We start from the raw sequence: 42472 nt of genomic DNA, 5'->3' as shown, positions 1-42472 counted from the left end.
CGTAGGCCCGGAACTCCCCGAAATACTTCGTGATCGCCGCCGTCAGCGTCGTCTTCCCGTGGTCAACGTGACCAATCGTGCCAACGTTCACGTGCGGCTTCGTGCGTGCGAATTTTTCCTTTGCCATGATGGCCTCCTTGTCTTGCAGCGGGTGTCCGCGCGGGGCACCCGATTGTTGTCGTTGTTAGGCGTATTTGGCCTGGATTTCTTCGGAGATGTTCGACGGTACCGGATCGTAATGATCGAACTGCATCGTGAACTGGGCCCGGCCCGACGACATCGACCGCAGCGTGTTGATGTAGCCGAACATGTTCGCAAGCGGCACGAAGGCCTTGATGGCGACCGCATTGCCGCGCGGCTCTTGCCCGGAGACCTGGCCACGACGCGAGGTCAGATCGCCGATGATGCCGCCGGTATATTCCTCCGGTGTGACCACCTCGACCTTCATCATGGGCTCGAGCAGCTTCGCGCCGGCCTTCTTGAGACCTTCGCGCATGCACATCCGGCTGGCGATCTCGAAGGCCAGGACCGAGGAGTCCACGTCGTGGAACTTGCCGTCGACCAGCGCAACCTTGAAGTCGATCACCGGGAAACCGGCCAGCGGACCCGAGTCCATGACCGACTTAATGCCCTTCTCGACGCCGGGGATGTATTCCTTCGGCACCGCGCCACCAACGATCTTGCTCTCGAAGGAGTATCCTTCGCCCGGCTCGGTCGGGGCGATGACCAGCTTGACCTCGGCGAACTGGCCCGAACCACCCGACTGTTTCTTGTGGGTGTAGCTGTGCTCGATCTCGTGACCGATGGTCTCGCGATAGGCCACCTGCGGCGCACCGATATTGGCCTCGACCTTGAACTCGCGCTTCAGGCGATCGACGAGGATGTCGAGGTGAAGCTCGCCCATGCCCTTCATGATCGTCTGGCCCGACTCGATGTCGGTCTCGACGCGGAAGGACGGATCCTCGGCGGCAAGCCGCTGTAGGCCCTGGGACATCTTCTCCTGGTCGGCCTTGGTCTTCGGCTCGACGGCGATCTCGATCACCGGGTCGGGGAAGGTCATCGTCTCGAGGACGACCGGATCGTTGACCGCACAGAGCGTGTCGCCGGTCGTGGTGTCCTTGAGGCCGGCCAGCGCGATGATGTCACCGGCGAAGGCTTCGTCGATCTCCTCGCGGTTGTTCGAGTGCATCATCATCATCCGGCCGATGCGCTCGCGCTTGCCCTTCGTCGAGTTCAGCATCGAGTCACCCTTTTTCATGGTGCCCGAATAGATGCGGGTGAAGGTCAGGCTGCCGACGAACGGGTCGTTCATGATTTTGAACGCAAGGCCGGCAAACGGCATGGCATCGTCCGCGCGGCGCGCGACGTTCCGCGTCTCGGTCTCGTCGCCCGGCTTGAAGCCCATGTAGTCCTTCACGTCGAGCGGGCTCGGCAGGTAGTCGATGACCGCGTTGAGCAGCGGCTGCACACCCTTGTTCTTGAACGCGGAGCCGCCGAGAACCGGAACGAACTCCAGCGCCAGAGTGCCCTTGCGAAGCAGCGCACGCAGCGTCGGAACGTCGGGCTCCTCACCCTCGAGATAGGCCTCCATCGCGTCGTCGTCCTGCTCGACGGCGGCCTCGATCATCTTGCCGCGCCACTCTTCGGCGACATCCTTCAGCTCGTCGCGGATATCGACCTGCACCCAGGAGGCACCGAGGTCTTCGCCCTTCCAGAGCCATTCCTTCATCGTCACGAGGTCGATCAGGCCCTCGAGCTCGTTCTCGGCGCCGATCGGCAGAGCGACGGGCACCGCACGCGCGCCGGTCCGGTCCTCGATCATGCGGACGCAGTTGAAGAAGTCGGCGCCGATCTTGTCCATCTTGTTGACGAAGACGATCCGCGGAACGTGGTAGCGGTCGGCCTGACGCCAGACGGTCTCGGTCTGGGGCTCGACACCCGCATTGGCGTCCAGAACACAAACGGCACCGTCGAGAACAGCCAGAGACCGCTCGACCTCGATGGTGAAGTCAACGTGGCCGGGCGTGTCGATGATGTTCAGCCGGTGCTTCGGCGTGTCCGGAGTCTTGCCGTCCTCGGTGCGCTCCCAGAAGGTGGTCGTCGCCGCCGAGGTGATGGTGATACCGCGCTCCTGCTCCTGCTCCATCCAGTCCATCGTCGCCGCGCCGTCATGCACTTCGCCGATGGCGTGGGACTTGCCGGTGTAATAGAGAATACGCTCCGAGCAGGTGGTCTTGCCGGCATCGATGTGGGCCATGATGCCGAAATTGCGGTATCGGTCGAGAGGATAGTCGCGGGCCATGGGAGGGTCCTTAGGCGTAGAGTAAAATTACCATCGATAATGGCTGAACGCCTTGTTGGCGTCGGCCATCTTGTGGGTGTCTTCGCGCTTCTTCACGGCGGTGCCGCGGGAGTTGACGGCGTCGACCAGCTCGCCGGCCAGCCGCTCTTCCATCGTGTTCTCGTTGCGCTTGCGGCTGGCTTCGATCAGCCAGCGGATCGCGAGGGCCTCGCGGCGCTCGATGCGAACCTCGACGGGCACCTGGTAGGTCGCGCCGCCAACCCGGCGGGAGCGAACCTCGACCGACGGCTTGACGTTGTCGAGCGCCTCGGTGAACACCTCGATCGGGGAGCGCTTCAGCTTGCTCTCGACCCGGTCGAGCGCGTTGTAGACGATGCGCTCCGCGACCGACTTCTTGCCGTCGATCATCAGGTTGTTCATGAATTTCGTCAAAACCTTATCGCCATACTTGGCGTCAGGCAGGACTTCGCGCTTCTCGGCAGCGTGACGACGGGACATCTATGCCTCTCCTTACTTGGGACGCTTGGCGCCGTATTTCGAGCGGCGCTGCTTCCGGTCCTTGACGCCCTGGGTATCCAGAACACCGCGCAGGATGTGGTAGCGCACCCCGGGAAGGTCTTTCACACGACCACCGCGGATCAGCACCACCGAGTGCTCCTGCAGGTTGTGGCTCTCGCCGGGGATGTAGCTGATCACTTCGAAGCCGTTGGTCAGACGAACCTTCGCCACCTTCCGCATGGCCGAGTTCGGTTTCTTCGGCGTGGTGGTGTAGACGCGCGTGCACACGCCGCGTTTTTGCGGGCAGCGCTCAAGGTGCTGCGACTTGGATCGTTTCACTTTCGGCTGCCGCGGCTTGCGGATCAGCTGTTGGATCGTCGGCATTCCGGTTCCCCAGTCTAGCTTTCTTCTTCGTCTCGCGCGTTCCGCGAGGGATTATTCTCTCATCCGCACATTGCGCGTCCGCAAAGGCGAAAAGCCGCGGGCGTTTCCTCGTACGCGGAAACGACGCGGGTGGGTTTTCAGAGGATCGGGGCCTGAGGCCCGGATCTTGTCCACTTCAGTTCTGTAGGGCCGGTCAAACGGAATCCCCGCGACCGAGTGGCCGTGCTCTAGAGAGAATCGGCAGGGTTGTCAACATCCAGCCCTCTCGCTCGGCCCTGCCCGGTCTGCAAGGCCGCTTCCCGCGCCAGTTTCCGCTCCCGGCGGAAGGTGAAGATGCCCGTCGCGACCACGAGCGCGGCCCCCGCGAGCGTCACCGGGTCCGGCCACTCGCCGAACACCACGAACCCGAGCAAGAGCGCCCAGAGCAGTGAGGTGTAGCGGAACGGCGCGATCACCGCGATCGCTCCAACCCGCATCGTCGCGATGGAAAAGAAATAGCCTCCGACGATCATCACCGATGCCCCCGCGAGATTTATCATCGCGCCCGCGGAAACCGGCTGCCACTCCTCGCCCGCGACACCGATTCCGGCAAAGAGCCAGACTCCGGCGGAAGCGGCCACAGCAACGGTCATCGAAGGTGTCTCCACCGAGACCGCCCGGGCGGCAAGGTCACGAAACGTCACGCAGAGCACGGCGCAGACGGCATAGACCGAATAGATCGTGAACCCCGCCGCGCCCGGCCTGACGATCAGCATGACGCCAAGGAACCCCACGAGAATGGCCGACAACCGCCGCCAGCCAACCGGTTCGCCGAGGAACAGCGCGCCAGCCAGCGTCACGGTGAGCGGCAGCGCCTGCATGATCGCGTTGGCGTTGGCGATCGGCATGTGAAAGAGCGCGGTGATAAAGAAATAGGCCGCGGCGATCTCGGAAAACGTCCGGAGCAGGACCGTCCAGCGGTCGCGTTGCGCGAGGCGCATGCGCAGGCCGCCCGTCGCCGCCGCCATGGCGACCATCAGCAGCGTGCTGAACATGCCGCGCAGGAATACCGCCTGGAACATCGACATCTCGTCCGAGACCGATTTCAGGAAGGTGTCGTTGATTGTGAAGCAGGCCATGCTGGCCGCCATGAGGAGCGCACCGCGCAGGTTGGGGGACACTTGATACCTCGAAAAGCTACCTAGAGCCCGTGCACCACGGCGTTCGCGCTGTCAATGGGACCGGCGGCGACTTGATACGCATCATGGATCTGCGCCGCCTGGTCCGGGTATGGTTCCGGAGCGGGGCCGGGCGCTCGCCCGCTGCCTTGGCTTGCGCTCCTTACGGAGGATCGGGATGCGCCTCAGGACCTTGCTCGCCGTGCTCGCCCTCTTGGGGGCCGCTTGCACCGATACCCGGCATTACCCGATCTCGGGCGAAGTCTGCCGCCCCGACGATCCGGTTCAGGACCTCTCGGTGCAGCAATGCGCCCGGGCGTCCTGACCGCGCTGGCGCCTTGCGTGTCGCGACCTTCAACGTCCAGAACCTCCGGCTGCGCCGGGGGGCCGACGGCGAGGCACGTCTCGATGGCGCCCGCGACGGCGACTGGCCGCCGCACGGGAGCACAGGCACCGATATCGACCGGGCGGACCGCCGCTTGACGGCTGCGATCCTGCACGAGATCGACGCCGACATCGTCGCGCTCCAGGAGGTTCACGACCGCGAAACCCTTGATTTCTTTCACGACACCTATCTCACCGCGACCGGACTCGCCCCCTATCCGCACCGGTTCTGCATTCCCGGAAATGACGGCATGGGGCGCAACATCGCGCTCCTGAGCCGCCTCGCGCCGGAGCGCCTCACCAGCCACGCCAGCCTGCGCCCGGCCGATCTCGGCCTGTCGCCCGCGCCGGGCCAACCGCCCGACCGCCCGGTCTTCTGCCGTGACTGCGTCGAGGCGGTCTTCGCCTCGCTCACCCTCTATCTTAGCCATTTCAAGGCGCCCTATCCCGACCGCGCCGCCGCAAGCGCCTTCCGCCGCACCGAGGCGTTGGCCACCCGTCGTCTTGTGGAGCGCCGCTTTGCCGACCCGGCTTCGGCCGCGTGGCTGATCCTCGGTGATCTCAACGAACCCGACGCGCGCGTGCCAAAGCCGGAACAGTCGATTGCCCCGCTTGTGGACGGTTTCGCCGTGGACCTGCTCGAACGCCGACCGCAAGGCCAGCGCTGGTCGTACCACGAAGCCAGGCGCGGACTCTACTCCCGGCCCGACGCGCTGCTTGCTTCGCCGGCGCTCGCCGAGCGTTTTCCGGACGCTGTCCCGCGACTGATCCGCGAAGGCATGTCGCAGGCCGCAGGCCGCTACCCCGGCCCGCGACTCCACGGCGTCGGCCGCCACCGCCCGCATGCCAGCGACCACGCCGCGATCATGGTGGATTTCGTCGGGCTCTGAGCGGTTCCGGAGATCTGTCAAATCATATGGATCGAAGAATCGTCCGCAGCACGCAATCGGAAACGTCCGTGAAAGCGTCGGCCTCGCGTTGAGACCGTCAGACGCTCACTCTTTTTCCATCGTGCATTGCAGAGGGTGCTGGTGCCGGCGGGCGAAATCCATCACTTGCGCCACCTTGGTCTCGGCGATCTCGTGGCTGAACACGCCCACGACTGCGACGCCCCTCTTGTGCACCACCAACATCAGCTCGAAAGCCTGCGCGTGTGTCATGCCGAAGAACCGCTCGAGAATATGCACGACGAACTCCATCGGCGTGTAATCGTCGTTCAACAACAACACCTTGTAGAGCGGCGGCCGCTGCGTCCTGGCTTTGGTCTTGGTCGCAACGCCGGTGTCGCTACCCGGCCTGTCGCCATCCTTGTCGGACATCGATATCTCGAAAGGGAGACTCACGGCGCGCGGCACTCCATCAGGACTAGGGGTTCAGGGCAATACACCCGCGTTATATAGGCGTCTCGCCCGGTCTGCAAAGCCCACGACCCGACAGAAAGGTAAACGGCGGCCATGAACCTTACGCCGATCGGTTTCGATGCTGACGACACGCTCTGGCACAATGAGCGGTTTTTCGTCCTCACCCAGCAGAGATTCACCGAAATTCTTGCCGATTACGCCGAGCGCGAGAGCCTCGACGAGCGCCTGCTCGCTGCCGAAGCGCGCAACATCCGGCACTACGGCTATGGCATCAAGGGTTTCATGCTGTCGATGATCGAGACCGCCATAGAGGTAACCGAATCACGCGTGCCCGCCGCCGTCATCGGCCAGATCCTCGAGATCGGGCAGGAGATGCTGCGCCACCCGATCGAATTGCTGCCGCATGCCCGCGAGGCCGTCGAGGCGATGGCGGCCTCGGACCGCCGCGTTCTTCTCGTCACCAAGGGCGACCTGCTCGACCAGGAACGCAAGCTCGCCGAGTCGGAGCTCTTCGATGTCTTCGATCGGGTCGAGATCGTATCGGAAAAGACGCCGGAGACCTATCGACGCATCTTCACCGAACACGGGCACGGACCGGAGCGCGCGATGATGGTCGGCAACTCGATGAAATCGGACGTCCTCCCGGCCATCGCCGCCGGCGCCTGGGGCGTGCATGTGCCCTTCGACCTCGCCTGGGCGCTGGAGGCCGCCGATCCGCCGACCGGACATGACCGTTTCGTAACCCTGAACAATCTCGGCGAGCTCGACGCTTTGGTCCGGCGAGTCGGCTGACATTTTGTGGCAGAGGGAAACGCGCCCGCGACATCTAGTGATGTTGCGTGAATGTCACCGCGAAACACGTTGAAATCGAACACTTTTCGGAGGCAAAAAGCCGTGCTACGCTGTGCATGAGCAATGACAATATCCGACCCTGAAAACAGGGCGGTCCGAGGCAGACAGAGGCAAGCAACGTGATGACGTCGAGCATCCGGGGACGCAGCGCCCTTGTTATTTCCGTATTCTTCCTGCTGTTCTTCATCGTCCTTCTGGGCTCCAGCCTGCGTGCCGGCGCAGCGCCCTATGCGGCGATGGTGATCGACGCGCGCAGTGGCGAGGTACTCTACGAGAAGAACGCGCACACGCCGCTCCACCCGGCATCGCTGACCAAGATGATGACGCTCTACATCGCTTTCGAGGCGGTGGAGCATGGAGAGATCGGCCTGGACACCAAGGTCCGGGTCTCCAAGAAGGCCGCCAACGAGGTTCCCTCCAAGCTCGGGCTCAAGGCCGGTCAGTCGATCGAGCTGCGCTACCTGATCCGCGCCGCGGCCGTGAAATCGGCCAACGACGCCGCGACCGCGATCGGCGAGGCGATCTCTGGGAGCGAAGCCGCCTTCGCGCGGCGCATGAACCGGACCGCCAAGAAGCTCGGGATGACGCGTACCACCTTCAAGAATGCCAACGGACTGACCACGCCCGGCCACCTGTCGACCGCGCATGACATGACCATCCTCGGCCGACACCTGTTCTACGACTACCCGGAATACTACAACCTCTTCTCGCGCCGCTCGACCGACGCCAAGATCCGCACCGTCTACAACACCAACCGCAAGTTCCTCGCCGCATACAAGGGCGCCGACGGGATCAAGACCGGCTACACCAACGCTGCCGGCTCCAACCTCGTCGCCTCGGCCGAGCGCGACGGCGTGCGGATCATCACCACGGTCTTCGGCGCCTCCTCCTCTGCAGCGCGCAACGCCAAGGTCGCGGAACTCATGGATCTCGGCTTCCGCAAGGCGCCGCGTCGAACAGCCCTGCTGAAGCCTACCCCGCCGGCTTATTCCGGCAACACGTCCGAGAGTACAGGCGCCAAGACGGTGCGCGTCGCCAGCGCGGTCACCAGGTCGGTGCGCCCGCTCGGCCGGCCGGGCGTTGCGCAACCGCTTCCCGCTGTCACGCGGATCGCACTGAAGTCCGGCATCGAGGCCGCAATCGCCCAGGCGACCGCCACGTCCGTCGCTCCCACATCCGCCGATGTTGTCGCCACCGCCGATCCCGAGGCGAGCAGTCCGGCGCCGAAGGCGCGCCCGCCCAAGCTTGACTACGCCGCCGTGATCCCCGCCTCGGCGCCGGCGGATGAACCGATCGTCGTCACCCGCGCCTCGACCTCCGGCGGTCACCACTGGGGCATAAATGTCGGCAGCTACCCGTCGCGCTACGCGGCAGAGCGCGAGTTGCTTAAGACGGCGTTGAAGGAGATGGCGACGCTTGACGGTGCGCTTCGCAAGGTCTCGAAAGACAACAGCGGCTTCAAGGCGAACTTCGTCGGCATGACCCAGGAGCAAGCCGACCTCGCCTGCCGCCGGCTGGAAGCGCGCGGCACGAACTGCGTGCCCTTCGGCCCGGCGGGTTCCTGAGGGCGCGAGTTCTATTCCTTGGGGTGGTCGTCGTATTCCGACGACAGGATCCGGTGGCGGTCGCCTTCCGGGTCGTCATATTGGTTGCTGCGGACCGTCCAGAAGAACGCTACAAGTCCGATACCGCCGAGAAAGAGCGAGATCGGGATCAGGTAAACCAGCGCATCCATCGCTACTTCAGCCTCAGCGAGTTGAGCGAGACGGTGATCGAGGAGGCCGACATGGCCAGCGCCGCGGCGAGCGGCGTGGCAAATCCGGCGATGGCAATGGGGACGGCAACGAGATTGTAGACCGTTGCGATCGTGAAATTCTCCCGGATCCGGTGGACCGCCGAGCGCGCGGTTGTCACGGCGGAGGCGACGGGTGCGATGTCCTCGCCGAGCAGCACGATGTCGGAGGCCACGCGGGCAGCGTCGAGCGCAGAGGCCGGCGAAAGCGAGGCATGGGCGGCGGCGAGTGCGGCGGTGTCGTTGAGCCCGTCGCCGACCATAAGGACGCGGCGTCCAGCGGCGGCGAGATCGGCCACGCGCCGCGCCTTCTCTTCGGGCAGCGCCTCGGCAGTGACGTCCTCGATACCGAGCCGCGCGGCGAAGGCTCCGACGGCCGGCGCCGCGTCGCCCGAGATCAGTGCTACCTCGAGCCCGATCGCGCGCAAGCCGCGCACCGCCTCCTCCGCGCCCGGCCGCAGCCTGTCGGCAAAGGTGAAGCAGACGGGCAACCGCCCCTCGACTCCGAGCCAGGCCGCGGTCCGGTCCCCCGGCTCCGCACCGACCCAGGCCGCACGCCCGAGGCGGACACGCCGGCCGTTCCACTGCCCTTCGGTCCCGTAGCCCGGCACTTCCGCAATCTCCGTCACCGCTTCGGGGGCAATGCCTGCGCGCTCCGCAGCTTCTGCGAGCGCCCGCGACAGAGGGTGCGATGAGGCAGCGGCGAGCCCCGCTGCAAGCGCGAGATCCGCGCGCGCATGGGAGTCCGGTGCATCGAGTTCCGGGGTTCCCAGGGTCAGCGTGCCGGTCTTGTCGAAAATCACCATGTCGATCTCCGCCAGCCGCTCCAGCGCGGTGCCGCTCTTGATGAGCATGCCGCGCTTGAAGAGACGGCCGGAGGCAGCGGTCGTCACCGCTGGAACGGCGAGGCCGAGCGCGCAGGGACAGGTGATGATGAGCACCGCGGCGGCGATGTTGACTGCGAGCCGCGCGTCGCCCGTCGCGAGATACCAGCCGACGCCCGCGACGAGGGAGAGGAGATGGACGCCGGGCGCATAGAGCCCGGCAGCACGATCGGCAAGCGACGTGTAGCGGTTGCGCGTCGACTCGGCCATGGCGACGAGATCCGCCATTCGGTGGAGCGAACTGTCCCGGCCCGCCGCGGTCACTTCGACCACGAGCGGCCCTGTCAGGTTGACTTCGCCTGCGCTGACCACCCGCCCGGCCTCGGCAAAGACCGGCAGGGTCTCGCCGGTCAACAGCGATCGGTCGAGCTCGCTCGTGCCTTCCCGGATCACACCGTCCACCGGCATCCGCCCGCCGGGGCGAACCCGGATGATGTCCCCGGGGCGCAGCTTGGCGACGTCCACCGTCTCGTCCCCGCTCTCCCCGATCCGCTCGGCCCGCGCGACCTCCAGCGCCGCCAGTTCCTCGGCCGCTGACCGGGCGATGGCGCGGGTGCGATGGTCGAGATAGCGCCCCGCCAGCAGGAAGAAGGTCAGCGAGATCGCGGCGTCGAAATAGGCGTGCTCGCCGGAATGGGCGGTCTCGTAGAGCGAGGTGCCAAGCGCCAGCAGGATCGCGAGCGTGATCGGCACGTCCATGTTCAGCCGTCCGTGGCGCAGGGCGCTCCAGGCGCTGCGATAGAAGGGCTGACCGGCGAAGGCGACGGCAGGAATGGCGATGGCGCCGGAGATCCAGTGGAACAGGTCGCGCGTCGCGTCCGCCGCGCCGGACCAGACGGCGACAGACAGGAGCATCACATTCATCGCCGCGAAGCCGGCCACGGCGAGGCGCATCAGCAACTCGCGGCCCTGCCGGTCCGTGGCAGTCGTCGAGAGCGCCGAGGCGTCCATCTCGTGCGCCTCGTACCCCACGGCGTTGACGGCGGCGACGAGCGTTGCGGCGCGGACGCCCGGATCGGCCTCCACCGTCGCGCGCCGCAGCGTCAGGTTCACCCGCGCCGATCGCACGCCTGGCTGCGCCGCGAGGGCCTTTTCCACGGTGGTGATGCAGAGCGCGCAGTGAACGCCCGGCAACGACAGCATCAGCGCACAGGGGGCCGCCGCCTCCCGCGCTCCGCTCGCCGCCAGTCGTCGGGTCATCGGCGCGGCGTCGCAGGCTGGGCAGGCGGAGGCCGTGGGGGCCTCGGGGAAGGTGCTGTCAGACATCCGTCAGTCGATGATGATTTCAATCCGCTGCTTGAACGGCGTCCCGTCGGGCGCCGTCGCAACCATGCGAATATCCCACCTTCCTGGCTCCAGGTCTACCGGCGCGGTGAAAGTGCCGTTGCGATAGGCGAAGTCCGGCGTCACATCGTCCTTGACCTGGGTCGGGCGACCTACCGTTGCATCGATGGACGCGACCTCCACCGGGTAGCCGGTGCGTCCGGTAAAGGCGATGGTCAGGACGCCGTCGGCGACGCCCGCCTCGGCGGTCCAACCAAGCGCCTCCTGGGCGGCACGATCGGCGTCGAAGCTTTGGCTGGCGACGTAGGAATTCTTCACCTCGAGTCCGGGGAAGGTGCCGACGGCGAGATACGCCATGGTGACGTTCACCGCGATCACCACGCCGAAGGCACCGACGGTGAAAAAGAGGACCTTGCGACCTGTCAGGGCCATATCAGCGCGCTCCGGTTCCGACGAACGTCGCATCCTTATAAACACGTTCGCCGCTCGACAAGTCCTCCACCCAGAAGCGGATCGGAGTACGGTCAGCCGAGGCCGGCACCGAGCTCTTCGGTGCCAGCACGTAGACGCGTTCCTTGCCGGTGGTGTTGGCGGGCACCATGAAGCTCTCGTAGGGCGTGCCTTCGATGGCGAGGCGCAGATCCGGGTGCTCCGACCTGAGCGTCACCCGGAAACGCCGATCCTCGCCATGTTTGTTGCGAAGCCCGAAATCGTAGGTGTTGCGGATCGTGCCGTCCGACATCGTGACGTAGAGCGGTTGCCGCACGGGGTGGACGGTGGCAGAGATGTCCGGCCGCACGAACAGCATCACCACGAGGCCGATGCCGACGGCAGACCAGAGCGTCGTGTAGAGGATCGTGCGGACGCGGAATACGTGTTTCCAGACGGATTTCGGCTTTTCGCCGGCGCGTTCACGCACTTCGTCCGAGAGCGCCATGTAGCCGATCAGGCCGCGCGGCTTGCCGACCTTGTCCATGATGTCGTTGCAGGCGTCGATGCAGAGGCCGCAGGTGATGCATCCGAGCTGCTGGCCGTCGCGGATGTCCACACCCGTCGGACATACGTTGACGCAGGCCATGCAGTCGATGCAGTCGCCAAGCTCGCCTGCCTCCGCGGACTTGCGGTGCTTGCCGCGCGGCTCGCCCCGCCACTCGCGGTAGCCGATGGTGATCGTGTCCGGGTCCATCATCGCCGCCTGGATGCGCGGCCAGGGGCACATGTAGATGCAGACCTGCTCGCGCATGAAGCCGCCGAAGACCAGCGTGGTGAAGGTCAGGACGGCGACCGAGGTATAGGCGGCCGGATGGGCGTTGCCGGTGAAGAGATCGCCCAGGAGGGTGGGCGCATCGGTGAAGTAGAACACCCAGGCGCCTCCGGTCGCCATGGCGATCAGCGTCCAGACGGTGAATTTCGTGGCGCGCAGCCGGATCTTTCGCGCGTCCCATTTCGCCTGCCGGTGCAACCGCAGACGGGCGTTGCGGTCACCCTCGATCCAGCGCTCGACGAGGATGAAGAGGTCGGTCCAGACCGTCTGCGGGCAGGTATAGCCGCACCAGACGCGGCCAAGAGCCGAGGTGAAGAGGAACAGGCCAAGCCCGGCCATGATCAGCAATCCGGCGACAAAGTAGAACTCGTGCGGCCAGATCTCGATCCAGAAGAAGAAGAAGCGGCGGTTCGCGAGATCGACCAGGACAGCCTGATCGGGCAGGTTCGGGCCACGGTCCCAGCGGATCCAGGGCGTCAGGTAGTAGATGCCCAGGGTCACGATCATGATGCCCCATTTGAGATTCCGGAAGGGTCCGTACACCTTTCGGGGGAAGACGGGTTCGCGGGCCGCATATAGCTGCTCGGGCTGGCTGCCTGTGTCGCTCACGAAGGCTCTCCGATGACTGAAAGTTCGCAGTTCGTCCGTATTAGGGACGGCGCCAGAAAGGCGTCTTTGACATGTATCAATAGGCCATCGTGGCGGCCATTCCAGTGTCGATATCAAAAACAGCGCCACGAAGCCCTGCGCCCGCGTGTCGCGCGCAGTCAATTGAATGTGAGATCGGGTGGATTGGAGCAGGACGGGGCTGAAAACAAAGGCGCCCCAGCTCTCCTAGGAAACGCGCGAACAGGACGGAGAGCCGGGGCGTATCTTCCAGGGGAGGACACCCTCTGGAAACGCTATGTATGTTCCGACTTGAACGGTCATTGTGCCGTCCTTGTCGTTGACTCCTGTTTACGGCCCAGGCCGGGTTTTCACATTGATCCAGATCAAATGCGAATCTCATATACCTATTATTTCCCGCAATGCAGCCATGACTTGTCGTCAATGCTGGCGGCGCGGACGGACAAATTACTGTGGTGATAAGGGCCGCCGAACGCGTGAGACGCGCTTCATTCCATGGAGTGGATGTCCGGTTCCCGACCCAGCCCGCCCGGCTGCGAGTGATCGCGGGGACAAAACGAAGACGCCCCGCCCCGGAAGGTCCGGAAGCAGGGCGCCAAGCTGTCCGTCGTGGCTATGTGCCCGGTCGTTACTCGGAGGCGACGCCGCCGCCGAGGCTGTGGACATAGGTCGCCACGGCGCGGAGCATGGCCTCGTCGACGACGGTCTCCGGAGCACCGCCACGCGCCGGCATGACGCCGGCGCGGCCGCCCCAGATGGTCTCGTAGAGAGTCGCCTCGTCACCACCATAGAGCCAGATCGCGTCGGTCAGGTTCGGCGCGCCGAGCGTTTTCTCGCCCGTGCCGTCTTCCATGTGGCACGAAGCGCATTGCTCCTCGAAAATCACCGCGCCGGCCGCCTCGAGACCCTCGTCATACTCCTGTCCGGAGATCTTCTGAACATGGGCGATGACCTGGTAGATCTCCTCGTCGGTCAGAAGCTCGTCCCGACCGAAGGCCAGCATGTCTCCGAACCGCAGCGAGTCGTCGTTGTAGCGGATACCGTAGGCGATCGTGTCGTGGATCTCCTCGATCGTGCCGCCCCAGAGCCAGTCGTCGTCGAGCAGGCTCGGGTAGCCCGACGCCTGGGCGCCCTGGGCACCGGCGCCGTGGCACTGCGCGCACCAGGTGCGGAACACCGCCGCGCCCGCGTTCTGGGCGTAGCTGTTGAGCTCCGGATCGGCCGAGATCTCTGTGAGTTCCGCGTCGACCAGCTGCTGCTGGATGCCGGAATTGGCCTCGTCGAAACGCGCAATCTCTGCCGCAACATCAGCACGGGTCGAATGGCCGAGGATGCCGGAGGTAGCGCCGCTGACCATCGGCCAGGCGGGATACAGGATCGTGTAGATCAGGCCCCATACGACCGTTGCATAGAACACCCACAGCCACCAGCGCGGCAGCGGGTTGTTGTATTCCTCGATGCCGTCCCAGCTGTGGCCGGTGGTCTGCGGCTCGACCTTTTCTTTCTTGATCGGTTGCTTGCTCATTCCCGAGCCTCCTTGGGTTCGAGTTCCGCCAGATGCCCGCTCTCGGAATCGTCGGGGGCGTCCTCATGACGGAAGATGATATTGGCACTGTCGCGTTGCACCTCGGAGGCGCCCGGGCGGAAGACCCAGACGATCACTCCAAGGAAGACGAGCACGAGGAACAGCAGAACCCAGCTGTCCGCGAACTCGCGCAGGAAGGAATAGGTGTCCATCCTTGCCTGCTCCTCAGCGACTGGCGACGGGCTCGAATGTCGAGAAATCGACAAGCGTTCCAAGCATCTGGAGATAGGCGAGAAGCGCGTCCATCTCGGAAATGCCCGGCCGGCTGTCGAAGTTGCGCACCTGCGCGCCCGGATACCGCTCGAGCAGCGCGTCGTAGTCGCTGTCCGGATCGGCCTGGGCTTCGAAGTCCGCCAAGGCGGCATCGAGCATCTCGTCAGTATATGGCACGCCGACGGTCCGGTTGGTCCGCATGATGTCCTCGATGTATTTCCCGTCCACCATCCGGTTGAGCAGGAAGCCGTATTTCGGCATCACCGATTCCGGCACCACCGATTGCGGATTGGTCAGGTGATCCACGTGCCACGCATCCGAGAAGCGTCCGCCGACGCGGGCCAGGTCGGGCCCGGTCCGCTTCGACCCCCACTGGAACGGGTGGTCATATTTCGACTCGGCCGCGAGAGAGTAGTGACCGTAGCGCTCCACCTCGTCCCGCATCGGACGGATCATCTGGCTGTGGCAGACATAGCAGCCTTCGCGGATATAGATGTTCCGCCCCTCGAGTTCGAGCGGGGAGTAGGGGCGCACGCCCTCCACATCCTCGATCGTGTTCTCGAGATAGAAGAGCGGCGCGATCTCGACGATACCGCCGATGGTCACGACGAGAAAGCTGAGCGCGAACAGGATGGTCGCGTTGGTCTCGACGATCTTGTGCTTGTCGATAAGGGCCATTTTCTCGTCCCTCCCTATTCAGCCGGCGCAGCGGCAATGGCAGGCGCAACCTTCGGCTCGCCGCGGGTGATGGTGAGCCAGAGGTTGGCGGCCATGATGATGCCGCCGGTCAGGTAGAGCACACCGCCGAGGGCCCGGACGACATACATCGGGTGCATCGCGGCAACCGTGTCGGCAAAGGAGTTCACCAGGAAGCCGTTGGCGTCGACTTCACGCCACATCAGGCCCTGCATGATCCCCGAGACCCACATCGACGCGGCGTAGAGAACGATGCCGATCGTTGCGAGCCAGAAGTGCCAGTTGACAGCGGCCATCGAGTAGAGCCGCTCCCGCTTCCAGAGCCGCGGCGTCAGGAAGTAGAGAGCCCCGAAGGTGATCATGCCGTTCCAGCCAAGGGCGCCCGAATGGACGTGGCCGATGGTCCAGTCGGTGTAGTGGCTGAGCGAGTTCACCGCCTTGATCGACATCATCGGGCCTTCGAAGGTGGACATGCCGTAGAAGCCGATCGAGACGACCATCATGCGGATGATCGGGTCGGTCCGGAGCTTGTCCCAGGCTCCGGAGAGCGTCATCAGGCCGTTGATCATGCCGCCCCAGGAGGGCATCCACAGCATGATCGAGAACACCATACCGAGGGTCGAGGCCCAGTCCGGCAGCGCGGTGTAATGCAAGTGGTGCGGACCGGCCCAGATGTAGAGGAAGATCAGCGCCCAGAAGTGGATGATCGACAGCTTGTAGGAGAAGACCGGCCGCTCGGCCTGCTTCGGCACGAAGTAATACATCATGCCGAGGAAGCCTGCGGTCAGGAAGAAGCCCACCGCGTTGTGGCCGTACCACCACTGGGTCATCGCATCCTGCACGCCGGAGAAAACCTGCACCGACTTGGCGCCGAAGATCGACACCGGCAGGCTGAGGTTGTTGACGATGTGCAGCATTGCGATGGTGACGATGAAGCTCAGGAAGAACCAGTTCGCCACGTAGATGTGCTTTTCCTTGCGCTTCAGGATCGTGCCGAGGAATACCATCAGGTAGAAGACCCAGATGATCGTCAACCAGAGATCAACATACCACTCCGGCTCCGCATATTCCTTGGATTGGGTGGCGCCCAGGATGTAGCCGGTCGCGGCCAGAACGATGAAGAGTTGGTAGCCCCAGAACACGACCCAGGCGAGGTTGCCGCCCCAGAGCCGCGCCGCGGAGGTCCGCTGCACCACGTAGAACGACGTTGCCAGAAGCGCGTTGCCGCCGAAGGCGAAGATCACTGCCGAGGTGTGCAGCGGCCGCAGGCGGCCGAAATTCATGTAGCCCTGGGCCCATTCGAAGTTGAGCACCGGGAAGGCGAGTTGGAAGGCGATGAAGACGCCGACGAGGAAGCCGACGACACCCCAGAACGTGGTGGCGATGACACCGTAACGCACCACGCCATCCATATAGCCAACATTTGCCATGCCGGCGTCGGCGGCCTCCTTGTCGGGATGCTCTTCAAGCTGGCGCACGCTCCAGATGAAGGCCGCCGCCGCTGCGACCAAGATAATAATCGCGTGGAAGAGATAGGCTGTGTCGCGCGCATAGTTGGCCGCCATCGCCGTCGCCAACGCCACCAACCCCAACGCCGCGATCCTGGCGTAATTCAACATGGTGTGTCCCTTGTTCTGATTATGGGGAGAACACACTCCCCCCGTCGCAATACTTTATCCGCTTCTGATGGTATGGGGCATGTGCCGCCTTGATCTAGGTCAATGTCGTCGCAGGCGGAGATTGAGGCAGGTCAAGGCGTCTCGAGTGGCCGACTCCTACACTTTTCCCAAGCGAAGAACCGAGAGATACCCAAATGGCTTACAAGTCGATACTTGCGGTCGTGACCACCGCCGATCTCGATCGTTCCGCTCTGGAAGGCGCGATCGCGCTGACCCAGGCGCAGGATGGGCACCTGGAGATCCTGGCGCTCGGAATCGACCATTCCACGCCCGGCTACTATTATGCCGGAACCAACGCGCTCATCGAGCAGGCGACACTCGAACGTGCCCGCGAGGAGGCCGCCGAGATCGAAGCCGCGGTGCGCGAGCGGCTCAAGGGGCGGCAATGCCGCTGGGCCAGCGACTCCGCATTGGCACAGATCGGCACGATCCAGACACTGGTCGGCAACCGGTCCCGGTTCTGCGATCTTGTCGTTTTGCCCAAGCCCTATGGCGAGGACAGGGGCGTGGCCGAGGAGGCGGTGCTGGAGGCGGCGCTCTTCGCCGGAAACGTGCCGGTTCTGGTTCTGCCGGAGGGCACCGTGCTCAAGCGACCGGAGAAGGTGGTGCTGGCTTGGAACCAGAGCGCCGAGGCGCTCGACGCGATCCGCGCCGCGTTGCCACTGCTGCAACAGGCGTCCCAGGCGAATATCGTCATCATCGACCCGCCGCGCCACGGCCCCGACCGATCCGATCCGGGCGGAATGCTGAGCCAGATGCTGTCCCGCCACGGCGTGCGCGCCGAGATCTCGGTCATCGCCGGCACCATGCCGCGCACCGCGGACGTTCTTGCGCGCCACTGCGACGACCAGCAGGCCGACCTCCTCGTCATGGGCGCCTACGGCCATTCGCGCTTCCGCGAGGCAATCATGGGTGGCGCGACCCGCGACATGCTTGAGGCGGCCAAGATCCCTGTCTTCATGAGCCACTGAGGCGCACGGGAACCGGCTACAAGGCGGCACGGTCTCCGTGCCGTCCACCTTGTCTACTGTAGTTCGGGAAAGTCGATCGGGGTTGGCCCGTCAGACCGGCATCCCGCCGTCGCAATCGTCGCCGGTCTCCAGCATCAGCCGGTCAAAGTCGGGCACCGAGATATGCCGCTTGCCGGCCAGTTCGATCACGCCCTCGCGCTTGAGCGCCGAAACCTGCCGGCTCACCGTCTCGAGCGTCAGCCCGAGATAGTCCGCCATCGCCTCGCGGGTCAGCGGCAGGTCGAATTCCAGCGAACCGCCGGTCTTGGCAAGATTCAGCGTGGCGTCGCGCCGTGCGATGATCGTCAGGAGCGAGGCAATCTTTTCCCGCGCGGTCTTGCGCCCCAGCAGCAGCATCCATTCGCGCGCCGCGTCGAGCTCGTCCAGCGTCATCTCCAGCAGACGCTGCGAAATGTGCGGGGTCGTGCGCATCAACTCCTCGAAGGGTCGGCGGCGGAAGCAACACATCGTCACCTCGGTGGTCGCTGTCACGTCGTAGGTCGCCATCTCGCGCCCCGGCCGGCCCATGAAATCCGACGGCAGCAGCAGGCCCACCATCTGGGTGCGCCCGTCCTCGAGCGTCTGGCTGAGCGTGGCAATACCGCTGACCACCGAGGCCACGAAATCGAGCCGGTCGCCGGTCCATGCGATGGTCTGGCCGGCCTCGAAGGTACGATAGTATTTGACCTCTTCGAGCTGCGCGAGTTCGTCGGGTTCGCAGCGCGCGCAGACCGCTCGATGCCTGATCGGGCAATCCCGGCAATCCACATGTGTGAGTTCAAGTTCCTGCATTTCCGTCCGCGCGCGCCCACTTGATTTCAATCAAAGTCCTCCCGACGCCCTGCCCCTATCTGTATTCCCATGGAAACCGTATCGCAACTCGCGAAGCTCGGGCTCTTCGACGCCCGGGTGCCACGCTACACAAGCTATCCGACTGCACCGCATTTCAACAGCGCCGTCGGGTCGTCCCATTTCTCGGATTGGGTGGCAGCCCTGCCGCCCGACTCGGAGGTGTCACTATATATACATATTCCGTTTTGTAGAAGGCTTTGCTGGTTCTGCGCCTGCAGGACGCAGGGGACTGCAACTCTGTCGCCGGTGGCCGGCTATCTCGAGACGCTGAAAGCCGAGATCGACATGTTTGCCGCCGTACTGCCGAGCGGCGTCAAATTGTCCGCCCTGCACTGGGGCGGCGGCACACCTACCTTGCTGTCCCCGGAGATGATGACGGACCTCGCCGATTCGGTGTTCCGCGCGGTTCCGCTGGCAGAAGGCGGCGAGTTCTCTGTCGAGATCGACCCCAACGAGATCGACGACGCCCGCCTGGACGCTCTGGCTGCGGCCGGCATGACACGCGCCTCGATCGGGGTGCAGGATTTTGACCCCGATATCCAGAAGGTGATCGGCCGCGAGCAGGGCTTCGAGATTACTCAGGCGGCGGTGGACGGCATCCGCGACCGCGGCGTCAAGAGCCTCAACACCGACATCCTCTATGGCCTGCCGCATCAGAGCCGCGCGAAGATCACCGACTCTGTGCAGAAACTTCTCTCGCTCTCGCCCGACCGCGTGGCGCTCTATGGCTATGCCCACGTCCCCTGGATGGCGCGGCGGCAGACGCTGATTCCGTCTGATGCGCTGCCCACGCCCGAGGAACGGCTGCATCTCTTCGATACCGCCCGGCGGCTCTTCCTCTGGGACGGCTACGATGAGATCGGCATCGACCATTTTGCCGCCAAGGGCGATTCGATGGCCATCGCCGCCCGCGACGGCACGCTCCGCCGGAACTTCCAGGGCTATACCGTGGACCCGGCGCCAGCGCTGATCGGCCTTGGCGCTTCTGCGATCTCGCGCTTCCCGCAAGGCTACGCGCAGAACATCTCCGGCACCGGGGAGTACGCCAAGGCGATTCAGGAGGGTCGCTTCGCCACCGGACGCGGCCATGCCTTTGCCGGCGAGGACCTCGCGCGGGCCCGGATGATCGAGACGCTGATGTGCAGCTTCCGCATCCACCGCGCGGAGATCGAACGCGATTTCGGCGCGAGGCCGGACTTCGTTTCGGACCTCTTCGCCTCGGCAAAGCTGCGATTTGGCGAGTTCGTCGAGATTACGCCCGCGGGCTTCGAGATCACGCCGGCCGGCCGTCCCCTTACCCGCATGATCGCGAAAGCCTTCGACGCCTACGAAATGGCGAAGACGGGGCACAGCTCGGCGATCTGACCAGCCGGACAACGGCGCCGCGCTTTCCGTCCGGGTGGACTCAGCCCGCCGCGGACGCATCCTTGAGGTTGAACGCCGCGGCGATGAGTTCCCGCGTATACGCCGTCTTCGGCGCGGCGAATACCTCCTGCGCGGTGCCGCTTTCCAGGATATCGCCCTGCTTCATGACGATGACCTTGTGGCTCAGCGCCCGCACCACCCTCAGGTCATGGCTGATGAAGAGATAGGCCAGCCCGTGCTTCGCCTGCAGTCGACGGAGCAGTTCCACGATCTGCACCTGCACCGTCATGTCGAGCGCCGAGGTCGGCTCGTCGAGCACCACCAGGCGCGGTTCGAGGATCATCGCCCGGGCGATGGCGATCCGCTGTCGCTGCCCGCCCGAGAATTCGTGCGGATAGCGATGCATCGTCGTCGGGTCGAGCCCGACCTCCGTCATGATGTCGGCGACCATCTGTCGGCGCGACCGCCCGCGGTCGAGCTTGTGGACACCGAGCCCCTCGGCGATGATCTGCTCGACATTCATGCGCGGGCTGAGGCTGCCATATGGGTCCTGGAAGACGATCTGCATATGCTGCCGCAGGCCCCGCAAGGCCCGCTGCGGCTTGTTCTGAACGTTCTCGCCCATGAAGATCACCGGCCCTTCGCTGGCGATGAGCCGCATCACGGCCAGCGCCAGCGTGGTTTTCCCGGACCCGGATTCGCCGACGATCCCCAGCGTCTCGCCCGCGCGCACGCTAAAGCTCGCGTCGTTTACTGCTTTCACATGCCCCACCGTGCGCCGCAAGAAGCCGCGCTGGATCGGGAACCAGATCCGCAGGTTGTCGGTGGACACCACGACCTCCGGATCGCCCACAACCGGGTCCATGACCCCTTTGGGCTCTGCTGCGAGAAGCTTCTTGGTGTAGTCATGCCGCGGAGAGGCAAAGATCTCTTCCGTGGGGCCGGTCTCGACGATCTCCCCGTCCTTCATCACGCAGACCCGGTCTGCGATGGCCCGCACGATGCCGAGATCGTGGGTGATGAACAGGAGGCTCATCTTCTCGGAGCGCTTCAACTCCGCCAGCAACTCAAGGATCTGCGCCTGGATCGTTACGTCGAGCGCCGTGGTCGGCTCGTCGGCAATGAGCAGATCCGGCCCGTTGGCGAGCGCCATGGCGATCATCACCCGCTGCCGCTGCCCGCCGGAGAGCTGGTGCGGATAGGCACCGAGCCGGCTCTCCGGATCCCGGATCCCGACCTTGTGCAGAAGTTCCAGCACCCGCGCCCGCGCCGGCTCGCCCACGAGGCCCTGGTGCAGAGTGATTGACTCGACAAGCTGCCGCTCGAGCGTGTGCAAAGGGTTCAGTGAGGTCATCGGCTCCTGGAAGATGAAGCTGATGTCATTGCCGCGCACGTCGCGCAGCACATCCTCGGGCGCGCCGATCATCTCGCGGCCCTTGTAATCGATCGACCCCGAGACCTTTGCGTTGTCGCCCAGAAGCGAGACCGTCGACAGCGCCGTCACCGACTTGCCGGAGCCCGACTCGCCCACCAGCGCCACGGTCTCGCCCTCCGCGACCTCGAAGGAAACGCCCGTCACCGCCGGCATGTCCCGCCCGTCCTGCCGGAAGGAGACACGCAGATCGCGCACCCTCAGGAGCCGACGCCCGCTCATCGCGTCGCCCTCCCGCATTCTTCTGCTCCCAAGCATCCTTGGGGCGCGGGGCGCAGACAGCCCCCCTCCACCCTCTCCGCCCGGGCGCTCATTGGAAGGTCTTCCTTGGATCGAAGGCGTCCCGCACACCCTCGAAGATGAAGACCAGCAGCGACAACATGATGGCGAAGACAAAGAAGGCGGTGAAGCCGAGCCAGGGCGCCTGCAGGTTCTGCTTGGCCTGCAGAGTCAGTTCACCCAGCGAGGGAGCCGACGAGGGCAGGCCGAAGCCGAGGAAGTCGAGCGAGGCCAGCGTGCCGATGGTCGCGGTGACGATGAAGGGCAGCATCGTCACGGTCGCCACCATGGCGTTGGGCAGCATGTGGCGGAACATGATCTTCCAGTTGGAGACGCCGAGCGCCTTAGCTGCGCGGACATATTCGAGGTTGCGCGCCCGCAGGAACTCCGCACGCACGACGCCCACGAGCGCCGGCCACCCGAAGAGCACGGTGAGAAACACCAGGAGCCAGAAGCTTCGCCCCAGGATCGCGAACATTATGATGATGATGTAAAGCTGCGGCGTCGAGGTCCAGATTTCGATGAAGCGCTGGAAGAACAGGTCGATCCAACCACCGAAGAAGCCCTGCACCGCGCCGGCGATGATGCCGACGACCGAGGCCGAAACCGTGACGATCAGCGTGAAGAGGATCGAGAGCCGGAAGCCGTAGATCACACGCGCCAGCACGTCGCGCGTCGCGTCGTCGGTGCCGAGCCAGTGCTCGGAATCAGGCGGCGAGGGCGCGGGCTGGCCGAGCGTGTTGGGCGTGTTGTAGCTGTAGGGCACTGGCGGCCAGAGCATCCAGCCGCGGACGACCTGCTCTCCGGCGATCTCGGACGCCCCGGCCTCGACCTGGGTGATGACGTCCTCGGGATAGTCGAAGCAGTCGAGAATGCCGCCAGAGATGATCAGACATTGCACCTCGACGTCGCGATAGACCGCCTCGGTCGGAAAATCGCCGCCGAACGCCGTCTCCGGATAGAAATTCCGGATCGGGAAATAGTAGTCACCCCGGTAATTCACCAGGATCGGTTTGTCGTTGGCGATGAACTCGGCAAAGAGCGAGGTCACAAAGAGCACCGCGAAGACCAGTAGCGACCAGAAGGCGCGCCGGTTGCGCTTGAAATTCCGCCAGCGGCGCTGGTTGAGCGGCGAAAGGCGGAAGAGACCGCGGCGGGTCTGGGGGATATCGCTCATCTCACACCCGCCGGCTTTCGAAGTCGATCCGTGGATCGACAAGGACATACATCAGGTCCGAGACGATGCCGATCACAAGGCCGATCAGCCCGAAGACGTAAAGCGTGCCGAAGACCACCGGGTAATCGCGCGCCACCGCCGCCTCGAAGCCGAGCCGCCCGAGCCCGTCCAGCGAGAAGATCGTCTCGATGATGATCGAGGCGCCGAAGAAGACCGACAGGAAGGCCGCCGGGAAGCCGGCGATGACGATCAGCATGGCGTTGCGGAAGACGTGTCCATAGAGGACCCTGCTCTCGCTCAGCCCCTTGGCCTTGGCAGTGATGACATATTGCTTCTTGATCTCGTCGAGGAATGAATTCTTCGTCAGCAGCGTCAGCGTGGCGAAGCTGGAGATCGTCGAGGCCAGCACCGGCAGTGTGATGTGCCAGAAATAGTCGCCGATCTTGGCCGGCCAAGAGAGGTTTTCCCATCCGTCCGAGACGAGGCCGCGGAGCGGGAAGATCTGCCAGTAGGAGCCCCCCGCGAAGAGAACCAGAAGCAGGATGGCAAAGAGGAACCCCGGGATCGCGTAGGCAACGATGATGAAGCCGGACGTCCAGGTGTCGAAGGAGGTGCCGTCGCGGACTGCCTTGCGGATACCAAGCGGGATCGAGACGATATAGGCGATGAGCGTCGACCAGAGGCCGAGGGTGATCGATACGGGCATCTTTTCGATCACCAGATCCACGACCGAGATCGAGCGGAAATAGCTCTCTCCGAAATCGAAACGCAGGTAATTACCCATGAGGATGGCGAAGCGTTCGACGATGCCGATGGATTCCTTCTCGCAGGACGGATCGTCGAGCGTCGGCGTGCCCTCGAAACCCTCGGCACAGGTGATCCGGGCAAAGCCCATGTCGATTTCGAGCTCGTCGAGGAAATCCTGCGGCAGGCCGCGTGCGCCGAGATAGCGCTCGTCCGCGCCCTCGCCGCCACCTCCGCCACCGGCGTCGGCGCCACCGGCGATGCCCTGGAAAACATCGCCCTCACCCTGGACCTGGGCAATGATCTGTTCGATCGGCCCGCCGGGGACGAATTGCGTCAGAACGAAGTTGATCAGCATGATCCCGAACAGCGTCGGAATGATCAGCAGCAACCGCCGGAGGATATAGGCGCCCATTCGAGGTGTTCTGCCCGCTCGTTCGTTATCGCAGCACGCCGGCTGCCTTCAGCCGTTCAGCCTTTTCGGCATTGTACCACCAGAAATCCATATTGCCGAGCGCATAGGGCGGCAGCGGGTCGGGATGCTCGTAGATGTCGAAATAGGCCACCGTGTGCTTGTCCTTGTACCATTGCGGCACCCAGAAGCGTTCGGCGCGCAGCACCCGGTCGAGCGCGCGCACGCCATTTTCCAGATCTTCCTGGGTCTCGGCGGCGATGATCGTGTTTATCAGGCTGTCGACAGCCTCGGATTTCAGCCCCATCGAGTTGAAGACCGAGCTGTCCGCGGTCTCCGAGCCGAAATACTGCTTCAGCCCGGCGCCGGGGATGTAGCCCATCGGGAACTGGTCGGTCATGATGTCGAAATCGTAGCTGCGCTCGCGATTGGTGGCCTCGGCCTGATCGACCCGGTTGTGAACGGCGTCGATACCAGCACGGCGCAGGTTCTCGACATAGGGGTTGATGACGCGGTCGAAAGTCTGGCTGTCGTTGAGGAATTCCACCTTCAACGTCTTGCCGTCCTTGTAGCGCATGCCGTCATCGCCAACTTCCCAGCCGGCCTCGTCAAGCAGCGCCAACGCCTTGCGCAGGTTCCCCCGGTCGAGCTGGCGGTCGCCCGAGACCGGCGCCATGACCGGTTCGCTGTCGAGAACACCTTCGGGCAGCTTGTCCGCGAGTGGTTCCAGCAACGCCAGTTCCGCCTCCGAGGGAAGGCCGGTCGCGGCGAGGTCGGAATTCTCCCAGAAGGAGTTGATCCGCTCGTAGATGCCGTAAAAGAGCTGCTCGTTGGACCATTCGAAGTTGAACAGGAGCCCGATCGCCTCGCGCACCCTGGGATCCTGGAACTGCGGCCGGCGCAGGTTCATCACGAAGCTCTGGCCGGTGGCGATGGTGCCGTCGTTGAGCTCGGCCTTGATGACATAGCCGTCCGTCACCGCCGGGAAATCGTAGCTCGTGGCCCAGTTCTTCGAGCTGGCCTCGTTCCGGAAGAGGTAAGTGCCGCCTTTGAAGCCCTCGAGCGCGACGTTGTAGTCGGCGAAATACTCCAGCCGCAATGTCTCGAAATTGTGCCGGCCCTTGTTAAGCGGCAGGTCCTTGCCCCAGTAGTCCGGGTTGCGGCGATAGACCGACCGCTTACCGACATCGAGCTGTTCGGCGACATAGGGGCCCGAGCCGAGGAAGGGCGTCATCGAGTTCTCTTCGAGGTCGAGCCCGTTGGCCTCGTAATGCGCCTTGGAGAACACCGGCAGGCCGCCCACCGTCTGGATCAGGTCGCGCTTGGGCTGGTCCTCGGGGAAGACGAAGCGGATGCGACGCTCGTCGAGCACTTCGGCGCTCTCGACCTGGGTCTGCAAGACAGCACGGAAGCTCGGGAGACCCTTGTCGCGAAAGAGTTCGTAGGAAAAGAAGACGTCCTCGGCCGTGAGCGGCGAGCCGTCCGAGAAGCGGGCCTCGGGCCTGAGCGTGAAGATCACCTCGCTACGGTCTTCGGGATATTCGATTGTCTCGGCCAGAAGCCCATATTCGGCGCCGATCTCGTCGGCGGTGGCCTCCAGCAGGCTCTCATAGGGCGCGGAAGCGAGACGGTCGGCACGGCCCTTGATCGTGTAGGGGTTCATCGAATCATAGCCGCCGAACGCCCAGACCGACATCTCTCCGCCCTTCGGTGCGTCTGGATTCACATAGTCGAGATGCGGAAAATCGGCCGGGTATTTCAACTCTCCCGGAAAGGTCGAGATCCCGTGCGACGTGATCCAGCCCTCCGGCGCCGCTTCGGCGATTGTCCCTGCGGCAAGCAGGGCGACTGCTGAGATCATGGCGCACACGCGCATCCGGCACGTCGGGGACGGCAGCGAGTTCGTCATCGGGGCTCCTTCTGGCGGCAGGACCTTGCTTTCCGCCACAAGCTAGAGAGCGTCGCGTCGTGGAACAAGGCGAGATTCCGTGAGCCGGCGTGATCGTTCGGTGCAGCGGGGAGGGTCCGGGATGCCGGGCCCGAGGTGCTAGCTGCGCCGGTTCACCAGCTGGGAGTAATCCGGCAAGTTGGGCTGAAGCCGGACGGCCTCGGCATAAGCCGCCTCGAGTTCCTCGGCCGCGGTCTCGTAATCGACCAGCAACAACTCGTCTCCCGGCACGATACGCTCGCCCGGAGTGCCACGCAGACGCAGGATCTCCGTCTGGATCGCCTGAACCGCCATCACCAGCGTCCATCCACTCACGTCGGGCATCAGCTCGGCCTCATTTCAGGGAATGCTCCGTCATCTCGCAAGTTCGATCTGCCGCACCACCGCGTTCCGGGCAAGGTGATCGAGCGCCGCCTTGAAGGCCTCGAGCGACATCCGCGTCAGCGGCACGATGACATGGCGCCGCCCCTGCAACGAACCGGGCAGGTTGCTGGTGATGTGCCGGCTGCGCTCGATCTTGAGCGATTCCGGCAGCACCGTCCCCTCTGGAAGCTCGAAATACCGCCAGCCGGCATAGCCGAACCAGCCGACGACATCGAAGAGAACCGTCCCGCCGTCGATGTCGACCATGGCGTCGTCCTGCATGCTGAAGACCGTCATCTCCGCCCTGCGGGTCCACTCCCGCCCGAATCGGTCAAAATGGGTCGATGCCTCGGTGCGCGGATAGAGAACGCCCTCCACCGGCGCTTCGGAGTCCGGGTCCGCCGTCGGGTCGACCGCAATGAAAGTTCCGTCAATGATCGCCCGATACAAGTTCTTACTGGTCTGTGTCACGTGAGCGCCCCCGCCCTGCTATGCCCGAAAGGCTATACATTTCTATAAGATGTGGTCAACGGGACCATTCGCACGAGGTGTCGAAGGCGCCGCCCACATCCGCAATACAAGAGAGTCCATTGAAAATTCCCTGTGGGCCTATCCTAACGCCGCCTTTCGAAACAAAAAAGACCCTCCGGCACGCGGTGCCGGAGGGTCTTCTATTCTCGTATCAGCAGCCAGTCCGGTTCAGCCGCCCGGGTTCTGCAGGAAGGCGATGATGTCGGCGCGGTCCTCAACCTTCTTGAAACCCGCGAAGGACATCTTGTTGCCCGGCGCGAAACCCTTCGGATCCGCGAGATACTGGTTGAGATGCTCCGGCGTCCAGACATCGACCACTTTCGCGAGCGCCCCGGAATATCCGGCGAAGCTGTCGACGGCCTCGACCGGACGGCCGACCACCTGGTAGAGCGACGGACCGGTCGCGTTCGCGCCTTCCTCGAGCTTGTGGCAGGCTTGGCACTTCTTGTAGAGGTTTGCGCCCTTGCCCGGATCGGCATTGGCAAGAAGAGTCTCGAAATCGACCTCCTCCACTGCCTCTGCTCCCGCTTCATCACCGCCGTCGCCAGTATCGATAAGATAGGCCTGGGCATGTTCCCCGGAGGCGCCGTGTCCGCCGCCCATGCTGTAGATGCCGCTGCCGGCCCAGCCAGCGAGGAGGAAAATCAGCAGCGATCCGCAGATCGCGCCGACGGCCTTGGTGAGTGTCATCGTGTCGAACATGTCGCATCCCGCTCATTGAACGTTTCGCGCATCTATCATGGTTCCCCCCCTTCCGTGCAAGGTGAAGTTTGCCCGTGCTGCCGCCAATTCGTCGCATCTTCTTGAATATGTTCCCGAGACAGACATGACCGACCGACCGCGTATCGCCTTCCAGGGAGAGCTCGGCGCCTACTCGCACCAGGCTTGCCACGACGCCCGTCCTGACTACGACCCGCTGCCCTGCCACACCTTCGAGGAGACCATCGAGGCGGTTCAGGACGGCACGGCGGAACTGGCGATGCTGCCCGTCGAGAACACCACATACGGCCGCGTGGCCGACATTCACCGGCTGCTGCCGGAAAGCGGGTTGCATATCGTCGACGAAGCGTTCGTCCGTGTGCACATCTCGCTGATGGCGCTTCCGGGCGTCCATCTCGACGAGATCGAACTGGTGCGCGCGCATCTCGTGTTGCTGCCACAATCACGCGGCTTCCTCGACCAACTCGGCATTCGCGGCGAGGCGGCGGCCGATTCGGCTGGCGCGGCGGCCGACATCGCAGCACGCGGGCTGAGGAATGTCGGCGCGCTCGCCTCCGACCTCGCAGCCGAGACCTACGGCCTCTCGATCCTCGCCCGCCATATCGAGGACCAGGAGCACAACACGACGCGCTTTCTCATCATGTCGCGAGAGCCGAACATGGGACGGCGCGGCGACGCCGGAATGATGACCACCTTCGTCTTCCGCGTCCGCAACATACCCGCGGCGCTCTACAAGGCGATGGGGGGATTCGCCACAAACGGTGTGAACATGACCAAGCTCGAGAGCTACATGGTCGACGGCTCCTTCACTGCGACCCAGTTTTATGCCGATATCGAGGGCCATCCCGAGGACCTGCCGGTGAAGCTGGCGCTCGAAGAGCTCGACTACTTCACAGACCGCCTCGACATTCTGGGCGTCTACCCGGCCGATCCGCGGCGTCACTGAGGACCGGGACCGGAACTGTCGCCGGCACCACTTCGGGCTCGTCATCCGGCGCGTCGCCGGCACCGAGAAGCCAGGAGGAGGCGCCGATGATGAGCGCCGCTCCCAGCCAGAGGCTGCCCGGCGGGACGAAGCCGAAAATCACCGCGCCGAGGGCCACGTTGAAGAGTAGCTTCAAAGTATCGAAGGGCTGAAGGTAGGCAGCGTCGGCATGGCTGTAGGCCCGCGCAACGGCGTATTGAGCGAGCGCCGTCACGAGCCCGGCGGCCAGCAGCAGCAGACCCGACGCACCGAAATCGAGGCCAAAGCCGACGCCCCAGGCAGCGGCGGCGTTGAAGGGCGTCAGCAGCAGCAGCAGATATACGGTCAGCGATTCCGGCGATTCACTCTGTGTCAGCCGCTTGGTGACCAGCGAATGCGCCGCCCAGAGAGCCGCCGCGCCCACAGGCAGCAGCGCATGCCAGGTGAAAGCGTCGGACCAAGGCGCGAGGATGATCATACCGCCGGTCACACCGACTCCCAGGGCGATCCAGCGCCGCAGGCTCGCGCGCTCCCCGAGAACGGTGACCGCACCGAGGGTGACGAAGATCGGAGAAAGCAGGATCAGCGCGATGGCCTGCCAGATCGGAACATGTGCAAGCCCCGCCACCCAGAGCTGCACCCCCGCCGCCGCCAGGGCAACCCGCAACAGGTGCCAGTGCGGTGCGCGGCTGCGCAGCCCACCGAGCCCTTGGGCGTAAAGCCAGGGAAGCGAGACAAGGAGTGCCACGAGATACTGCCAGAAGGCGAGCCGGGCCGGGGCGATCCCATGCACCATGGCTCCATACTGGACGATGGCATTCGCCGCGGCAAAAAGCGCGCCTGCGGCGATCATGAAGAAGGCCCCGGCGGCGGCCGGGCCCATGCGTGCAAAAATGCGAGTCATGGCGTTGTCCTTTCCCTTACGCACACGACTCAGGGACAGGACAAGGACGCCGGCCGCGCATACCGGCCCGCGCTTGCCCGTTCTCTTTCATCCGGACTGTAACCGTCGGCCCCGGCCTCGCACCGGATCTGCTGACCCTCCCCCGAAAGGAGAGGCGCTCGCGGGCTCGCGGGACAGGCCCGCATACCGCCGGTGGGGAGTTCCACCCCGCCCTGAGAACAAGACGGCCCGATCGGCCGCGCCCGGACTCTAGCCGGACCCTGCCGGGGAGACAAACCGAAACAGCTCCGGAGAGCGTGCATCCACGCAGGGCCGATATGCGGCCACGTCACCCCGCAATCAGGCCCGGAGCGCCGCGCCCATCGCCGCAGCGGCCCGCTGGATCTCCGCCTCTCCGAAACCGGCGAACCCGAGGACGAGTCCCTGCGCCGTGGGCTCGCCGGCGAAGAAGCCCGAGAGCGGACGCGCCCGCACTCCCGCCGCCACACATCGCCCTGAGGCGGCCACGTCATCCATCCGTGCGGCAAACTCCGGCGCGAACCGGGCGACGAGGTGCATTCCCGAAGGCGCCTCCTCCGCCTCGAGCAGGCCTGCGCAGCTTTCTGCAAGAGCCGCGAGCAGAACTCTCTGTCGACCTGCATAGAGGCGTCGCATGCGCCGCAGATGCGTCGCGAAATGCCCCTCGGCGATGAATCGTGCCAGCGCCGGCTGGGCGACGATCCCTGCCTGCGCGCCACGCTTTTGCATCGCTTGCCGCATCGATGCTTCCAGCGCGGGCGGAACCACGAGAAATCCCAGCCGCAGCCCGGGGAACATGACCTTGGTGAAGCTACCGGCGTAGAGGACCCGCCCCGCCTCGTCGAGGCTCATCATCGCGGGCAACGGCTGGCCGCGGAAACGGTATTCGCCATCGTAATCATCCTCGATCACCCAGCTGCCCGTGTCGGCCGCCCAGGCCAGCAGGCCGAGTCGCCGCGCCAGCGGCAGGGTCATCCCAAGCGGAAAATGCCGCGACGGGGTTACCACCACCGCGCGGGTCTCTGAACCGAGCGCTTCCGGATCGAGGCCCTCGGCATCGACGCGCTGCGAGACGACCCCGAGCCCGGCGGCGGCGAGCGCCCTTCGCAGCGGGCCATGGCCCGGTTCCTCGACCGCCACAGACTGACCTGGCGAGAGAAGAGCCGCGGCGACCAGCGCCACCGATTCACCGAGACCCGACGTGACGATGACCTGCGCCGGTGCGCAGGCGATCCCCCGCCAGTCGCTCAGGTGCTGCGCAATCGCCACGCGCAACGGCGACCAGCCCAGTGGATCGGGCGGCGCAAGCAACCCGGGTTCCGGGTCACGCCAGGCCTGTTCGAGCAGCCGCGCCCAGAGCCGGTGCGGGAACCCGGCGAGATCCGCGGCACCGGTGTCGAACGGGCGAAAAGGCGCGGGTGTGGGCGGCGGCGGCCCCCCGTCCCGGCGCGCGGGTGGCCGCGGCAGGCCCGCAAGGTCGGGGGCGACGAACATCCCCGCGCCGCGCCGACCGATCACATAGCCCTCGCCGACGAGCTGGTCATAGGCAGTCACCACGGTCAGCCGCGAGATGGAGAGTTCGGCGGCCAGCGCCCGGCTGGCCGGAAGGCGATCCCCCGAGACCAGCCTCCCCTCCTGCACCAACCGGCGGATCGCACCACAGAGCTGGGCCTGGAGCGGCTGTGCCAACTGCCGGTCGAGGGTCAGCGCCAGCCAGGGCGCATCGGAATTGGACTTGTTCATTTTCCGGATTGTGGACATTTCGCAAGGCCACTGGAAGCCCTATCCCGGCGTTGGAACACAAGATTGCCGGATTGACGAGATGCCCAAGGACCACCACGCCCGCCCCACCGACCGCAGCCGCCTGCGCCGCACCCACGAGCGCGGCGCCTATGACCGCGAGTCGCTCTATGCCGTGCTCGACGCCCAACCGCTCTGCACCATCGGATATGTGATCGACGGAAAGCCCTTCGCCACGCCGACGCTGCAATGGCGCGAGGGCAACCACGTCTACTGGCACGGCTCGTCAGCGAGCCGGATGCTGAAGGCGTCGCGCGGGAAGGAGGTCTGCCTGACGGTGAGCTGCCTCGACGGTTGGGTCCTCGCCCGGTCGGCGATGCACCATTCGGTCAATTTCCGCTCGGCGCTGCTCTTCGGCACACCGTTCCAAGTCGAGGCGCCCGAGGACAAGACGGCGCGCCTGCGGACAATGATGGAAAGGCTTTTTCCCGGCCGATGGGAGATGCTCCGGGCGATGACCGAGCAGGAGCTCAAGGCGACTATGGTCCTCGGCATGGACATCGACGAGGGCGCGGCGAAGGTCCGTTCCGGGCCGCCGAAAGACGACGAGGCCGACTATGTGCTGCCGATCTGGGCCGGAGTGATCCCGGTCCGGAGCATCACCCTGCCGCCCCTGCCGGACCCGCGCAATCTCGAGGGTGTCGCGATGCCCGCACATGTCTCCGAGATCGGCAAGGATCGCTTGGAGACGTAGACCTGCGATCGCTCCGAAAGTCGCCAAGGGACGGATCGGGACGGCCGGAGCGAGGCGTCGCGCCTCGCCTGCCTCACTCCAGCCGATCCGCGAGCCAGTTGTCGAGCAGGAAGCGCGCAATCGCACCGGGCCGCGCCGGCAGGAGCCCGGGCAGGTCGCCGGCCTGCGCCGCGAGCATCTCCTCGCGGCTCATCCACCGGGCGTCCTCGATCTCCTTGGGGTCGATGGTGATTTCGCGCCCGAGCGCGCGACTATGGCAGCCGAGCATCAGCGAGGCCGGAAATGGCCAGGGCTGGGAGGCAAGATAGGACACCGGACCGACCCGCACGCCGGCCTCCTCGAAGACCTCGCGCCGCACCGCGGCCTCGACCGTCTCGCCCGGCTCGACAAACCCCGCAAGCAGCGAATACATCCCCTCCGGCCATTGCGGCGAACGCCCCATAAGGACGGAATTTCCATGCGTTATCAGCATGATGACGACCGGGTCTGTGCGCGGAAAATGGCTTGCGCCGCAGGCCGGGCAATCGCGCTGCCAGCCGGCCTGCGCCGGCGCGCTTTCGGCACCGCAGCGGGCGCAGAAGCGATGCGCACGGTGCCATTCGATGAGCGCGCGGGCGGTCGCCGCAAGCTCCGCGTGGATCGGCGAAAGCTGCGTCATGATCCGCCGAAGCTCGGCGAAGCGCGCGTTGTCCGGCGCGCCCGGGAAACGCTGTTCGCTCGGATCGAGGAAAGCCCCCAGCGTGGCGGTGTCGACATCCTCCGGTTCCCAGCCGGAGATATCGGCGGCAAACCACGGAGTCTCTCCGTCCAGCCCGAGAAAGACCGGCGCCATGGTGGCATGCGCAAGGCATGCATGCCCCGGCGCGACCGGCGCGAGCGCCAGCGGCGTCTCCCCGGCGACCTGCGGCTTGCCACGCCAGAGCGGCAGCACCCTCGCCCGCGGATCGGCCAGCAGCCGCGCCTGTTCGGACGCCTCGCAACGGCGAAAGGCGGCCCGGTCGATCCCGCCGCCGCCGAATGTCACCTGCTCCGCCGTTCGCATGCCTGCCTCCATAGCCTGCGCGCCTCATGGCATGCCGCTCCGGTCAAGACAATTGCCAGACGCGCCAATTCCGGACAGTCTGATCCGGGACCACCGACCGGCTTCATCCTGCTGTGACCTGCCGGCGCTACTGCGAATTCACCTTGCTGATCGAAAGGCTTTCCAATGTCACCCAAGTCACCGCTTCACCTCTCCCGCCGTGGATTCGTTGCCACAGGATTCGCCGGCGCGTCGATGATCGCGCTGCATCCGTTCTCCGCCCGCGCCGCCGGAAACCAGGCGCATCTCAGAATCCTCGAGACGACCGACCTGCATGTCCACGTCTTCCCCTACGACTATTATGGTGACCGGCCGGTCGACACGGTGGGCTTGTCGCGCACCGCCTCGATTATCAACGACATCCGCGCCGAGGCGACGAATTCCCTGACGCTCGACAACGGCGACTTTCTTCAGGGCAACCCGATGGGCGATTACATCGCCTACGAACGCGGCATGAAGGACGGCGACATGCACCCCATCATCGCCGCAATGAACACCGTCGGATTCGATGCCTCCACGCTCGGCAACCACGAATTCAACTACGGGCTCGATTTCCTGATGAAATCCCTCGCAGGCGCCGATTTCCCGGTGGTCTGCGCCAATATCGCGAAGCAGACGGGCGCCGAGCCGACCAAGGACGTCACGCTGCTCAAGCCCTATGTCATCCTCGACCGCGAGATCGAAATGGGCGACGGGACAAAGGCGCCGATCCGCGTCGGTGTCATCGGCTTCGTGCCGCCGCAGGTGATGACTTGGGACCGCCCGAAACTCGAGGGGAATGTACAGGCGCGCGACATCGTTGCTTCCGCCGAGGCCTACGTGCCTCAGATGCTTGAGGAAGGTTGTGACATCATCGTCGCGCTCAGCCATTCCGGCATCGGGTCGGCCGACCGCACGGACGGCATGGAGAATGCCTCCGTCCCGCTCGCGGAAGTGAACGGCATCGACGCGCTGATGACGGGGCACAACCACCTTGTCTTCCCGTCGCCCGATTTTGCCGATCACGCCGCTGTGGATGTCGAGGCCGGCACGATCCATGGCAAGCCGGCCGTCATGGGCGGCTTCTGGGGCTCGCATATGGGCCTGGTCGACCTGATGCTGGAGCGTGACGGCAACGAATGGCGCGTGGTCAGTTTCACCACCGAGGCGCGCCCGATCTACAAGCGCAACGAGGACCGTTCGATCACCGCCCTGGTCGAGGACGACCCGAAGGTGCTTGCCTCGGCGCAGGCCGAACATGACGCGACCCTGTCCTATGTCCGCCGTGCCGTAGGCAAGACGGATGCGCCGCTGTATTCCTATTTCGCGCTGGTCGCAGATGACCCCTCGGTCCAGATCGTCTCGAATGCCCAGGTCTGGTACATGAAGCAGATGCTCGAGGGCACCGATTATGCCGACCTGCCGCTGCTCTCGGCGGCGGCGCCGTTCAAGGCCGGCGGCCGCGGCGGACCGGAATACTTCACCGACGTGCCGGTGGGGGATGTCGCCATCAAGAACGTGGCCGACCTTTACCTCTACCCGAACACCGTCCGCGCGGTGAAGGTGAGCGGCGCCCAGCTCAAGGGCTGGTTGGAACGCTCGGCGGGCATGTTCAACCAGATCGAGCCGGGCGCGCAGGACGCGATCCTGCTCAACCCGGATTTCCCGTCTTACAACTTCGACGTGATCGACGGGGTCGAGTATCAGATCGATCTCTCCCAACCCTCCCGCTTCGGCCCGAAGGGTGAGGAAATGAACCCGGAGGCGAGCCGTATCGTCAACCTGACCTACCAGGGTGCGCCGGTGACAGACGACATGGAGTTCGTCGTCGCAACCAACAATTACCGCGCCAGCGGCGGCGGCTCCTTCCCGGGCGCGATGGGCGACACGGTCATCTTCGAGGCGCCGGACACCAACCGCGACGTGATCGTCCGCTACATCGTCGAGCAAGGCACGATCAGCCCGACGGCCGACGCGAACTGGTCCTTCGCGCCGATGGAGGGCACCACGGTGCTGTTCGAAACCGGACCGAAGGCGGAAGACCACATCGCCGACGTCAAGGCGGTCAAAATCGAGCCCGCTGGCGAGGGGAAAGACGGCTTCGCGGCCTATCGCATCACGCTCTGATCCTCGCGTTCAGGGTCAGTTCAGGCGAGGTGTCAACCCGCCTCGCCTGACTGGCATACCGCGCGTAACATCAGCCACGAGACCGAAGGCAGGGGCAGTCGCCATGCAGCGACTGCCCGGATCTCCGGCATAGTCGCCCATTTTTCGCGCAAACGCCCCAATTGCGAGCAGCGCGCGGACACTCTCCGCGCCGCCTGCTCCCGAAGATCGGGATTTGCCCCCAGTGTCCCGGCAGAAAACATCGAGGAGAGTCACGTGTTCCACCGAACCATCACAGCCATATCCATGGCCGTAGCATTCAGTGCCGGCCTCGCCCAGGCGCAGACGACCAAGCTCCCCTTCGCACTCGACTGGAAGTTCGAAGGACCCTCGGCGGCCTATTTCGCCGCGATCGACAACGGCCATTTTGCCGATGCCGGCCTCGAGGTCGAAGTGACCGCCGGACAGGGTTCGCTCGACGCCATTCCGAAGGTTGCCACCGGCGCCTTCCCGGTGGGCTTCGCCGACATCAACTCGCTCGTCAAGTTCCTCGACCAGAACCCCGGCGCACCTGTCACCGCCGTGATGATGATCTACGACAAGCCGCCCTTCGCCATCGTCGGACGGAAGTCGCTCGGCGTCGAGGCACCGAATGATCTCGAGGGCAAAGTGCTTGGCGCACCGCCCCCCGACGGCGCCTGGGCACAGTTCCCGGCCTTCGCCGAGGCTGCCGGGATCGACCCGACGACGATCACCGTCGAGCCGGTCGGCTTCCCGACCCGCGAGCCGATGCTGGCGGAGGGCAAGGTCGCCGCGATCACCGGCTTTTCCTTCTCCTCTTTCCTGAACCTCGTTCGCCTGGGCGTGCCGGAAGAGGACATTTCGGTCATCCTGATGGCCGATCACGGGCTCGCGCTCTATGGCAACGCGATCATCGTCAACACCGACTACGCCGCCGAGCATCCCGACGAGATCAAGGGCTTTCTCGCGGCGATCGCCGCCGGATGGCAGGATGTCATCGCAGATCCGGCAATGGGCGCTGCGGCCGTGATCGCGCGGAACCCGGCCGCCGATGCGGCGCTGGAACAGCGCCGGCTCGAGCTTTCCATCGCCGACAACGTGCTCACCGACTACGTTAAGGAGAACGGTTTCGGCGGCATCGACCCGGCCCGGATGAAGACGGCCGTCGAGCAACTCGGCATGAACTACGAGTTCCAGAACGCGCCCGACGCGTCGCTCTACTTCGACGGGTCCTTCCTCCCCGAGGGGCTTTTCGAACTGAAGTGATGCTCACGGCCCGCCACACGGCGGGCCGGCTTTCCGCCTTCGGCGGAGCACCATAACGACGAAGACCCCGAGGCAGGCCATGGGCGACGCACCGCTGATCGACATCAAGCATGTCAGCCACACGTTCCGGACCAAGAGCGGGCCGCTCCAGGTGCTGGACGGTTTGAATCTCGCAGTCGAGGAGGGCGGCTTCTGCGCCGTCGTCGGGCCATCTGGCTGCGGAAAGTCCACGCTGACCCGGCTGGTGGCGGGCTTGATGATCCCGGACGAGGGCGAGGTCTGGCTGCATGGTCAGAGGGTGAAAACGCCGCGGTCCACGGTTGGCATGGCCTTCCAGAACCCGGTGATGCTGGAGTGGCGGACGATCCTGCAAAACGTCATGCTGCCGATGGAAATCGTGCCGACGAAAACCACGAAGAAGCAGCAGGAGGAGAGGGCGCGATATCTTCTGGCGCTTGTCGGCCTCGAAGGCTTCGAGGACAAACGGCCCTCCGAGCTTTCGGGCGGCATGCGCCAGCGGGCTTCGCTCTGCCGCGCGCTGGTTCATCAGCCGGACGTGTTGATCCTCGACGAGCCTTTCGGTGCGCTCGACGCCTTCACTCGCGAAGATCTCTGGCAAACCATGCACCAGGTGAAGGAGAAGGAGCCCTTCACGGGCCTCCTCATCACCCACGACCTGCGCGAGTCGATCTTCCTCGCCGACCAGGTCGTGGTGCTCTCGGGTCGGCCGGCGCATGCGCAATACGTTCTCGACGTGCCGATGTCCGGCCCGCGCGACCTCGACCATCTCTACACTCACGAGGCGGCCGAAATGCTCACCATCCTGCGCCACCAGATCGAAATCGCCCAGGGCCGTGCGCCCGCCGGCAGCCCCGCGGAGCCCGCATGAATCTCGTCCACAAGGTCGTCGTCCCCGCGGCCGCCCTCCTCCTGTTCCTCGTTCTCTGGGAAGCGCTCGTCTGGGTCATGGGCTGGCCGAACTACAAGATGGCGTCGCCCTCCGACATCTGGCCGGCCTATGTCAAATATGCCGACTTGTTCCTCATAAATTCCTGGCAGACGCTCTGGCGCACGGTCGCCGGGCTCGCCCTCGCCATCGTCTTCGGCACAGCGCTCGGCATGGTCATGGGCTTCAGCAGGATCGCCCGCGAGGGGCTCTACCCGTTGCTGGTTGGCTTCAACGCCATCCCCAAGGCGACCGTGGTCCCCATCGTCGCGCTGATGTTCGTCGGCGCGCATGACTTCAACACAGTGCTCATCGCCTTCATGATCTCGTTCTTCCCGATCGCCGTTTCGGTCTCCATCGGCCTGTCGACGCTCGAGCCCGAATACCGCGACATCCTCGCGGCGCTCGGCGCCTCAAAGGTCACGATCTTCTGGAAGATCGCGCTGCCCAAGACTCTCCCGGAATTCTTCGGCGCACTGAAGGTCGCGGTGACACTGGCCTTCATCGGCACCAACCTGATGGAGATCGTCTCGCCGCATGGTCGCGGCCTCGGTGCGCTCTTCGATTCGGGCAAGACCAATTCCGACTACCCGCTGATGTTCGCGGTGCTTATCGCCCTCGCGGCTCTCGGCATCTTGCTCTATTACGTGGTCATCGCATTGGAAAAAGCGCTGGCCGGCTGGGCTGTGCGCGACTGAGGAGCGCTAGATGGGGAGCCCCCCGCTGATCGTGTTCACCGATCTCGACGGCACCTTGCTGGACCATGCGACCTATAGCTTTGCGCCTGCCCGGCCCGCGCTCGACCGCCTTGCAGCGTTGGAGATTCCGCTGATCCTGGCGTCCTCCAAGACCTCCGTGGAGATCGCCGAGATCCAGAAGAAGGTCGGCTGCACCGCCTGTCCGGCGATTGTCGAGAACGGCGCCGGCATTCTCGACCCGGATCCGAAAGCGACCGCTGATGCCGGCACCTATGTGAGCCTCCTCGCTGCGATCAATGAGACCTCTCCCTATCTGCGCGCCCTTTTCGAAGGGTTCCACGACCTCGGGCCGCACGGCATCGCTCAGGCGACCGGCCTTCCGCCGGAGGAGGCGCGCCTCGCTGGCCAGCGCCAGTTCTCCGAACCGGGTCTCTTCTATGGCGGCCCGGGCGAGCTTCGGGAGTTTCTCCGCGCGCTCGGCAAGCTCGATATCCAGGGGCGGCGCGGCGGGCGCTTTCTGACACTGTCCTTCGGCGGCACCAAGGCCGACCGGATGGACGAGATCGCCGCCCGCTATGGAAACCCGCCCTGGCTCGCCCTCGGCGACGCGCCGAATGATGTCGAGATGCTGGAAGCCGCCGATCATGCGGTGATCGTGGCCAACCCGCACGGCGCCCCGCTGCAACCGCTGCCCGGCGAAGCGGCCGGTCTCATCCATCGCACGACGCGGCCTGGCCCCGAGGGCTGGAACGCCGCCGTCATTGATTTGCTCACAAAATTGAACCTCTGAGAGGATCTTCCATGGCCGACTTCCACCAGAACGGCAATATCGCCACGCTTCACAACCTGCGCACCACGACGACCGAGGCACTGACGCGCGAACTGGTCACGCTGTCGGGGTCGCGCAAGATCGCGCTCATCCTGCCCTCGCTCTATTCCGAGCTCGAGGGTCCGGCACTCGGAAATATCCTCGATGAGTTGAAGCAGGCGCCGTATCTTCACCGCATCGTCATCGGCCTCGACCGCGCCAACGAAAAGCAGTTCCGCCACGCGCGCGAGTTCTTTTCGGTCCTGCCACAGCACCATTCAGTGATCTGGAACGACGGGCCGCGGATGCTGGAGATCCAGGAGCGGCTGCGCAAGCTCGACCTCGCGCCGCGCGAGCCCGGCAAGGGCAAGAATGTCTGGACCTGCATCGGGTATCTCCTGGCTTGCCAGGACTGCTCCTCCGTCGCCATCCACGATTGCGACATTACCACCTATACGCGCGACATGCTGGCTCGCCTGGTCTATCCGGTGGCCAATCCGGCCTTCTCCTACCAGATGGCGAAGGGCTTCTATCCGCGCACCGACGGTTCCAAGCTCAACGGCCGCGTCTCGCGCCTGCTGGTTTCGCCGCTGCTGATCGCGCTCAAGCGGGTGGTCGGCGACCGGGACTACCTCGACTATCTCAGGAGCTTCCGCTACCCGCTCTCGGGCGAATTCGCGATGCGCGTCTCGGTGCTGCCGGACCTGCGCATCCCCTCCGACTGGGGCCTCGAGATCGGTGTGCTCTCGGAAGGCTGGCGGAACCTTGCTCCGAAATCGGTCTGCCAGGTCGAGATCGCCGACACCTACGACCACAAGCACCAGCCGCTCTCTGAGGAGGACGCCAGTGCCGGCCTCTCCCGGATGTCGGTCGATATCTGCAAGGCGGTCTACCGCAAGCTCGCGACAGACGGGACGGTGTTCTCGGAAGCCGTCTTCCGCTCGCTCAAGGCGACGTATTACCGTTCCGCCCTCGACCTGCTCGACTGCTACTACAACGACGCGCGCATGAACGGGCTCTCGATCGACCGCCACCAGGAAGAAGCCGCGATCGAGCTTTTTGCCCGCAACGTGGTGCTGGCCGGCCAGATCTTCCTCGACAATCCGGCCGAACCGCCCTCGATCCCGACTTGGAATCGCGTCCACGCGGCCGATCCGGACATCATGCAGGACATGCTCAAAGCGGTCGAGGAGGACGAGCGGGAATTCGGCTGATTCGGATGGCAACAATCGCCGAACTTAACGACAATCTTTGCTAGTTTGGCCGTATTGACCGCAATTCGGAAACATTTGCGCCGACAAGCACGGGACTTTCCTCCAGATAAGAAGACTGTCGCCACACTTCGGCCCATCTCCTTAACAGTCGTTACGTCAACTGCTATCATCCCTTTGGCGGCCTATGGGGGCAGATGATTGTGTCCGGACCGCCGTTTTTTTTGGAGGTGAAGCTATGAAAATGAAAATACTTTCTCGCACGGCCGCTGCGGTCGCCGTGCTTCTGGCGGCGGGAGTGTCGCAGGCTGCGACGATTACCGCTTCCAACGGCGGGTCGGTTATCGCGTCGCCTGCCACGGTTGGCGAGGACGATCCGACCAACAGAAGCATCGAAGCCTTCAACGAGATCGTGGGCTACACGCTGCTTGCCGACCTTGCCGTGGATGGTGGCGTGATTTCCGCCGGCACGATTGTGGACAGCCACATGATCTTCCTCAACACAGCGGGCAGTACCGATGTGACAGCGACGGCGACCTTCTCGTTCTCCGAACGGATCATCGGGATCATGAGCGAGACGAATGGCGCCAACATGTTCGCGTCGGATTCCTTTCTTGGCGGACCGGTCACCTATGTTGCCGGCGGAAACTATGGAAGCAATCGCGGCCTCGAAAACGCCGCAACGGATTTCGTGCAATTCGTCGATCTCTTCACGATCGATGTCGGCATGCGTGTGACCGAGCCGGGCGACTGGGTTCGGGTCGTCACCGTTTCGGCCGTTCCGCTCCCGGCAGGCATGCTTCTGCTGCCGACCGGCCTCGCTGGCCTGGCATTCATGCGTCGCCGCCGCAAGGCCGCCTGACACGGCGCATTTGGCTTCGAAGTCAGCCCCCCGGCGGAAACTCTCCGCCGGGGTTTTCTTTCCCAAGAGCCTCATCGACGATCCGACCGAACCGTCCAAGGTCCCCATCCGGACCTATGCCCACGCATGCCCCCCGCGGTCGATTCGAGCCATGATCCGGACATGCGAGTGGCGGCCGAAGGCGATGGCTGAGCTTTCGGCTGAACAAGGCCTCAGCATGTCCTGCTGTGCGCGAAACGGAATCATTCTTTTCCAGTCGACCAGACTGTTTACTCTAGATAAACAATCCTAGCGATCATGGCCGCTAGATGCAGTTTTTTGACGCCTTCGCGCCGCAGTCTCTTCACATTTCAAAAGATGACCGATAGGTTGTTAGCAATTGGTAATGAATGTGCGGTCGCGCCAACCTTTGTGGTGCAACCTATATGGGGAATGCATAGTATGACGAAGAGATTTGGACTTGTGATTGCGGCCGCCGCGTTTGCGGGCACCATGGCCAGCACGGCCGGAGCCATGACAGTCAATTTCGAAGACGAGGTGTTCGTCGGCGATGCGAAGAATGTCGGCACCAGCTTCAGCAATGGCGGCATTTCGTTTCTCGTCGCTTGATGGCTCGGACCTCATCCTCGTGAAGACAGGCGATCCGGTCGACGCGTTCGTGCCGAACGATACGCCGAAGTCGGGCGATTTGGGCCGCATTTTCCTGACCAGTGACTTCAAAGACGACAACATGACGAGCAACGTCCTGATGTCCTTCGGGTCGGCCGTCACATCCACCATGTTCGACATTGTCGATATCGATGGCCTGACCAACACCAACAACGCGGAAGTCTTCACGTTCGACTTCCTTCTGAACGGCGCCTCGGTCTTCACCAAGGTCGTTACAAGCGGCGACGCCGGAACTGGCGACGCAGTGGTGACGACGATCTCCTATTCCAGCCTGTTCGACGCGGTGGAGATCTCCAACGGCACCGTCGGAACGTCGACGCGTAACATCGGTTGGGGCCTGGACAACATCATGACCACGCCGGTGCCGTTGCCGGCTGGCGTCTGGCTGATGGGAACGGCCCTCGCGGGCTTCGGCGTGGCGTCACGCCGCCGCCGCAAGGCGTCCTGACCGAGCAGCCCATACGGGCGAAGACAAGGCAGCGACCCGACGGACATGTCCGTCGGGTTATTTGTATTGCCTGATCCCGCCATATTCATCGGGCGGGGCATCGAGCCGTGTTCGTGTCCTGATCTTGGGCTGATCTGATGTCGTTCGGGCTTTGGGTCGGAAAGTTTTCGCTCGGCTTGCCTGCGATGGAGCTTCGGACAGC

42 protein-coding genes and 1 riboswitch are annotated in these 42472 nt (G+C 64.5%); of the genes, 17 read left to right on the top strand and 25 right to left on the bottom strand.

Annotated elements, in window-relative coordinates; genetic code table 11:
* The 5 genes from EU800_RS20365 to EU800_RS20345 all read right to left on the bottom strand — a co-directional run.
* On the bottom strand, positions 1–127 hold a 127-nt coding region (locus EU800_RS20365), incomplete at its 3' end, for a GTP-binding protein (protein ID WP_242500650.1).
* A 57-nt stretch (positions 128–184) separates the two neighbouring features.
* Entirely contained in the window at positions 185–2302 is a 2118-nt protein-coding gene (fusA, locus tag EU800_RS20360; protein ID WP_129635195.1) for an elongation factor G, read from the bottom strand.
* Positions 2303–2329: 27 nt separating this feature from the next.
* Entirely contained in the window at positions 2330–2800 is a 471-nt protein-coding gene (gene rpsG / locus EU800_RS20355; RefSeq protein WP_129635192.1) for a 30S ribosomal protein S7, read from the bottom strand.
* Positions 2801–2812: 12 nt separating this feature from the next.
* Complete coding sequence (gene rpsL / locus EU800_RS20350) at positions 2813–3184, bottom strand: 30S ribosomal protein S12 (RefSeq protein WP_129635190.1); 372 nt, start codon at positions 3182–3184, stop codon at positions 2813–2815.
* A 227-nt stretch (positions 3185–3411) separates the two neighbouring features.
* Positions 3412–4344: a DMT family transporter gene (locus EU800_RS20345; RefSeq protein WP_242500648.1), complete on the bottom strand. Its 933-nt coding sequence runs from the start codon at positions 4342–4344 to the stop codon at positions 3412–3414.
* A 175-nt stretch (positions 4345–4519) separates the two neighbouring features.
* On the opposite strand from EU800_RS20345, the gene EU800_RS26980 reads away from it, so the two are divergent.
* Positions 4520–4666: a hypothetical protein gene (locus EU800_RS26980; RefSeq protein ID WP_165354770.1), complete on the top strand. Its 147-nt coding sequence runs from the start codon at positions 4520–4522 to the stop codon at positions 4664–4666.
* A 13-nt stretch (positions 4667–4679) separates the two neighbouring features.
* Positions 4680–5615 (top strand): endonuclease/exonuclease/phosphatase family protein, encoded by a 936-nt coding sequence (locus EU800_RS20340; RefSeq protein ID WP_129635188.1) that lies wholly within the window; start codon positions 4680–4682, stop codon positions 5613–5615.
* A gap of 105 nt (positions 5616–5720) precedes the next feature.
* Here the strand turns inward: EU800_RS20340 and clpS are convergent, their stop codons facing one another.
* Positions 5721–6044, bottom strand: coding sequence for an ATP-dependent Clp protease adapter ClpS (gene clpS, locus EU800_RS20335; RefSeq protein WP_165354769.1), 324 nt, complete (start codon positions 6042–6044; stop codon positions 5721–5723).
* A 135-nt stretch (positions 6045–6179) separates the two neighbouring features.
* Here clpS and EU800_RS20330 point away from each other — a divergent pair, with 135 nt between their 5' ends.
* Positions 6180–6878 (top strand): HAD family hydrolase, encoded by a 699-nt coding sequence (locus EU800_RS20330; protein ID WP_129635184.1) that lies wholly within the window; start codon positions 6180–6182, stop codon positions 6876–6878.
* A gap of 182 nt (positions 6879–7060) precedes the next feature.
* Positions 7061–8503 carry a D-alanyl-D-alanine carboxypeptidase family protein gene (locus EU800_RS20325; protein WP_129635182.1) on the top strand — a complete coding sequence of 481 codons (1443 nt, stop codon included), beginning with the start codon at positions 7061–7063 and terminating at the stop codon, positions 8501–8503.
* A gap of 11 nt (positions 8504–8514) precedes the next feature.
* Here the strand turns inward: EU800_RS20325 and ccoS are convergent, their stop codons facing one another.
* From ccoS to ccoN, 8 genes are all read right to left on the bottom strand, one after another.
* Complete coding sequence (gene ccoS, locus EU800_RS20320; RefSeq protein ID WP_129635181.1) at positions 8515–8673, bottom strand: cbb3-type cytochrome oxidase assembly protein CcoS; 159 nt, start codon at positions 8671–8673, stop codon at positions 8515–8517.
* Positions 8674–8675: 2 nt separating this feature from the next.
* The gene (locus EU800_RS20315) at positions 8676–10880 is read right to left on the bottom strand and encodes a heavy metal translocating P-type ATPase (protein WP_371685650.1); all 2205 of its coding nucleotides are present in this window, start codon (positions 10878–10880) and stop codon (positions 8676–8678) included.
* A 3-nt stretch (positions 10881–10883) separates the two neighbouring features.
* A complete protein-coding gene (locus EU800_RS20310; RefSeq protein WP_129635179.1) occupies positions 10884–11330 on the bottom strand; it encodes a FixH family protein in 447 nt (148 codons plus the stop codon).
* A 1-nt stretch (position 11331) separates the two neighbouring features.
* Entirely contained in the window at positions 11332–12771 is a 1440-nt protein-coding gene (gene ccoG / locus EU800_RS20305) for a cytochrome c oxidase accessory protein CcoG (RefSeq protein ID WP_129635177.1), read from the bottom strand.
* A gap of 646 nt (positions 12772–13417) precedes the next feature.
* Positions 13418–14314 carry a cytochrome-c oxidase, cbb3-type subunit III gene (ccoP, locus tag EU800_RS20300; protein ID WP_129635175.1) on the bottom strand — a complete coding sequence of 299 codons (897 nt, stop codon included), beginning with the start codon at positions 14312–14314 and terminating at the stop codon, positions 13418–13420.
* On the bottom strand, positions 14311–14526 hold the full coding sequence (locus EU800_RS20295; RefSeq protein ID WP_129635173.1) for a cbb3-type cytochrome c oxidase subunit 3: 216 nt from the start codon (positions 14524–14526) through the stop codon (positions 14311–14313). Before EU800_RS20295 ends, ccoP begins: the two co-directional genes overlap by 4 nt.
* Positions 14527–14539: 13 nt before the next feature.
* Entirely contained in the window at positions 14540–15265 is a 726-nt protein-coding gene (ccoO, locus tag EU800_RS20290; protein ID WP_129635171.1) for a cytochrome-c oxidase, cbb3-type subunit II, read from the bottom strand.
* Positions 15266–15279: 14 nt separating this feature from the next.
* Positions 15280–16902 (bottom strand): cytochrome-c oxidase, cbb3-type subunit I, encoded by a 1623-nt coding sequence (ccoN, locus tag EU800_RS20285; RefSeq protein ID WP_129635169.1) that lies wholly within the window; start codon positions 16900–16902, stop codon positions 15280–15282.
* Between the two features lie 194 nt (positions 16903–17096).
* Between ccoN and EU800_RS20280 the strand changes: the two genes are divergently transcribed.
* Complete coding sequence (locus EU800_RS20280) at positions 17097–17933, top strand: universal stress protein (protein ID WP_129635167.1); 837 nt, start codon at positions 17097–17099, stop codon at positions 17931–17933.
* Positions 17934–18023: 90 nt separating this feature from the next.
* Here EU800_RS20280 and fnrL read toward each other — a convergent pair whose 3' ends face one another.
* Positions 18024–18764, bottom strand: a complete 741-nt coding sequence (fnrL, locus tag EU800_RS20275) for a transcriptional regulator FnrL (protein ID WP_129635199.1) — start codon at positions 18762–18764, stop codon at positions 18024–18026.
* Positions 18765–18833: 69 nt separating this feature from the next.
* Between fnrL and hemN the strand changes: the two genes are divergently transcribed.
* Positions 18834–20189, top strand: a complete 1356-nt coding sequence (gene hemN / locus EU800_RS20270) for an oxygen-independent coproporphyrinogen III oxidase (RefSeq protein ID WP_129635165.1) — start codon at positions 18834–18836, stop codon at positions 20187–20189.
* Between the two features lie 40 nt (positions 20190–20229).
* Here the strand turns inward: hemN and EU800_RS20265 are convergent, their stop codons facing one another.
* The 7 genes from EU800_RS20265 to EU800_RS20235 form a co-directional block, all read right to left on the bottom strand.
* Complete coding sequence (locus tag EU800_RS20265) at positions 20230–21861, bottom strand: ABC transporter ATP-binding protein (protein ID WP_371685649.1); 1632 nt, start codon at positions 21859–21861, stop codon at positions 20230–20232.
* A gap of 70 nt (positions 21862–21931) precedes the next feature.
* The gene (locus EU800_RS20260; protein WP_129635163.1) at positions 21932–23077 is read right to left on the bottom strand and encodes an ABC transporter permease; all 1146 of its coding nucleotides are present in this window, start codon (positions 23075–23077) and stop codon (positions 21932–21934) included.
* A gap of 1 nt (position 23078) precedes the next feature.
* The gene (locus EU800_RS20255; RefSeq protein WP_129635161.1) at positions 23079–24236 is read right to left on the bottom strand and encodes a microcin C ABC transporter permease YejB; all 1158 of its coding nucleotides are present in this window, start codon (positions 24234–24236) and stop codon (positions 23079–23081) included.
* Between the two features lie 25 nt (positions 24237–24261).
* Positions 24262–26142 carry an extracellular solute-binding protein gene (locus EU800_RS20250; RefSeq protein WP_129635159.1) on the bottom strand — a complete coding sequence of 627 codons (1881 nt, stop codon included), beginning with the start codon at positions 26140–26142 and terminating at the stop codon, positions 24262–24264.
* Positions 26143–26280: 138 nt separating this feature from the next.
* The gene (locus tag EU800_RS20245) at positions 26281–26505 is read right to left on the bottom strand and encodes a hypothetical protein (RefSeq protein WP_129635158.1); all 225 of its coding nucleotides are present in this window, start codon (positions 26503–26505) and stop codon (positions 26281–26283) included.
* Positions 26506–26535: 30 nt separating this feature from the next.
* Entirely contained in the window at positions 26536–27015 is a 480-nt protein-coding gene (locus tag EU800_RS20240) for a hypothetical protein (RefSeq protein WP_129635156.1), read from the bottom strand.
* Positions 27016–27243: 228 nt separating this feature from the next.
* Positions 27244–27777, bottom strand: a complete 534-nt coding sequence (locus tag EU800_RS20235) for a cytochrome c family protein (RefSeq protein WP_129635154.1) — start codon at positions 27775–27777, stop codon at positions 27244–27246.
* Positions 27778–27901: 124 nt separating this feature from the next.
* Between EU800_RS20235 and EU800_RS20230 the strand changes: the two genes are divergently transcribed.
* Positions 27902–28741, top strand: coding sequence for a prephenate dehydratase (locus tag EU800_RS20230; protein ID WP_129635152.1), 840 nt, complete (start codon positions 27902–27904; stop codon positions 28739–28741).
* Here the strand turns inward: EU800_RS20230 and EU800_RS20225 are convergent.
* Entirely contained in the window at positions 28686–29663 is a 978-nt protein-coding gene (locus EU800_RS20225; RefSeq protein WP_129635149.1) for a DMT family transporter, read from the bottom strand. The two genes, EU800_RS20230 and EU800_RS20225, sit on opposite strands and share 56 nt — an antisense overlap.
* A gap of 75 nt (positions 29664–29738) precedes the next feature.
* Positions 29739–29887, bottom strand: a riboswitch (FMN riboswitch).
* Between the two features lie 115 nt (positions 29888–30002).
* Complete coding sequence (locus tag EU800_RS20220) at positions 30003–31424, bottom strand: PLP-dependent aminotransferase family protein (protein WP_242500647.1); 1422 nt, start codon at positions 31422–31424, stop codon at positions 30003–30005.
* A gap of 79 nt (positions 31425–31503) precedes the next feature.
* Between EU800_RS20220 and EU800_RS20215 the strand changes: the two genes are divergently transcribed.
* Positions 31504–32175 carry a pyridoxamine 5'-phosphate oxidase family protein gene (locus EU800_RS20215; protein WP_129635145.1) on the top strand — a complete coding sequence of 224 codons (672 nt, stop codon included), beginning with the start codon at positions 31504–31506 and terminating at the stop codon, positions 32173–32175.
* A gap of 73 nt (positions 32176–32248) precedes the next feature.
* On the opposite strand, the gene nudC is transcribed toward EU800_RS20215, so the two are convergent.
* Positions 32249–33217, bottom strand: a complete 969-nt coding sequence (nudC, locus tag EU800_RS20210) for an NAD(+) diphosphatase (RefSeq protein ID WP_129635143.1) — start codon at positions 33215–33217, stop codon at positions 32249–32251.
* A 165-nt stretch (positions 33218–33382) separates the two neighbouring features.
* Between nudC and EU800_RS20205 the strand changes: the two genes are divergently transcribed.
* The 9 genes from EU800_RS20205 (at position 33383) to EU800_RS20170 (ending at position 42270) form a co-directional block, all read left to right on the top strand.
* Positions 33383–35362, top strand: coding sequence for a bifunctional 2',3'-cyclic-nucleotide 2'-phosphodiesterase/3'-nucleotidase (locus EU800_RS20205; protein ID WP_129635141.1), 1980 nt, complete (start codon positions 33383–33385; stop codon positions 35360–35362).
* 285 nt (positions 35363–35647) lie between these two features.
* On the top strand, positions 35648–36628 hold the full coding sequence (locus EU800_RS20200; protein WP_207209947.1) for an ABC transporter substrate-binding protein: 981 nt from the start codon (positions 35648–35650) through the stop codon (positions 36626–36628).
* Between the two features lie 79 nt (positions 36629–36707).
* Positions 36708–37517, top strand: coding sequence for an ABC transporter ATP-binding protein (locus EU800_RS20195; RefSeq protein WP_129635137.1), 810 nt, complete (start codon positions 36708–36710; stop codon positions 37515–37517).
* A complete protein-coding gene (locus tag EU800_RS20190; protein WP_129635135.1) occupies positions 37514–38272 on the top strand; it encodes an ABC transporter permease in 759 nt (252 codons plus the stop codon). Before EU800_RS20195 ends, EU800_RS20190 begins: the two co-directional genes overlap by 4 nt.
* Before the next feature lie 10 nt (positions 38273–38282).
* Entirely contained in the window at positions 38283–39062 is a 780-nt protein-coding gene (locus EU800_RS20185) for a mannosyl-3-phosphoglycerate phosphatase (RefSeq protein ID WP_129635132.1), read from the top strand.
* 11 nt (positions 39063–39073) lie between these two features.
* Positions 39074–40294, top strand: coding sequence for a glycosyl transferase (locus EU800_RS20180; RefSeq protein ID WP_129635130.1), 1221 nt, complete (start codon positions 39074–39076; stop codon positions 40292–40294).
* Positions 40295–40535: 241 nt separating this feature from the next.
* Positions 40536–41153: a VPLPA-CTERM sorting domain-containing protein gene (locus EU800_RS20175; protein WP_165354767.1), complete on the top strand. Its 618-nt coding sequence runs from the start codon at positions 40536–40538 to the stop codon at positions 41151–41153.
* A 441-nt stretch (positions 41154–41594) separates the two neighbouring features.
* Positions 41595–41762: a hypothetical protein gene (locus EU800_RS26975; protein ID WP_165354766.1), complete on the top strand. Its 168-nt coding sequence runs from the start codon at positions 41595–41597 to the stop codon at positions 41760–41762.
* A complete protein-coding gene (locus tag EU800_RS20170; protein WP_165354765.1) occupies positions 41734–42270 on the top strand; it encodes a VPLPA-CTERM sorting domain-containing protein in 537 nt (178 codons plus the stop codon). The genes EU800_RS26975 and EU800_RS20170 overlap by 29 nt, the downstream gene beginning before the upstream one ends.
* Positions 42271–42472: the final 202 nt, after the last annotated feature.

Origin of the sequence: Tropicimonas sp. IMCC6043, from assembly GCF_004146235.1 — a bacterium.
Lineage (GTDB): Bacteria > Pseudomonadota > Alphaproteobacteria > Rhodobacterales > Rhodobacteraceae > Tropicimonas.
The sequence above is the reverse complement of the archived record's forward strand: the minus strand, read 5'-3'. Positions and strand labels throughout refer to the sequence as shown.

Bases quoted from the DNA above. Each gene is read 5' to 3' on its own strand.
- fusA (WP_129635195.1), bottom strand. From the start codon at position 2,302: ATGGCCCGCGACTATCCTCTCGACCGATACCGCAATTTCGGCATCATG.
- rpsG (WP_129635192.1), bottom strand. From the start codon at position 2,800: ATGTCCCGTCGTCACGCTGCCGAGAAGCGCGAAGTCCTGCCTGACGCC.
- rpsL (WP_129635190.1), bottom strand. From the start codon at position 3,184: ATGCCGACGATCCAACAGCTGATCCGCAAGCCGCGGCAGCCGAAAGTG.
- EU800_RS26980 (WP_165354770.1), top strand. From the start codon at position 4,520: ATGCGCCTCAGGACCTTGCTCGCCGTGCTCGCCCTCTTGGGGGCCGCT.
- clpS (WP_165354769.1), bottom strand. From the start codon at position 6,044: ATGTCCGACAAGGATGGCGACAGGCCGGGTAGCGACACCGGCGTTGCG.
- EU800_RS20330 (WP_129635184.1), top strand. From the start codon at position 6,180: ATGAACCTTACGCCGATCGGTTTCGATGCTGACGACACGCTCTGGCAC.
- EU800_RS20325 (WP_129635182.1), top strand. From the start codon at position 7,061: ATGACGTCGAGCATCCGGGGACGCAGCGCCCTTGTTATTTCCGTATTC.
- ccoS (WP_129635181.1), bottom strand. From the start codon at position 8,673: ATGGATGCGCTGGTTTACCTGATCCCGATCTCGCTCTTTCTCGGCGGT.
- EU800_RS20315 (WP_371685650.1), bottom strand. From the start codon at position 10,880: ATGTCTGACAGCACCTTCCCCGAGGCCCCCACGGCCTCCGCCTGCCCA.
- EU800_RS20310 (WP_129635179.1), bottom strand. From the start codon at position 11,330: ATGGCCCTGACAGGTCGCAAGGTCCTCTTTTTCACCGTCGGTGCCTTC.
- ccoP (WP_129635175.1), bottom strand. From the start codon at position 14,314: ATGAGCAAGCAACCGATCAAGAAAGAAAAGGTCGAGCCGCAGACCACC.
- EU800_RS20295 (WP_129635173.1), bottom strand. From the start codon at position 14,526: ATGGACACCTATTCCTTCCTGCGCGAGTTCGCGGACAGCTGGGTTCTG.
- ccoO (WP_129635171.1), bottom strand. From the start codon at position 15,265: ATGGCCCTTATCGACAAGCACAAGATCGTCGAGACCAACGCGACCATC.
- ccoN (WP_129635169.1), bottom strand. From the start codon at position 16,902: ATGTTGAATTACGCCAGGATCGCGGCGTTGGGGTTGGTGGCGTTGGCG.
- EU800_RS20280 (WP_129635167.1), top strand. From the start codon at position 17,097: ATGGCTTACAAGTCGATACTTGCGGTCGTGACCACCGCCGATCTCGAT.
- fnrL (WP_129635199.1), bottom strand. From the start codon at position 18,764: ATGCAGGAACTTGAACTCACACATGTGGATTGCCGGGATTGCCCGATC.
- hemN (WP_129635165.1), top strand. From the start codon at position 18,834: ATGGAAACCGTATCGCAACTCGCGAAGCTCGGGCTCTTCGACGCCCGG.
- EU800_RS20265 (WP_371685649.1), bottom strand. From the start codon at position 21,861: ATGCGGGAGGGCGACGCGATGAGCGGGCGTCGGCTCCTGAGGGTGCGC.
- EU800_RS20260 (WP_129635163.1), bottom strand. From the start codon at position 23,077: ATGAGCGATATCCCCCAGACCCGCCGCGGTCTCTTCCGCCTTTCGCCG.
- EU800_RS20255 (WP_129635161.1), bottom strand. From the start codon at position 24,236: ATGGGCGCCTATATCCTCCGGCGGTTGCTGCTGATCATTCCGACGCTG.
- EU800_RS20250 (WP_129635159.1), bottom strand. From the start codon at position 26,142: ATGACGAACTCGCTGCCGTCCCCGACGTGCCGGATGCGCGTGTGCGCC.
- EU800_RS20245 (WP_129635158.1), bottom strand. From the start codon at position 26,505: ATGCCCGACGTGAGTGGATGGACGCTGGTGATGGCGGTTCAGGCGATC.
- EU800_RS20235 (WP_129635154.1), bottom strand. From the start codon at position 27,777: ATGTTCGACACGATGACACTCACCAAGGCCGTCGGCGCGATCTGCGGA.
- EU800_RS20230 (WP_129635152.1), top strand. From the start codon at position 27,902: ATGACCGACCGACCGCGTATCGCCTTCCAGGGAGAGCTCGGCGCCTAC.
- EU800_RS20225 (WP_129635149.1), bottom strand. From the start codon at position 29,663: ATGACTCGCATTTTTGCACGCATGGGCCCGGCCGCCGCCGGGGCCTTC.
- EU800_RS20220 (WP_242500647.1), bottom strand. From the start codon at position 31,424: ATGAACAAGTCCAATTCCGATGCGCCCTGGCTGGCGCTGACCCTCGAC.
- EU800_RS20215 (WP_129635145.1), top strand. From the start codon at position 31,504: ATGCCCAAGGACCACCACGCCCGCCCCACCGACCGCAGCCGCCTGCGC.
- nudC (WP_129635143.1), bottom strand. From the start codon at position 33,217: ATGCGAACGGCGGAGCAGGTGACATTCGGCGGCGGCGGGATCGACCGG.
- EU800_RS20205 (WP_129635141.1), top strand. From the start codon at position 33,383: ATGTCACCCAAGTCACCGCTTCACCTCTCCCGCCGTGGATTCGTTGCC.
- EU800_RS20200 (WP_207209947.1), top strand. From the start codon at position 35,648: ATGGCCGTAGCATTCAGTGCCGGCCTCGCCCAGGCGCAGACGACCAAG.
- EU800_RS20195 (WP_129635137.1), top strand. From the start codon at position 36,708: ATGGGCGACGCACCGCTGATCGACATCAAGCATGTCAGCCACACGTTC.
- EU800_RS20190 (WP_129635135.1), top strand. From the start codon at position 37,514: ATGAATCTCGTCCACAAGGTCGTCGTCCCCGCGGCCGCCCTCCTCCTG.
- EU800_RS20185 (WP_129635132.1), top strand. From the start codon at position 38,283: ATGGGGAGCCCCCCGCTGATCGTGTTCACCGATCTCGACGGCACCTTG.
- EU800_RS20180 (WP_129635130.1), top strand. From the start codon at position 39,074: ATGGCCGACTTCCACCAGAACGGCAATATCGCCACGCTTCACAACCTG.
- EU800_RS20175 (WP_165354767.1), top strand. From the start codon at position 40,536: ATGAAAATACTTTCTCGCACGGCCGCTGCGGTCGCCGTGCTTCTGGCG.
- EU800_RS26975 (WP_165354766.1), top strand. From the start codon at position 41,595: ATGACGAAGAGATTTGGACTTGTGATTGCGGCCGCCGCGTTTGCGGGC.
- EU800_RS20170 (WP_165354765.1), top strand. From the start codon at position 41,734: ATGGCGGCATTTCGTTTCTCGTCGCTTGATGGCTCGGACCTCATCCTC.